Raw genomic sequence first — 55,873 nt, forward strand, 5'->3', positions numbered from 1 at the left:
CACCAGGGCCAGCATCAGCCCGACCCAGAACAGCCAGCGTTTGTTCTCCGGCTCGGGCCCCGGCGAGCGCTGCAGCTCCAGCACTTTCAGCCGAGCTTCGAGCTGATCGAACCTGCGGTCCAGCTCGTCGACTCGGTGGTTCGGCTCATCACTCGACTGCTCCGCCGCGCCCTTCACGCTGAGCAGCGTGCTGTTGCTCAGCGTGGTCGAAATATCGTCCGCTTCCACGGCTGAGCCCCGCTGCCGCGCGGGCGCCAGATCGCGCTCGGTGTCCTCCGACGGCACCGAATTCTTGGGCGTCGGCGGGACGTCGTCGTCAGCGGACTCGGAGGCCACGTCGTCCTTCATACCCGTCATGCTCAGCCCTGACCAGGGGGTCTATCCATATCCGCCGTGCCCCTGCCCGTGCCCGTGCCCGCTCTGCTCTTCGCCGCTCAGAAGAAGTTGCCGATGGTGAACTCGAACACGCTCGACTCTTCGTAGGGTAGCGGCTTGAAGGGGAAACCCCACTCGAACCGCAGCGGGCCGAGGGGTGAGAACCAGCGGATGCCGAAGCCATAGGAGGTGCGGAGCGCCGCCAGGCTCGACAGCCCGTCGAAGCAGGGGCTGGTCTCCTTGAAGGTGGTCCCCTGGTTGGCGAGCGCGCCCTTGCCGGCCGTGTCGCAGTAGTTCTGCTCCAGGTTCCAGGCGTTGCCGGCGTCCGTGAAGAACACGCCGCGGATGCCGACCTTGTCGATGATCGGGAACTCCAGCTCCAGGTTCTGGAAGTAGCTCAGGTTGCCACCGATGTTGGCCCCGTAGGGGATGGGAGCGCTGTTGGGATCGGTGAACTGCGTGAGCGGGACGCGCGGGCCGAGCGATCGGAAGCGGAAGCCGCGCACGTCGAGGATGCCGCCCAGGAAGAAGCGCGCAAAGATCGGCACCCCGTCCTGGGTGGGGCTCGTGACGTGGCCGCCCTCCATGTTCAGCTTGGCGACGATCCCGGAGCCGAGGGGGTAGTAGAAGCGCGCAACCCCACGGTGGCGCAAGAACTCGTTGTCGGAGCCGAAGCCGGCGGCCGCGAGCTCGGTCGAGCCACGCAGGTAGACGCCGGCCGTCGGGAACAGGCGGTTGTCGCGGGAGTCGTAGGTCAGCGCCGGTCGGATGCTCGAGGTGAAGCCGTCGTTGAACAGGTTGGCCAGGGGGAGCTGACGGAACACACTGGTGCCACCGGTCTGGCCCAGAATGGTCGAGGTCGTCTGGGTCGAGACGTCGTTCAGCTCTGCGGTATACGCGACACTCGCCGACAGCTCCGGGTCCACGATCGGGTAACCGAAGGTGAGGGAGCCGCCTCGTGTCGATTCGCTGAAGTCGTTGTAGATGCGCAGTTGGTCGAACAAATCGATGCTCGCCGAGAAATCGCTGTCCAGGAAGTACGGCTCGTAGAAGCGCAGATCGACCAGCTGGCGGAGTCCACTCACCTGCGCTTGCAGTGAGAGGCTCTGGCCGTTGCCGAACAGGTTGGCTTGTTGAACCTGAGCGGTGGCGATGAAGTTCTCGATGCTCGAGAAGCCGGCACCGACCTGGAACGTGCCCGTCGGGCGCTCGGTCACCTCGATGTTGACCTGCATCTTTTCCGGCGCCGACCCCTCCTCGGTGGAGATGTCGACCCGCTCGAAGAAACCGAGGGCCGTGATTCGACGCTTGGATTTCTCGAGGCGCGTCTCGTGAAATAGCTCACCCTCTTCGACCTCGAGCTCCCGGCGCAGGACCTTGTCGCGCGTCTTGGCGTTGCCGCGGAACTCGATGCGCTCGAAGTAGACCAGCGGGCCGCGCTCGACGGGCACGACGATGTCGACCTCGTGGCGCTCCTGGTCGAGGCGTGTCTGGGGGTTGGCCTCGACGTTGGCGTAGCCGTGGTCGCGGTAGAGGGTCCGCACCGATTGCAGATCTTCGAGCAGCTCGGCGCGATTGAAGAAGTCTCCGGGCTTTGCCCGCACCATGTTGCGCAGGCGACGCCGGCCGCCGATCGGGTCGACCTCCGTGCCGTCTTTGCCCTTCTCGTACACACGCATCTGTCGGATGCGGTAGCGCGGGCCCTCGTCGATGGTGATGCTCACCTCGATACCGTTGCGGTCCGGGGTCAGCATCACCCGCGGAGTGCTGATCGAGACCTGGAGGTAGCCGCGGTCGTAGTAGAGCGCGCTGATGACGGCGATGTCGCGCTCGAATGCGTCCTGGCGATACGGGCCGCCCGAGCCGAACGCAAAAAAGCCGGAGTTTCCCGTGAACATCAGCTCGCGCAGCTCTTCGTCGGGGATGCTGTGGTTGCCGATGAACGTGATGCGCCGGACGCTGACCTGGCCGTGCTCTTTGATGGTGAGCTTGATGCTCACCTCGTCGTTTTTCAGCGGGACGATCTCACTCTTGACCTCCGCCAGGAAGAAGCCGCGCTCCGCGTACATGTCGCGGATCTTCTGGATGCTGCGCCGCACCGCAGGCTGGCTCAGGATGGTGTTCGACTTCACCTCGACGCCTTCGGTGAGGTCGTCGGTGTCGATCTCCGAGTTGCCTTCGAAGACTACCTCGGAGATGTTCGGCCGCTCGCGCACCGAAAAGCGCAGGCTGACCCCGGCGTCGCTCTTCTCGAGATCGACCTCGATGTCATCGAAGAAGCCCGAGTTCCAGAGCTCTCGTACATCCTGGCTCAGCGCCTCGGGCGCGAAGGTCTGGCCGACTCGCTCACGCAGGTAGGTGAGGATGTCTTCCTTGGTGACGCGACGATTGCCGTCGACCTCGATGGCGACCACGGTCAGCCCGCGAGCCTTCTCTGCCTCGCCGGGGGGCAGCCGTGGCACCGCACCGACGTCGTCGCTGCTCCGGCGCGCACGGGGTTTGGCGGGACCGGGCGTGGCGTCACCTGGTTTGAGCTCGGCCGGTTTGGGCTCAGCCGGCTTGGGCTCGGCCGGCTTCGGTTCAGCCGGTTTGGGTTCGGCGGGCTTGGGCTGCGCAGCAACGGGCACTGCTGAAGTGATGAGCCAGACGACAGTCAGCAGCCCGATGAGGGCTCGCGCTCGGAGGAGAACCCCCAGACGGTGGAAACCGGCGAGAAGCAAGACGGGCATCGAGGGCCGAGCAAAGGAGCGGGCCGCCGCTCCATCTGGCGAGCCATCTACTCGAAATTGCGAGCGTCCGGGTAGCCTAGCAATGCTTTTTGTCTGAGGTCGCCCAGAAAAACAGGCGAAAAGTCCCCATGCGCTCCTTCCCGCTCGTCTGGCCCGGCGGCCGCACTCGCGTCTTCGCGTGGGCGCTCGGGTTCGTGTGCCTGACGGGGCTCGGGGGCTGTCCGGCGAAATCGTCCCGCCGGAGCGAGGGGAGTGGAGTCGACATCGAGTGCGGTACTGCATGCGCTGCGCTCACCGGAAGCGGCTGCGAGCGGGAAGGCGCGGGACCCAAGGACCAAGCCGCCTGCGTCGATGCGTGTCGGAGCCGGACCAGGGAGTTGCGTGCGTGGGGTTGTGGAAAGGACCGCACTGCCTACCTGGCTTGTGTCGCGGGGTCTCGACTCGAGTGCTCGGCGAAGTGCGCCGCGGCGACCTGCCTCGAGCGACGAGAGGGGATCGCCGGCTGCGCGGCCGAGCACGCGCTGTTGGAGCAGTGCGCCGCGCCTTGCCGCAACACAGGCAGCGTGACGTTGGTCGATCGCGATGCGGGTGGCGCGAACGTGCTCGCGGAGCTGGTGCGTGCCGGCTGCACCCGCTGTCCTCCGTCAGACCAGCGCGCGCCCCCGGGGTCCGACTGCCAAGCCGCGTCGGTGTGCAGCCAGACCTGTTGCACCTGCGCCGACGGTCGCGGGCGTTACCTCGCGCGGGTGTGCCGGGCGGGAGCGTGCGCTGCGTCCGACCTCGCCTGTGCGTCGGCTCAGTCGAGCGGGCTCGCGCCGTGCTCCGCCGGCAGGTGATGGCCGTCGCCGAGGGTCGATGGCCGGGCGGTCAGCTGCGCCGGAAATCATCCACGTGGATGCCGTAGCGTTTCATCCAGCGGTGGACCTGCATGCGTGCTTTGCCGAGCTGGCGGCCGACGGCGGCCACGTTGCCGCCGTGCTGCTCGAGCATCGCTCTGAGCTCGACGTCAGTCGGCATGGACGCGCGCGACGCTGCGGGTTGGCTTGTGGCCGGCGTGCTCGAGCCGCCGGGCAGGGCGGCGGCGCGCAGCACGTCGCCGTAGTCCTCCATGGCCTCGATCACCGGCGCGGGCAGCAGCTGGTCGCCGAGCACGTCGGACTCCGAGAGGGCGATGCAACGCTTCACGCACGCTTCGAGCTCGCGCACGTTGTACGGCCAGTCGTACTGCAACGCCGCGGTCATGAACCCGAACGTGGGCACGAGCTCCGGGCGACCGTGCCGCTTCAGGAAGGCCTGCACCAGCATGAACACGTCTTCCTTGCGCTCGCGCAGCGCGGGTAGGCGCAGCTGGTACTCGTTCAGGCGGGCGAACAGGTCCTGTCGAAATGCTCCCCCCTGTTGCAGGCGCCAGAGATCACGGTGCGTCGCGCACACGACGCGCACGTCGACTCGCTCCGGCGCCGTCGCGCCCAGGGGAAATACTTCCTTTGCTTGCAGGACCCGCAGCAGCTTGGCCTGGGCTTCGAGCGGCATGTCGCCGATCTCGTCGAGCAACAGGGTGCCCTCGTGTGCGCTCTTGATCAGGCCCGGCTTGTCGCGGTCCGCGCCCGAAAACGCGCCGCGCTTGTAGCCAAAGAGCTCGCTCTCGATCAGCGTGGCGGGAATGGCCGCGCAGTTGACCGCCGAGAACGCCCCGCGCCTTCCGCTCAGCCGGTGCAGCTCGCGGGCCACGACCTCTTTGCCCGTGCCGCTCTCGCCCAGGAGCATCACGCTGAGGGGTGTGGGTGCGATGCGGCAGAGGTCCGCCGAGATGCGATCGATCTGGTAGCCGCCGAGCAGCGCGCTGTCTTGCTCTGCGCGCCGCGATGCACCGGGGACCATCGCGCCGTCGATGCGATACTCCGAGAACGCCTCGGCGTGTTTGTCGACGAACTTCATGATCGCGTCGCCGACTCGGACCTCGTTCAACGGCTCGAGCTCGACGGAGGTGATCCTGCGTCCGTCGACCAGCGTCCCGTTCCTGCTGCCTTTGTCGTGCAGCACCCAGGCATCGTTCTCCCAGGTCAATTCTGCGTGCACTCGCGACACGGCGGTGACGCCCATGCGGATGTCGGCGTCGTCGTCCCGGCCGATCACCATGCGCTCTTTGTCCAGCAGCCACACCGGTGGCAGCTCCGCGTAACGCTCGGCGTACAGCAGCACGAGCCCCGCTACCGGTCCGCCGCGATTCGGCGACGCCGGCGTGCCGAACTCGGCCATTGCCCCGGTGGTCTTCTCGCTCATTCTCCGACCACCGGGCAGCGTACCGACCCTTCGCCGGCGAAACCAGCCCCCAGCGTAAGTCGGGCCTGCGCCAAAGAACGATTTTGCTCGTGGTCGGGGCGCGGCGCGCGCGCGTATGCTGTCGCCTCATGGCCAAGCCCGCGCCCCCCGCTCCGCTTCGTATCGCTGCCGTCCAGCTGTCGTGCCAGGCCGACGTCACGGAAAACCTCGCGGCCTGTCGTCAGTGGGTGGCGGTCGCTGCCGAGCGAGGTGCAAAGGTCGTGCTCCTGCCGGAGAACTTCGCCTTCATGGGACCCGAAGCGGACAAACGCGGGCTCGCCGAGCGACTGGGTGATGATGGGCCACCGATCCAGAAAGCGCTCCGACAGATGGCGGCGGAAAACCGAGTCGTCGTGGCCGCCGGAGGTTTCCCGGAGCGGAGCGACGACCCTGAGCGGCCCTACAACACCCTGGCCGTCTTTGGCGACGACGGCGAGCTCCGGGCGAGCTACCGCAAGATCCACCTGTTCGACGTGCGTCTGCCGGACGGCAGCGAGATCAGCGAATCCGCGGCCACCCTGCGGGGAGCCGAGCCGCAGGTGATCGAGGTCGCCGGCTACAAACTCGGGCTCAGCATCTGCTACGACCTGCGCTTCCCCGAGCTGTACCGCGCCCTTGCGGATCGTGGGGCGGAGGTCCTGCTCGTGCCCGCCGCATTCACCCTGCTCACCGGCAAGGACCACTGGCACGTGCTGCTCCGGGCGCGCGCCATCGAGGCGCAGTGTTTCGTCGTCGCCGCGGCGCAGTGGGGTTCGCACCCGAAGGGGCGCACGACGTATGGGCACTCGCTGGTGGCCGATCCGTGGGGCACGGTCATCGCCGAAGCCTCGGATGGTGCCGGAGTGGTGCTCGCGGACCTGGATCGAACCGTCCTCGAACGAGTGCGGACGAACCTCCCGAGCCTCCAGCACCGAGTGCTCGGCCGCTGACGAACAGCCACAGCGCCCGCCGGCGACTCGGGCGCGACTACAGGTGGCGCTTGGCGATCTCGCTCCACGTGCCTTGCGGCTCGAGTGCGATGTAGCTCTTCCAGAACGGACGCGCCTTCTGGGTCTCGCCCACCTGCTCGTAGGCCATCGCCAGGTTGAAGTAAGCATCCGCGAACTTCGAATCACTCTCCAATGCGCCGTGAAAGAGCGGAATGCTGAGCTCGGGTTGGCCGCGCTCGAGCATCACATAGCCCAGGTTGTACTGCGCCTCGGGTTGGTGTGAGTCGATCTCCAGGGCGCGGCGGTAGAGCGCCTCGGCGGCCTCGGGATCGCCGCGGCGGAAGCGAACGTTGCCCAGGTTCGTGTAGGCGATGGCCAGCCACGGATCGAGCTCGAGGGCCTGCAGGTACAGCCCCTCCGCTTCATCCATGGTCAGCGGGTCCTCGTCGAGCTGACTCGCGCGGAGGTAGAGCTCGTAGGCGCTGCGTGAGCGTTCGCGTCCGGCCGAAGGTCTGAGCACGCGCACCACGTCGTCCCGAAGTGTCTTCACCTCGAAGTCGAGCACCATCTGCCCCGTCAACGGTTCGAATGCGCCATCGTGGGTGCGCACGACGACCCGCTGTCCGTCCGAGACGATGCGTAGCTCGGCCAGGGGTCGAGCGACGCGCGGCAGTGTGCGCTGCAACGCGCTGATGGCTCGGGTCACGTCCCGCAGTCGCACGTTCCTATCGAGCAAGGCTTGGGCGGTTCGGAGTGCGATCAGATCCGAGAAGGTGTAGGCGCGGCGTCCTCGTCGCCGCCCCGTGGGGGGAACCACACCAGTCTTGTCGAGCGTGCGCAGTCGGTTCGGCGAAATGTCCAGGAGGCGCGCGATCTCACTCTGGGTGAACAGGTCGGTCAGCGGCTCGCGGTTGGATGGCGCTGCGTCCTTCTTGGAGCTCGCGGTCTTCCGCTGTTTGGTCTGGACGCGTCCGCCACCCGGACCGAAGACGACATGGATGACCTTGTCGTCGCGTCGCTTTTTGCGCTTCATGCTCATCACGGAGGACACTTGCCGAGTAACGTGTAGCTCTCAATTCTTCCGCGCGAGCATTTCTGTCAAGACCCGGCGTGGAGTCGCCGACATCGTGCGCTGATCTTGCGCAGTTTTCGCCCCGCTGCGCCGCGCTCCGGCGCCGAATCGAAACGCGCAGATGGACTTGACGTCCATCCGAGAATTATTTCCGTTCAGCCCGTGTCGGCGGAGCCGAGCGCGTGAACGTTCGCCTCGACGTCGATGTCGACGCGGATCCCCCGCGGGTCGCGGCGCACTGCAAGCTCGGCGCGGACCCGCCCGAGCGCACCCCCCGAGCGCAGCTGAGCTTCGAGGCACGCCACGCGAATGGCGCGCAGGCGCGCGTGAGGGTCTTTGGGTACGAGCGCGAGAAGTTGCTCGGCGTCCGCGTCCGGGATGCGACCGCCGCACGACTCGAGGGTCAAGAGCACGCTCGTCGAGCCGTAGTAGACGGGGCCGTCGGGCTCGACACGGGTGGCGCCTTCACTCATCACGTCGGCTGCCTCGAACAGCTCGCGCCAGCGATAGTCGCTGCTCTGCCAGAGCTCGACGGATCGCCGTTTGAGCATTGGCAGCCCGCGGGTCTTCTTGAGACCTGGCAATCGGTGGCGCGCCCGCATTTTCCAAATGGTACGGGGCGGAGCGTCGCTGCACGAAGTTGTCCGCAGTCAGTCCGATGCGGGTTAACGAAATGCTTCCCGAAGCCGGCCGGGGCGCGCCCCGAAAGTTGGCCGGTACCAGGTGGTCGGGCCAGCCTCAGCTCGCCACAGAGGAGAGAGACCGTGAGCGAAACCGAATCCACTTTCCGCCCCGCAGCGTCTGGGAAAGATCGTCGTCGTCACCGCATGTTCGTGACGCGGAACACCGAATATCACTTCCGAGACGGTGTCTGCGTGGCCGTCCGGGACAAGAGCTCGGGCAGCTGGTTGCCTTCCCACCTGGCGCTCTGCCGGAAGGTGACCGGCCGGGTCCGGTTCCAGGGCAATGGCGTGGCGGTGCCGGTGCATGGCAGCCCCGAGGTGGGGGAGGCCCTCTACTTCGGGGACGACGGTCGAGAGCTGGTGACCAGCCTGCTGACGGCGATCGAACGGCCGGCCAAGGTGCTGGTGACGAGCTACCCGGCCCCTTCCACGTTCAGCCAGCGCACCTGAGGCGCCCGGAGCGGTTGAACCAGTGAAAGATCCAGAAATTCGCGGTGCTGCGCAGCATACGCGCCGCGGTGCGAAGCTCAGTTTGCGCACGCCGCGTCATTTTTGCAGTCACCGCGACGAATGGAACTAGGGTGGGGCCGCCTTGGGTTCCAGCGTCGTTGGCACCGTTCTTTCATACTGCAGCGGGAGCAAAGGTAGTTCGGGCGTTTTGCCCGCAAGTGGTTGATCCAGATGGCACTTCCGTTCGACTCCAGCCCCGCTCCCAACGATCCTCGCGCCGCGCGCATTCTGGCAAAGACCATCTACCGGGAGCTCCGTGGCAGTGGGTTTTCCGAGCGCGACGTGATGGCCCTGGCGGGGGAGCTCCTGGCCCTGGTGACCACCGAGGTCCGCGGGCAGTCGCCGGCCGGCGAACCCTGATTCGACTCTGGCCTGGCTCGGGGGAAGGCGACTCTGGCGGCCGAATTCCGGGGGGACTCGCCAGTAACATTGACAGGCCGCCCGAGATTTCGGCAGATCTACCGGGCTGCTTGTGATTTCCCCTCCACAGTCGAGTCGCTCGTTGTTCGCCATCGTCATCAGCGAGAAGGGGGGAGCCGAACGCCGAGAGGTTTTCGAGCGCCCCGAAGTGAGCGTTGGGCGTGTGCAGGGCAACGACTTGATGTTGCCGAAAGGCAACGTCAGCAAGCGCCACGCGCGGCTCATCTTCCGTGACGCGCGCTTCATCGTCACCGATCTGAACAGCACCAACGGCACCTACGTCAACCGCCGGCGCATCTCTCAAGCGACCATCGTGCGCGAAGGAGATCGCATCTACATCGGTGACTTCGTGCTGCGCATCGAGATGCCCGAGGGCGCCAGTGAGCCCTCGACCGGCGGCGAGCAGACGGGAAGCGGACCGGTCCCGGCCGCTGTGCGCGCGGCGGCCAGCGAGTCCGGCGCGACGGCCTTCCCCGCGGACATCGAGGAAGCCAGCGGCGCGAGCTACCCGGAGGTGCCGGGACCACCGCGCATGCCGTCGCAACCCCGAGTCGAGGCACCGTCGGAGTCGCATCCGTCGGAGAAGATGGCGCTCGCGAGCGTGGTCGACGTCTCGCATGCGGACATCGACCTTCGGCAGATGGCTCAGTCGGGCGAGGACAGCAAGAGCCACCGCTCCGCGCTCACTGCGCTCATCTCGCGGGTGAGTCGTGACCTCGACCCCGCTGTCCTCGATGGCATCATCGACGAAGCCACCCGCGGGCGCATCGAGCACTCGATTGAAGAACGCGCCCACGAGCTGAAGAGCCAGGGCGAGTTTGCGGCGGACGTGGACATCGGCAAGCTCAGCCAGGAAGCGCGAGCGGAGCTGTTCGAGCTGGGGCCGATCGGACCGCTGCTCGTGGACTCGAGCGTGACCGAGATCGTGGCGACGCGGTTCGATGCGGTTTCGTCCGTGAAAGCCGGGCGCCATGTGCCCGTCGTGCCCGGGTTCTCCTCCGAAGACGCGCTGACCCGCGTCGTGCGACGGCTTTGTCGGGCAGCGGGCCAACCCCTCGGGAGCGATGAGACCGCGGTCCGTCGCCAGCTCCGGGACGGGTCGCAGCTGCGAGCGGCCACCGGTCTGGCGGCTCCGGGCGGACTCCTGGTGATCCAGAAACCGCGTCGCATCGGCGCGACGCTCGAGGAGCTGGTGCGCAGCGGCACCATCTCCCGCGCCATCGCCACGTTCCTGGGCCACGCGGTCTCCGCGCGCTTGAACCTGCTCGTCACCGGTCCCCGGGATCCGGGCACGAGCGCGGTCGTCTCCGCGCTCGTCGCCGCCCGGACCGACGCCCGCCAGGTAGTGCTCTACGAGCTCGATGACGTGTCGGCCTCAGCAGAGAGCGTCACGCGGCTGAGCATCGGGCGAGGTGACGACTCTGCGCAGGTGCTGAGCGTGGCTGCGCAGGTGCCGGGCGCGCGTTTGGTGGTCGAGCTGGCCTCGCCGGCGCTCAGCGCCGCGCTGATCGACGTGGTGGCTGACGGTGCATCAGGCGTCTTGGCCAGCGCTCACGCGCCCAACGCGCGGCGCGCGCTCTCACGTATCGTCGGCGACGTCGCCGGCGCCCGGCCGAACGCGGGCATCGCCGCGGCGCGCGAGTGGGTGGCCTCGAGCTTCGAGGTGGTGGTCGAGGTTGGCCGCTTGCGCGACGGCCGGCTGCGGGTGCTGCGCGTCGCTGAGGTCTCCGGAGTGGCCGCGGAAGAGATCCAGCTGTCCGACATCTTCACCTTCACGGTGGAGCGCACGGCAGCGGGCGGCGCCGTCGAGGGCACATTCAACGCCGCGGGAGCCGTGCCCAAGGTGGCCGACGAGATCAGCGTCCGCGGCTTCCCCCTCGAGACCTCGCTGTTCACGCGGCCGCCGTCCCGCTGAGCAGCTCAGGCTTCGGCGTTCGAAGCTTTGGCGCGCTTGGCCAGCTTTCGGCCCATCATCCGCTTCTTGATGGCCGACAGCTTGTCGATCATCAAGACGCCGTTGAGATGGTCGTTCTCGTGCTGAATCGCCACGGCCAAGAGTCCGTCGGCCTCGAGCTCGAAGCTCTTCCCGTCCTTGCCGAGGGCGCGCACCGTGACCTGTTCGGCGCGCTTGATTTCTTCGCTGACGCCGGGGAATGACAGGCAGCCCTCGTCCCACACCTGTGTGCCTGTAGTGGTGACGATCTCCGGGTTGATGAAGACTCGGAAGTCACTCGGCTCGTCCTCACCCGCGATGTCGATGACGAAGATGCGGTAGCCCACGCCGATCTGCGGGGCCGCGAGCCCCACGCCGGGAGCGTCGTACATCGTCTCCGCCATGTCCTCGACCAGCTGCCGGATCTCGTCGTCGACGCGGGGCACCGGTTTGGCGACCTCACGCAGGCGGGGGTCGGGATACTCGAGGATCTCGCGGACGGCCATACCCGCGAAACGTAACATCGGGGTTTGGCTCCCGCAATCGGGCGCGCTTTCGGGTCAACCGTGAGCGGTGCGGCTCGACCGCTTGGGATACACCAAGGGTCCGGACACGTAGGCGTCGTTCCCGCACAGCTCCCAGACTGGAGGGTCGATGCGCGGCGCGTCCGACGGGGTCTCCGGTCCGGCCCAATCGACGGCCCCCGGCCGTCCCCGCGGTCCCAACAAGATTGGCGCGACGAACACGTGCATCTCGTCGGCGAGGGCGGTAGCGAGCAGGCTGCCGGCTAGCTCGGCGCCGCCTTCACAAAGGACGCTGACGACCTCGCGCGCGGCCAGCTCTTTCAGTACCACCCGCATGTCGCAGCGGCCCTCGGCGGTGGCCGCCACACGAATTACGGCTACACCCGCGGCCTCCAAGGCCTCTTCCGCGCCCCGCGGGGCCTCCGTCGTGGTCATCACGCAGGTGGGGACCTCGCGCGCCCCCTGGACGACCTGGGCGGACCCCGGGAGCCGAAGTTTGCTGTCGACGATCACCCGGACAGGGCTGCGTCCGGGCAGGTCCCGGACGGTCAAGCGAGGGTCGTCGGCGATCACGGTGTTGATCCCGACCATCACCGCGTCGTGGCGGTGGCGTAGAGCCTGCACCCGGGTGCGGGACTCGGGGCAGGTGATCCACTTGCTGGCACCCGTGCGCGTAGCGATGCGCCCGTCGAGCGAGAGCCCGAGCTTCACGGCGACGAAAGAAGCGCCCTCCGTGATGAACTTGCTCCAGGGGCGGATCACGGCGCGGCAGTCCTTCTCGAGGACCCCGACCAAGACTTCGACGCCCGCTTCGCGAAGCCGCGCCGCCCCCCCACCTGGCACGTTCGGATTTGGGTCCGCGCACCCGACCACCACCCGCGCGATGCCCGCTTTCAGGATCGCATCGACACACGGTGCCGTGCGCCCCTCGTGGTTGCACGGCTCGAGGGTGACGTAGAGTGTCTTGCCTCGCGCGGACTCTCCTGCTGCGGCCAGCGCGGCGATCTCGGCGTGGTCTAGCCCCGCCGCGTTGTGGAACGCCTCGGCGATGATGGTCGCGCCGTCGGCGATGACACACCCGACATGGGGATTGGGCGAGGGATCGCCGCCGTGTGCCAGCTCGATGGCGCGGGCCATCAACTTTGCGTCGATGTCGGGCATGCTGCCTTCACTCCCCGTCCTTGGGCCGGACGAGCACGCTCATTTCGCGCATGAACTCGTCGATGTCTCGGAACGACTTGTAGACGCTCGCGAAGCGCACGTAGGCGACCTGATCCAGGCGCTTGAGCCGCTCCATCACCCGCTCGCCAATCAGCATCGAGCTGAGCTCCCGTTCGCCACTCTCCGAGAGCTCGCGCTCCAGGACCTCTGCCTCTTCTTCCAGAGTATCGGGTGACACCGGACGTTTGTTGCAAGCGATACGCAGGCTGGCAAGCACCTTGTTGCGATCGAAGGCCTCGCGCTGGCCGTCCTTCTTGACCACGATGGGCAGGCTGATTTCCAGCCGCTCGTAGGTCGTGAAACGACGCTTGCAGCCGTCGCACTCGCGTCGGCGCCAGGTGACGGTGCCGCCGGATACCAGTCGTGAGTCCACGACTCGGCTCTCCATGGATCGGCATGTGGGGCACTGCATGCTTCGCTCGCTGACGCATCGACAGGGGTCAGCCTTCGAACTTTGCGACGACCAGGCTCGCGTTCGTCCCGCCGAAGCCGAAGGAGTTCGAGAGGGCCCGCTCGACTCGCCGTTCGCGGGTCTTGCCGGGGACGAAGTCGAACGGGCACGCCGGATCTTGGTCCTCGAGGTTGATGGTGGGCGGAACGAGCCCGGTCTCGATGGCCTTGAGGCAGAGCGCGGCCTCGACCGCGCCAGCGGCGCCGAGCAAGTGCCCCATCATGCTCTTGGTGGAGCTGACCCAGAGTTTCTTGTCGAGGGCGTGGCTCCCAAATACGTCGCTGACGGCCTGGCACTCCTCGATGTCGCCGGACGGAGTGCTGGTACCGTGCGCGTTGATGTAGTCGATGGCGTCTGGCGCGAGCTTGGCGTCGCGCAGCGCGATTCGCATGGCCCGCGCGCCGCCGGCGCCACCCGGTGCGGGTTTGGTGATGTGGTGAGCGTCGCTGGAGGCACCAAAACCGATGATCTCGCCGAGGATGCGCGCGCCGCGGCGCTTGGCCCGAGAGAGCGACTCGAGCACCAGCGTCCCGGCGCCTTCGCCGCACACAAAACCGTCGCGGCCTTTGTCGAACGGGCGACTGGCGCGGGTGGGCTCGGTGTTCCGCCGGGAGAGCGCGAACATCGCCGAGAACCCGGCGATGCCGATGGGGGTGATGGTCGCTTCGGCGCCCCCGGCGATCATCACCTCGGCGCGGCCCGCTTGGATCCAGTGATAAGCCTCGCCAATGGCGTGAGCTCCGGACGAACACGCGCTGGTGTGTGCGTAGCTCGGTCCGCGCAGGCCGAACGCGATGGACACCTGGCCCGCCGCCATGTTGGCAATGAGCGAAGGGATGAAATAGGGGCTGATCTTGCCTGGGCCCTTGTGCTCGAGGGTCAGCGTGCAGCGCTCGAGGTTCTCGAGTCCGCCGAGCCCGACGCCGATGAACACACCCGCGAGATCGCGCTCCTCTTCGGTCAGGTCGAGGTTCGCCTCCGCGAGGGCCATTTTCGTCGCCCCCATGGCGAAGGTGATGAAGCGGGTCACCTCCTTGATCTTCTTCCGGTCCATGTGCTCGGCCGGATCAAAGCCCTTCACCTCGCAGGCGAAGCGGGTGGCATAACGCTCGTCCGCCTCGAACTGCGTGATCGGCGCGGCGGCGCTCTCGCCAGCGATCACCGATCGCCACGAGGGCTCGGTCCCGATTCCGCTGGGAGTTACCAGACCGATTCCGGTGACTACGACGCGCTCCATCAGTGGGCTCCAGTGCACGAGCGCGGGCCGCCGTGGCCCTCGAAATGAGGCCGACGACCCGTGCTCGAGGCGAGTGGGGGCTCAGCCCGGTGCGTGCTTCTCGATGTAGTCGACAGCGTCTTGAACCGTTCGGATCTTTTCGGTGTCCTCGTCCGGGATGTCGATCTCGAACGCCTCCTCAAATGCCAGGACCAGCTCGACCAAACCCAGGGAGTCTGCCCCCAAGTCGTCGATGAAGGTGGACTCGGCTTGGATGTCTTTTTCGTCGACGTCCAGCTGCTCCTTGATGATCCGCTTGACCTCGGCCTCGATGTTCCGGCCTTCCGCCATTTTCGCCTCCAGAAGGGGCGCGTCCTACCTCGGCGCGCCCCAGGTTGGGTAAGGATTTTGAACTACGTTAAGAAAACCAAGAGTTACATGTACATGCCGCCGTTCACGCGAAGTGCGTGTCCGGTGACGTAGCTGGCCTCGTCCGAGGCCAAGAAGACCACCGCAGCGGCGACGTCCGCCGGCGTGCCCGCCCGCCCGAGGGGAACCGCCGAGAGCATCGCGGTTCGGGCCTCTTCGGGCAGACCTCGCGTCATGTCGGTCTCGATGAAACCGGGGGTGACTGCGTTGACGGTGATGTTGCGGGAGGCGTACTCGCGGGCGATGGATTTGGCGGCCCCGAGCAGCGCGGCCTTGGAGGCGGCGTAGGCAGTCTGCCCCGCATTGCCCATCTCGCCGACCACGCTCGACAGGAAGATGATGCGGCCAGACTTCGCGCGCATCATCGGCTTGAGCGCGCCCTTTGCACAGGCGACGGCGCCCCGGAGGTTGACGGCCAGGGTCCGCTCGAAGTCGTCGTCTTTGAGCCGCAAGAGCAGGCCATCGATGGAGATCCCGGCGCTCTGTACCAGCACATCGAGGCGGCCGTGTCGTTTGGCGACATCGGCCACAGCGGCCTCCGCGGCGACGGCGTCCGCGACGTCGAGCTGCAGGATCTCAGCCTGAGCGCCGGTCGCTTCGCAGGCTGCCGCGGTGTCACGGGCGGCGGCCTCGTTGCCGGCGTAGCCGACCACGACGCGGGCTCCGGCTGCCGCCAACGCCTCGGCGCACGCGCGACCGATGCCGCGCGAGCCACCGGTGACGAGACAGACTTTGCCGTGCAGATCGAACATCGAAGAACCCCTTCGGGCGGTCGCGTGTTTAGCACGCAACTCCCGCGGTTCGGGGGAAAGATCGCGGGCTTTTCCTGCAAACCCCGCTTCGCACCAGCTAGCCGGGATTTCGCGGCGTTTCAGGCCAAAAAGGCGGCAACTTTTGCCAGGGATTCAGCGTCGTTGACCGAGACGACGCTGACGGTCTTGTCGATTCGCTTCACCAGTCCGGCGAGCACCTTGCCCGGGCCGATCTCGAGCGCCCGGCCGACCCCCGCCCCGGCCATCAGCTCGATGCTCTGCTGCCAACGCACGGCGCCGTCAATTTGGCGCCCGAGCAGGTCCGCAACCCTCCCCGGATCCGAGTTGGGCTGAGCGTCCACGTTGCTGACGACCGGGAACTCGAACGGCGAAACGGGGATCGCCTGGAGCTCCGAGCGCATGCGCGCCGCCGCAGGGGCCATCAACGCGCAGTGGAAGGGTGCGCTCACTTTGAGCAGAATGGCCTTCACCTTGCGGGCCTCCGCCAGCTTCATCGCGCGCTCGACTGCGGCCTTGCGGCCCGCAATCACGATCTGGCCGGGCGCGTTGAAGTTGGCGGGCTGGACTGGGGAGTCGGGCTCGCTGGCCTCGGCGCACAGGTCGGCGACCACCTCGGCGTCCCCGCCCATCAGCGCCGCCATCGCGCCTTCACCCTCGGGGACGGCCTCTTGCATTGCCTTACCGCGCAGGTGCACCAATCGAACCGCGTCCTCGAAACCGAGGGCGCCGGCGGCGACCAGCGCGCTGTATTCCCCGAGAGAGTGTCCAGCGGCAAACGCCGGCGCAGTGAGGGATGGGGTAGCTTCGCGGATCGCCGCGAGGGTCGCCATGCTCACCGTCAGGATGGCGGGCTGAGTGTTGGCCGTCAGCGTCAGCTCGAGCTCGGGGCCCTCGAAGCACAGGCGGGTCAACGACCAGCCGAGCGCTCGATCCGCTCGCTCGAACACCGTTCGGGCCGCGGGCGAGGCGTCGAAGAGGGCCTTGCCCATGCCCACGCTCTGCGTGCCCTGTCCGGGAAAGAGCCAGGCGATGCTCATGCCTCCGACCCTACATTCGGCAAAGCGCGCTGGCCCAGCTGATCCCGGCGCCGAGCGCACACATGAGCACGGTGTCCCCGGGTTTGATGCGACCGTCTCGGACGCCCTCGTCGAGCGCGATCGGGATCGATGCGCTCGACGTATTGCCGTAGCGCTCGATGTTCAGGATGAAGCGCGAGAGCGGGATGTCCAAGCGCTGAGCGACCTGGCTGATGATGCGCATGTTGGCCTGGTGGGGGACGACCCAGGTCACGGCGTCCGTCCCCAATTTTGCGACCTCGAGCGCCTCGCGCGAGGCGCTCGTCAGGTTGCGGACCGCGACCTTGAAGATGTCGCCTCCGACCATGTGAACCTTGTCACGCCCCGCCTCGATGCCGGCGGGAGTCATCGGCTCCTTGCTGCCGCCGCCGGGAATACACAGCGACTCGGCCAGGGTGGCGTCGGTGTACAAACGGGTCGACAGCACGCCACGCCCCTCGTCGGTTGCGGGCGAAAGCACCGCCGCACCAGCGCCATCGCCGAACAGCACGCAGGTTGCGCGATCGTTCCAGTTGAGGACGCGGGAGAGCAGCTCGACACCGATCACCAGGACGTTCTTGTGGGCCCCACTGCGGATGAACTGGTCACCGATCGACAGGGCGTAGACGAAGCCAGCGCAGGCTGCGGCCACGTCGAAGGCTGGGATGCCGGGGCAGCCGAGCTTGGCCTGAACGAACGCTGCGCAGGCCGGCAGCGGCATGTCCGCGCTGATCGTGCCCACGACGATCATGTCGAGATCCGTCGCAGCGATGCCGGCGGCTTCGAGGGCTCGCCTCGCCGCGGCGACCGCCATGTCACTCGCTGCCTCTCCCTCACCCGCGATGCGGCGCTCCTTGATGCCGGTGCGGTCGCGGATCCACTCGTCGGACGTATCGACTAGCTTCTCGAGCTCCGCGTTGGTCATCACGCGCTCGGGTACGTAGGCCCCGGTGCCGGCGATGCGACTCCGCGGTGAAGCGCCCAACGTCATGGCGGTCCCGTACGATTTTCGGCGCAGGCAGTCACGCAAAAGCGAGTGGCCGAGCTGCTCCGGCGGAGGTGCAGCTCGGTGCGTTGGTTGCTACGCAGCGCTCACTTGTCGCCGTCGGGAGTCTTGCCCACGGCCTTGCCCTTGTAGTGGCCGCAGGATGGGCACACGCGGTGCGAGACCATTGGGGCCGAGCAGTTGGGGCACGGCACGATGTTCGGCGCGGTCACCTTATCGTGATTGGCGCGGCGGGCATTTCGCTTGCTGGAAGTGTTACGTCGCTTCGGAACAGCCACGGCAATAACTCCTTAATTCTTTCGCTCGCGTAGGCGCTCGGCGATCGCCGCGAGCGGTGCGAGCCGGGGGTCGACTCGCTCCCGAGGTTCCGCTTCCGGAGCCGGGGAGGGCGGAGCGATAGCGGGAGCCTCGCCGGTTGGCAAGTCCTTATGTGCGACCATGGGCAGCTCGAGCAGCAGAAACTCCCGGACAAATCCGTCGAGGACCACCTCTTCGCCGAAATAGCTGTCCTGTCCGGCGTCGGAGTCGCTGAGCTCGGGGTCGTCGTGCCAGCCCTTGTTCGACTTCTTTTTGTGCGTGGCGGTGGTGCCACCGGCCGGCTTCGGGCGCTCGCGGCGCCCGCGTTTTGGCCCGACGTCCGTCGGCCCGGGCGCCAGCATCAGGAAGATTTCGGACTGAAGCACGACCTCCACGGGGTCGAGAGTGCGCGCGTCGGGCAGCGTCACCGGGGCGGTGGCGCGTCCCTGCACCAGGACCTCCCGGCCGGTCTTCGTGACACGGACCTCGAGTCGGCCCGGGCCCGTCGCGGTCGCATCGGTCTCCGCCAGGGCGAGCGCGAGCCAGGCCTCATCGATGGGCCACTCGCGATCTTGCGGTTCTCGCTCGATGTCGGCGAGGGGAACGACGAAGGTCGGTCGGGTCACAGCGGCGAAAGGTACACGACCTTCGGCTTTTGTCGACCGCCGGCCCCCGAGTCGAGGCGCGAGTCTGGGGCAGAACCAGGGTGGCGTGCCGTGGTAGCGTCCCTCCCCGATGTGGTCGAGGCTCCGCGACGACGGCCGCGCGCGTCGATTGAGCCTCGCGCTCGCTGTCTACGCGCTCACGACGGGGGTGTTTTTCGCCTGCGCCGCCAGGCAAACGCTGACCGAGCACACCGCGTTCAACCACTTTGCGCTGCTGGCGGAGAGCTGGCTGAAGGGTCGCCTCGATCTCGGAGGTCCGCCGCCGCTCTACGCGCAGAACAACGACTTTGCCGAACACGCCGGCAAGTGGTTCATCGTTTTTCCGCCGTTCCCCGCGGTGCTCTTGCTGCCCTTGGTCAAGCTGGGGGGCAGCGCGGTCCGCGTTCAAGACGGACAGTTTTTCATCTGGCTGGCGGGGATCGCTCCGGCGGCGCTGTTCCTGGCGCTGGAAAAGCTGCGGCGCATGGGCCTCACGGGTCGCGGCACCTGGACCAGCCTGACGTTGTCGTTCCTGTTTGCCTTCGGCAGTGTGTATTTCTTCACCGCCGAGCAAGGCACGGTCTGGTTCGCCGCGCACGTGGTCGGCGCTGCGATTGCCGCGTTGTACGTGCTCGTTGCCCTCGACGCGGAGCGGCCGATGCTCGCGGGGTTGTTGCTCGGCCTCGGCTTCTTGACGCGGGCGCCGCTGCTCTACGCGGCGCCATTGTTCTTGCTCGAGGCGCTGCGGGTCTCGAGCGGGTCGACCCAGCCCTCGGATGAGAGCGGTGGCCGCCTGCAGCGCTTCATCGGTCGCTGGCGCGCGCGCGTCGCCGGCGTCGACTGGCGTCGCTTCGCGGTGCTTGCGTTCTCGTTCGGCGCGCCACTCGCCTGTGTGCTGGCCGTCGCGGCCTGGTACAACCGTGCGCGCTTCGGCGACCCGTTCGAGTTCGGGTACCGCTACCTGACCGTGCTGTGGCGGCCGCGCATGGAGAAGTGGGGGCTCTTCAACTTCCACTATCTGGGGAAGAACCTGGGTGTCGTGCTGACCAGCTTGCCGTGGATCGCCAAGGCGCCGGCAGATCCGCGCTTTCAGATCAACGCCCACGGGCTGGCGTTGTGGGTGACGACGCCGCTCTACCTCTGGCTCCTGTGGCCGAGAAAATGGTCGCGGGTGCACACGGCTCTCTTGGTGACGGCGCTCTTGTGCGCCGTGCCGACCTTGTTCTACCAGAATACCGGCTGGGTTCAGTTCGGCTACCGCTTCTCGAACGACTACTCCGTGTTCCTGTTCTGCTCGTTCGCGATTGGTGGTTTTCGGCTGGGCCCGCTGTTCTGGAGCACGGCGGTGTGGAGCATCGTGATCAACTGCTTCGGTGCGCTGACGTTCCAGCGACCGAAGTTCGCCAAGTACTACCACCAGGAAGGAACACAGACCGTGATGTACCAGCCGGACTGAGCTCCGGCGCGGCCAGCCGTGGCCGCGCAGACCGGCCCCGCTCCGATGTGAACTGTGGCACCATGCCGCGGCGATGCGGAGCGACGAGGAGCTGATGGCCGCCTACGTGGCGGGTGACTCGGCGGCGTTCCGTGAGCTGTTCGCGCGCCTCGCGCCGACGCTGTTTCGTGTGCTGCGCCGCCAGCTCGCGACGGAGGCGGACGCGACGGATCTCTTGCAGCTGACCTTTCTGCATCTGCACCGAGCCCGTAACGACTTCCGCCCGGATGCCCGCCTCAAGCCGTGGCTCTACACCATTGCGTACAACCTGAAGCGCGAGCACTTCCGACGTGCCAAGCGCCGACCCGAGGCTCCGCTCGAGCTGGACGGAAGATCGGATCCCGCGGTGGGGCCCACGGGTCACGACCGCGCGGACGCCGCACAGGCCGTGCGTTTGGCGCTGGCGCAGCTGCCCGAGAGCCAGGCGGAGGTGATCGTGCTGCACTGGCTCGAGGGGCTCTCATTTCCGGAGGTGGCGGAGGCGCTCGGGGTGACGGTCTCGGCCGTCAAAGTCCGGGCGCACCGCGGATACGCCGGGATGCGCAAGATCCTGGGCGAGAGCGGCGGTAACTCCGAGCCGGGCTCCGGCATAGGCCAGGATCAGTAGTGTCCGACTGCACCGACCTCAGAAACGCCCTGAGAGAGGGCCAGCCGCTCGGCGACGAGCTGGGCGGACATGCGGAGCGCTGCGAGAGCTGCGCCGAGCTTCTCGGCCAGGGAGCGGAGCTCGGGCGTGCGCTCGCTGGGCTCGAGCAGGCTCCGCCACCCGACCTGTCTGCGGTCGGAGTCGGGGTGGAGCAGCGGCTGCTGAAGGACTCTGGGCTGGGCGCGTGGCTGGCGAGCCGTTCCACGCCGGAGCGACTCGCCATCGGGGTTCTTGTGCCACTCTCGATCGTGGCCTTCGTGGTGATTGCGAAGCGGCGGCCGGACCTTGAGGAGATCTCGCCGGTGCGGCTCAGAGCAATCGCGCTCGCGTACGCCGTCGTGGTCGGGATCGCGTTGAGCCACGCCCTCCGGCCCCTTCAGCGTCCGGCGCCACCGTCATGGGTGCGGCCCGCGCTGACGCTCGCGGCGATCGGGTTGCCGTTTGCCGTCGCGCTGCTGCCGGTGGCCCACCACGCTCACCCGGCGTCCCTCGCGGGTGGAGGCGACGACTTCGCGCGGCGCGCGCTGGCGTGTTTTGGCTTCGGCTTCGCGCTGGCGTTGCCGGTGCTCTTCGGGTGGGTGCTCCTGGATCGGCAGCATCACGCCAATCCGAGCGTGGTTGCCCTCGCGGCCGCGGGTGCTGGTGCGGTGGGGGTGCTGGCTCTCGAGCTGCACTGTCCGCTCACGCTCGGTTCGCACCTCTTGGCGGGACACGCGAGCGTGGCGCTCGTGCTGGTCGGGTTCTACTCCGTGTTGCGCCGCCTCGCGCCTGCGCGCGAGCGCTGAGCTGCGCGCCTCGCTGTCACTTCACCCGGAAGCCCTGCACTGCCTGATCGAGCTCTGCGCTCTGTTTCTCGACGAGCTCTTTCGTCCCGCCCGCTTCGAGCAGGAAGATGTACTTGTCGGTCACGAACAGGGTCACGTAGTAGAGGTGCGGCTTGCCGCTCTCGTCGTGGCCAAAGCGCAGCTGTTTTCCATCGAGCCCGCCCGCGGTCTTCACGTCCCGCGTGCCGAGCAAGGCGTAGCCGCCGCGCTGTCGCATGCGGTTCTCGATGGCCCGGGTCCAGAAGGCCATCGAACCCTTGGGCTCGTGATCGATCTCTCGGACCGCGATCACCAATCCGTCGGCGGTGGTTGCACGGTAGTCGTACGCCTCTTGATCCTCCAGCTCGACGAAGCCGGGCGGGGTCGTCGCTTCGAAGGAGTGCCCACAGCCCGCGAGCGCAAGGCCCGCCACAAGTCCCAAGATGAGTCGATTCATGGCGTTCCTCCTCAAAGTCTCAAGAGCTCGCCGAGGCCCAAACGGTCCAGCCACGGGAAGGGCAGCTGCACTTTGGAATCGACGTGGTCGACGGGGCGGGGTTGGAACTCGACGGTGATGGTCGAGAAGGTCACCAGTTCTTGCAGCAATTTCAGCCGCCCCTTGTGGCGCTCGATGTCACCGGCGACCCGCTCCAGCTCGCGCTCGACCGCCAACGCCTCTTCCACCTTGGCCGCCTTCTTCAGTAGCTCTTCCAGGCGGTCGCGCATGACCTCGAGGTTGCGCAGGCGAATCGCGAGATCGGTGTACTCCGCGGTGACGTCCTGCACGTTGACGTTGCGGTGCAAGAGATCCCCCAGCTTGGTGACTTCTTCCAGCGCGCCGTCGAACCTGCGAGCAGGGACGCGCACGGTGATCCGGGCGTCCTCGCGCGAAACCAAGTACCCGCCGCTTTCTTTGGCGAGCTTCTCCACCGCGTCGATGGCCTTGCGCGTCTCGAACACGGCCATGTAGAGCTGGGCCTTGTAGATCAGCAAAGGCCCAGCGACGGCCTTGCCGTTGGCACCCGTGGCGACGCCCGGCTGGTTCTTGCCCGCGGTTGCTGCGTCAGGGACGGCCTCGGTCGCCGAGTCCTTCTTCATCGCTGGTGCGGGCGGGGTCGCTTGTGCCAGCCCTCCTCGCTCCGGCAACTCCTTCGCCGCGCTCTCACGATAGAGCGTGTCACCGGACGCTTCGTCCGCCGACGCGGGTTCGGCGGGTGCAGCACTGCCCGGCCCCATGGCGGCGCCGGCGCTCTTGGCTTCGTAAGCGCCAGCGGCGCCGCAGCCCCACAGGCCGACGGCCATGAGCACCAGTGTGATCATCGAGAGTACCCATGAGCCCCCAGCAGCTCGCCCCGATCGAAGGTCTATCATGGCCGTACCTCAACGCTCTCCGCGGGGCTCTGCTTACACCCCCTGCGGCCCGACTGCTCGCACATAGTGTTCGTGCTTGTCATGGCGCGGGTGGTGTCGGTGCCTTGGGCGCGCTCGGCGCGGCCGGCTTGGGCGCTGGCGGCTTGGTTCCACCGGGCGCGGCCGGCGCGTCAGCGGGCTTGGGCGCGTCTTTCAGGCGCTTGACGCTGACCTTCTCGATCTTGGGCGGCGTGACGGCGCGCTCCCCGCGCACCGGTACGCTTGCCAGTGCCTCGACGACGCTCTCCGGCTCGCACTTGCCGAAGATGGTGTACCCGCCGTCGAGATGCGCGGCCACCCCGTCCATCACGAAGAACTGCATGCCGTTCGTGTTCGGGCCGCGGTTGGCCATGCACAACAAGCCCCGGGTATCGTGGCGGGCGCCTGCCCACACCTCGTCAGGGATCACGTAGCCGGGCTCGCCGGCGCCGCTCCCCGCCGGATCGCCACCCTGGATCATGAAACCCTTCACCACCCGGTGGAATGTCGTGCCGTCGTAGCCGGGTTTCTTCTCCCACTTGCCGGCCGGCGTCTTCCACGGGCGCAGACCTCGCGCGAGCCCCACGAAGTTGGCGACGGTGATCGGCGCTTTGTCCTCGTACAGCGTGCAGTTCAGGGTGCCCTTGTCGGTCTTGATGTCCGCGACGAGCGGACCCTTGCCCGTGAGCCCCTTGGTCGCGTCGGCGAGGGTGAACTTGCCGGCGAGTGGATCGTCGGCGCTGGCTTTCACCTCGGCGACGGGCTTGGCTGCGAGCTCGCGCACGGGCGGCGGGCTGGGGTTTGCGGTCGCAGTCGCGGCCGCGGCCTTGCCGCCGAGATCGAGCGAGCCGTTCGCAGCGCTGGCCTTCGGGGCGGCAGTGCGCGTGAGGTTCTCGGGCTCCGGCGGCGGTTCTTCGCAGCCGACGAGCAAGGGCAACAAACAATAAATCGATTTCCGTCGCATCATGGTTTCGGTCTTCTTCCTGCTCACTTCTGGATCTGAATGCGCTGTCCCGCGACGATGCCGTGGGCTCGGGCCCAGCCGGCGTTGAGCTCGAGCACGTGGGCGGCGGGGCAGGGGTTGGCGCGGGACTCGTCGTTGAGAGTAGGCACCTGCTCGAGCACGCCGACGATGAAACCCTGCGCGTCGATGAACAACATGTCGAGGGGGATGCAGGTGTTGTGCATCCAGAAGCTTCGCACGCGTTCATCGGGCCACGAGAACAGCATCCCGTCGTCCTCCGGCATGCCCGTTCGATACATCAGCCCGCGCTCTCGACTTGCGGGCTCGGTGGCGAGCTCGACCTCGACCTTGGGTTGGCCCGGCGCGTCGGAGAATACGATGTGGCCGCGCGCAAGGTTCAGGTTCCCGGTCGGATCCTTGGGGCAGCTCGCCGCGCGCTCGGCTTTGGGCGCCGGGGTGCTTGGGGTCGGCTCCACACACCGCGGTTTGTCTGCCGGCGGTCGGGTCGCGGGCGGCGCGGCCAGCGGGGCGCTCGTTCCCTGTGGCGGGCCCACGTCGACAGTGGCTGCCCGAGCCGGCCGGGCACCCGCAGGCTCCTCGTTTCGGCCACAGCCGCACAACACGAGCGTTGCGCCAACTACTGCGACCCGGATCCTCATCTTCGGCACACCTGTGGCGTCGCCGTCACGGGCGACCCGCGGGAGCGGTAACCTGCGGCGCGCCGCCCTGCAAGCTTCGGCCATGGGACCGAAACGATCACGACGTCAGGATCTGCACGGCAAGCCGGATTTTGGCGCGGGTACGCCAGAACCGGCGCTTCTCCCGCGGTGAGCCGTGGCACGAACCCTGCTAGCATCGCGGCATGCGCTTTGGGCTTGGCGGCGTGTGGGGTACGGGCCTCATGCTTTTGGGCGTCGTTTGGGCGGCTGCCTGTGGCGGCTCCGTGAACGGTGATGGGACAGGAACCGGCGGCAGCACCGGAGGCATCGGCGCGACCGGCGGAACACTTCCCATCGGGGGTACGGGCGGGACGCTGGTCACCGGCGGCACCGGCGGCAAGGACGCGGGCAAGGACGCCAAGTCGGACGCCGGCAGCGGCGGGACCGGCGGCTACGTCGATCCTGGATGCCCGGACGCGCCGCCCCCGCCGCCGGTCAAGGACTGCGACGTGTTTGGTCCGAACACCTGCAAACCCGGCGAGGGTTGTTACCCGTTCGTGCAGTACCCGACGCACCCCTGCGACCAGGAGATCTTCGGTGCGATCTGCGCACCGGTCGGGCCCGGCAAACAGGGCGATGCGTGTGGCAACACCAACTGCTCTGCCGGTTTCGTCTGCGTCGTGACCGGCCAAGGTACGGAGTGTGTTCAGCTGTGTGATCTGTTCGGCGCCGCGAAGTGCCCCCCGGGCTTGTTCTGCGTGCCCATCGATGTCGAAGGAATTGGCGGATGTTACTGATTCGTCGGGCGCTCACCCTCGCGGGGGTGCTCGTCGTTTGCGCCCCGGTGCTGACGGTGAGCTGCGGAAGCAAGAGCGGACTGCGTCTGGATCTCGGCGATGGCGGGCCCGACGCAAGCTCGGACGCGGGGCCGGACGCCGTTGCGCCGGAGTGCACCTTCGACGAGGACTGCCTCACGGACAACCCGTGTGACCGCAGCACCTGTCAGGAAGGCAAGTGCACGCCGCCGGTGGCGCTGGTGTGCAACGACGACGACCCTTGTACCGAGGACACCTGCCTCCCCGAGTCGGGGGAGTGTGATTTCAGACAGCTCGCCCTCGACCAGGACGGCGACGGCTTCAAGGGCCCGCGCCCTGGATTTGCTCCGGGCGCTCCGGGGTCATGCGGTGACGACTGTGACGACACCAGCAACAAGGCCTACCCGGGCGGGGTCGAGGTGTGCGACGGCGTCGACAACAACTGCAACGGTGTGATCGACGAAGGCATGAGCTACGTGCCGGTCGGCGGCGGCGACGTGCGGGTCTCCGGAATGAGCCAGATCCAGGCCGGCCACGGCGGTCTGGCCTGGAACGACCAGTTCTACGCCGCGGCCTACGCCGGGCAAGAGGGCGCCTGGCGCACCTACGTCAAAGGGCTGAACGCGGATGGGACGACCAAGTTCGGCGACTCACCGATCACGAACGTGCCCAGCGACACCTTCACGGGGCCCATCGTCTGGACCGGGAATGTCTTCGGCACTGCCTGGGAAGACCGGCGCGACAACGACTACGAGATCTACTTCAACCGCATCAACGCCGAGGGCAAGAAGCTGGGCCCCGACCTGCGACTGACCAACGCCGACGGGTTCTCGCTGCACGCCAGCATGATCTGGAACGGAGCGGAGTTCGTGGTGGTGTGGGACGATCGCCGCAACGGTCCGGCGGACTACCGGGTGTACGGCCAGCGTATCGGTGTCGAGGGCCAGCTCATCGGGGGCAACATCGAGCTGACGGGCCCCAACATCCACGCCGAGACCCCGCGCATTGCCGAGGGTGAAAAGACGCTCGCCATCGCCTTCAACATGGTGACGCCGCTGAGCAAGAAGGTCGGCATGCGCATGCTGGCGCCGGACTTGACCTCACCCACGCCGGTCATCACGCTGAGCGACGATTTCGCCGTGGATCCGACCATCGTGTGGAACAAAGATCGGTACATCGTCGCGTACAGCAAGCGACCGGGCGTGCCGGGCAAGGCCATCTGGGGCGCGTCGATCACCGAAGATGGCACCGTGCTGATCAAGGAGAAACAGCTGACGACCGGCGCGCAGTTCGCCCGGACGCAGTGGCTCTTGCCGCTGGGCGATCGTGTGCTCCTCTTGTGGGCGGACGATCACGATGGCAACTACGAGCTCTACAGCCAGATGTTGTCGAACGAGCTCGAGGTGATTTCACCCCGCAAGCGCATCACCAACGACGCCAGCGACACCGTGTCACCCATGGCCGTGTTCGGTCCGGCCGGAGACGTAGGCGTGGTGTTCGACGATCGCCGTTCGGGCGCCTGGCAGGTGTACTTCTCGCGGCTCACCTGCGTCGCAGGCAACTGAAGCTCCCCGCGCTTGGAGCCACGCCATCGGCGCGTGTGCCGACCGGCTCAGGTCCGGAGCCGGAACGACCCCGCCTGGTGCACCTTGCCGGGCAGGCGTCGGCCGGTGACGGCCTCCGCGACCCGCCCAGCCTCGATCAAACGATCGAGGTCGATGCCGGTCTGAATGCCCATGCCGTGGAGCATGAACACCAGATCTTCCGTGGCCAGATTGCCCGCCGCCCCCGGCGCGTACGGACAGCCCCCGAGGCCGGCCACCGACGCGTCGAAGTCGCGGATGCCGAGCTCCAACCCGACCAGCGCGTTGGCGAGGGCGGTGCCGCGGGTATCGTGCAGGTGGAGCGCGAGCTTTTCGCTGGGCAGCTCCGACAAAAAGAGCTGGGTGAGCTGGCGGGTCTGCAGCGGTGTGCCAATGCCGATCGTGTCTCCGAGTGAGACCTGGTAACAGCCGAGGGCAAGCAGCTTCTGGGTCAGGGCGAGGGACTGTTTCGGGTCGACGTCGCCTTCGTACGGGCAGCCCCAGACCGTCGAAACGTAGGCTCGCACTCGCATGCCCGCTTCGAGCGCCGGCGGGACGACTTCCGCGAACGTCTCCAGAGACTGTTCCAGGCTCTTGTTCGTGTTCTTCTTGTTGTGGGTCTCGCTCGCCGACATGAACACGGCGATTTCGTGCAGGCCGACCGCCCGGGCCCGCTCGAAGCCCTTGGCGTTTGGACACAGGGCGCTCAAGCTGACGCCGGGGCGGCTCTTCACGCTCTGGACCAGCTCGTCGGCGTCGGCGAGCTGCGGCACCCAGCGTGGCGAAACGAAGCTCGTCAGCTCGAGTCGCGTGAGGCCGGAGTCGAGCAGCGCCTCGACCAGGCGCTGTTTGGCCTCGAGCGGGATGGGTGTGGCCTCGTTCTGCAGCCCGTCGCGCGGCGAGACCTCGTAAATCGAGACTTTATCCGGGAGATTCTGGAACATGGGCCCGAGGGGGATTTTAGCGTTCGAGCAAACGTGCGGTCCGCTGACGAGGGTGTGGGGTGAACTCGATGGGGTACTGGCCGCTGAAACAAGCATGACAGAACGAGGTCTTGTCCGGCCGTGACGGCGCGACTGGCAGGCTCTTCCCCGTGCCGTTGCCCGCCTGGCGGGGTCTGGCCGACGTCACCGCTTCGACCATCGCGTCGAGCGAGAGGTACGCGAGCGTGTCGCTGGTGATGTACTGGTTGATCTCGTCGACGGTGTGACTGGACGCGATCAGCTCGGCTCGTGTCGGTGTGTCGATGCCGTAGAAGCAGGGCCACGTGGTCGGCGGGCTCGAGATGCGCATGTGCACCTCGCGCGCGCCGGCGTCCCGCAGCATCTTCACGATCTTGCGGCTGGTGGTGCCGCGCACGATGCTGTCGTCGACCACGATCACGCGTTTGCCACGCAGTATGTCGCTGATCGGATTGAGCTTCAGGCGCACGCCGAAGTGTCGAATGCTCTGCTGCGGTTCGATGAACGTGCGGCCCACGTAGTGGCTGCGGACCAAGCCCATCTCGAACGGGATCTTGCTCTCCTCGGCGAACCCGATGGTGGCGGGCACCCCAGAGTCGGGCACGGGGATGACGACGTCGCCGACCACGGCGTGCTCCCGCGCCAGCGCGCGCCCCAGATACTTGCGCGCTTCGTAGACGCTGATGCCGTCGATCGTCGAATCCGGGCGGGCGAAGTACACGTATTCGAACACACAGGCGTGTTGCGCTTTGGCCTCGAACGGTCGGCTGCTCGTCACACCCCTGCGGTCGATGACGACCATCTCGCCGGGCTCGATGTCGCGCACGAACTCGGCGTCGATCAGGTCGAAGCTCGTGGGCTCACTCGCCACGACGAAGGCGTCCGGTTGCCCCGGGAGTGTCCCCAGGCACAGCGGCCGAATTCCCATCGGGTCGCGGACGGCGATCAACGCCTGCTCCGTCAGGAAGAGCACCGAGTACGCGCCCTCCACCTGACCGAGAGCGTCGGCAATGCGCGCCTCCAGGTGTCGGGCCTTGCTCATCGCCATCAGGTGCACCAGCACCTCGGTGTCGCTCACGCTCTGGAAGATCGAACCTCGCTCCTCGAGTTTTTCCCGAAGCGCGTCGGCGTTGGTCAGGTTGCCGTTGTGCGCCACGGCAATCGAGCCGCGCGCGTAGTCGACAGCCAGCGGCTGAGCGTTTTTGAGGAAGGAGCCCCCGGCGGTCGAGTAGCGCACGTGTCCAATCGCGCTCGTGCCCTTGAGGCGGTCGATCTGCTCGGGCGGGAACACATCGATGACGTGGCCCATGCCGCGGTGCAGGCAGAGCTGAGTGCCGTCGCTCGCAACGATGCCCGAACTCTCCTGACCTCGATGCTGCAGCGCATGCAGGCCGAGGTACGTCAGGTTCGCCGCTTCAGCGTGGCCGTGAATGCCGAATACTCCACACATGACGCTTCCTCGAAGTCCGGGCCCGCCTGATACTGCACACTCGGGCGGGTGGGTGCCAGCATCGCCGGACGGGGCCCCGCGGGGTCGAGGCCCGGGAGGGGTTCCGCCCGGGTCTCACCCCCGAGCAGTCCGGGTCCCGGGCCTGATTTTGGGTCAACCGCGAAACTCTTAGAGCTTTTGTGGTCACCTGACTATCCTTCCGTCCCCGATGGGCGCCTTCGAGCAGCTCCTGGAGGCCTGGCGGTCGAACCCCGACTCCGACTCAACCGTGGCGCTCTGCGCGCGTCTCAGCGCCACGCCTCGGGAGGATCTCGTCCGCGAGGTCGGCGTGCGCGCCGAGCAGTGGCACGGCAACGACGGGGAAGTGATGCTCGCGGTCGGGCGAATGTACCTGGCGTCGGGCCTCTTGGCGGAGTCTCAAGCCGCACTGGTCAACGCCGGCAAGGCCAATGCGCGCGATTCTCGCGCGTTCCGCTACCTCGGCGAGGTGCTCCTGCGTCGGGGTGACGCGGGCCGCGCAGAGAAGGTGCTGCAACGGGCGATGCAGCTGGGCGCGAGCGATGCCGAGGCGAAGCTGTGGCACGATCGCACCGTGGTCTACGTCGCGCTCCAGCGGCGGGTGGGCCCCCAGGCCGTTGCCCAGGAAGTCGCGCGGACGCTGCCGTCCCAGGTAGCCCAACAACCGGCCCCAGCGCCAGCCGTGGCGATGCCACAGTCGTCGGGCTCGCCGTGGAAGGAGGAGGCTCCGACCATCCGGAGATCCGTCGGGCAAGCGCCGCCGGGCGCCCGTCCTGCGATGCCACCGGTCCGTGCGCCCCGCTCGGTGCCGCCGCCGCTACCGCCGGCCCCAGTGCAGGCGCCAATGTTCCCGCCAGCGGGTCGGATGCCCAGCCTCGGCGACGACGATGACACGACGGTTCACCAGCCGCCGCCGCCGCAGGGCCGGGACATGTTTCCCAGCGGCCCCGGGTCGGGCACGACGACGCGCAGGCAGACCTTCGAGCCGCCCATGGTGGCGCCGGCCGCGGCAATTCAGCAGCAGAGCCCGTTCGCGCCCGCCGCTCCGCCCGTCTTCAACCCGCCGCAGGCGTACGCCACGCCAGGGCAGGAGCCCTACCTGCGGCAAAACGCGCCGGCTCCGTATGTGCCCCCGCCGCGCCAAGCCGCTGCGACGTCTCCCTTCTCGCAGTCGATACCCCGCGGGCCGCTCGAAGAAGACGACTCGATGCCCGAGCGCCCCGAGGACGTGGCCAATCCGACACCGGAGGCGGTGCTCGAGTCGCTCGCGCGAGTTGGACTCTACGAGCCCGGCGGTGGCGCACCCCCGGCGTGGGAGGCCGCGGCGATCCAGAAGTCGCGCGGCTCGTGGGTGCTGATCGTCGCGACGGTCCTGATCTTGGCCATCGGCGGCGGCGGGTTTGCGTATGCACGCAAGGTTCAGAAAGAACGCGCTCAGCTCGCGCAACGGCTCAGCGACGAGGTCGAGGTCATGCTCCACAGCGGAGAGATGGCGCAGCTCCGGCAGAGCGATGATCGCCTGAGCCGCATCTTCGAGCTCGACTCCCGGAGCACCAAGGCCGCGAAGCTGTGGCTGCAAAATCGCGTGCTCTCCGCGCTCATCCTGCCAACGGAGTCGCGGGGCATCGACTCTGCGATGCACCGCGCTCGCTCGCTCGAGGTCCCCGAGTCGGAGGTCGTGTTCGGCAAGTTGGCCTCCTATCTGGTCGAGGGAGATCTCGCCGGCGCCGCGGCATCGCTGCCGAAGTACGACAAGGACGCTGGCAAGGATCCATTTTACCAGCTCACCGCTGGCGCCGTGCTGGAGCGTGCCGGTGACATTCGGGCCATCGAGCGCTACGAGGCCGCCCGCGCCCTCGACGCCAAGCTGGTGGTCGCCGATGTGTTTCTGGCGCGCGCCGTGCTGCTCGAGCTTGGGCCTGCGAAGGGCAAACCCGTGATCGAGGAGCTCAAGAAGAAGACGGGGGAGACGGCCACGACGCGCGCCCTCGAGTCCTTGGCCTGGGCCGTGGACCCCGAGCGCCCCAAAGAGCTGCCGAAGAGCGCCATCCTGAGTGACGAGGACCGCAAGATCTTGGCGGCGCCGCTCCGGCCCATTCCCGCCGTGGTGGAGGCCATTCAGGCCATCGCCGGCGGTCTGGAGAAAAAGGCCGTGGGGGCCATCGATAGCGCCATTGCCCTGTCGGACACGCCCGCGATGGCGACGGAGCTCGGGTTCCTCGCCATCAAGGCCGGCGACGAGAAGCTCGCCCGCAAAGCAGCGCTGCGCGCGCTGCAATTCTCGGCGCTCTACCCCCAGGCGCGCGTGCTCGCCTCGCGGGTGGCGCTGCTCGGCGGGCGCCTCGACGAGGCAAAAAAGGCCATCGAAGAGCTGGACCCGCGGACTCCCGAGGTCGCGGTGGTGCGCGCGGTACTGGCCTACGAGACTCTGGACGGGTCGGAGCTCGGTAGCGCCATCGAGGCCATGGGGGAGCTGCCGCAGAAGCACCCAGACTACGTCTCGTTTGCCACCATGGGCGCAGCGCTCACTGGATTCGAGGTACCGCCACCCGAGAAGCTCGAGGCGATGGCGCAGCCGTCGGTGCCTTTGGGGCGAGCTGGTTGCGGTCGATGCAGCGCTCGTTCAGGGCGATCTCGTCACCGCAGAGAAGCTGAGCGCGCGCTGGGGTGAAGGCGCGAACCGTCCGGTCTACGCCCTCAGGATGTCGAAGCTCCGCAGGTACCAGGACAAGATCGACGACGCCAACACGTTCTCGGCCATCGCGGCCGAGCGCGGGAGCACCACCGTCTCGGTGTTGGTCGAGCGCGTGTGGGTATTGATGGCGAAGAACCAGCCGGCGCCGGCTCGCGATCTGATCGCAAAGTATCCGAGCCTGCTCGGGCCGCTCGGCGGGTGGCTCAAGATGTACGTGGACGCCAAGGGTGGCCGCGCCCCCGAGGCCCGCTCCAAGGCCTCCCATCTCGATCCACCGCCCGAGGAGGCGCCGCTCTTGCTGAAGGTCGTGGCCGCGCGAGCCCTTGCGGTCACCAAGGACCGCCGCGCCAAGGGCTACGTGGCGCTCTTGCAGAAGAAACACAAGAAGCACCCCGAGCTGCTCAAGGCCGCCGAAGAGCTGAAGTAGGCGGAATGGGTCGGGGAGTCGGGCGTCGCTGACGCCCGAGCACTGCAACCAGAGTCAGTTCGTGGTCACGACGACGCCGAGCGTGGTCGTGAACAGCGTGGAAGACTTGTCGCGGACCTTCTCGCGATAGATATCTTTGTCGGGTGACGCTTCGAGCACGAAGTCACCGCGATTCTCGAGTCGGAGGATCAGGTTTTCGCTCGGGCGAGCCTCGATGGTGAGCGTCGCGCTCGCCAGCTTGGTGTTCGTCAGCAAGTTGCCGCCATCGAGCTGATAGTTGAGCGCGCGCCCGTCCTTGTCGACGAAGTACTCGCCGCGCACGGCCGTCGCCCAGGTCTCACTCAGCTGCATGCGAGCGAGCAGCGCCGCGCCGTACCACTTCTTGGCCGCGGGTTTGGCATCGATGCTGGTGTCGTCGGGGCGCACGCCCTCCACGCCGTAGTCGGCGTTCAGCACCACCGCCAAGGTCTCGAGTGGTCGCACCGTCAGCGTGAGGTCGAGCAGGTGCCGCCAGGCGTCGAAATCATTGGCGCCACCGCGGTCCACCGCCTGTTTTGCGGCGGGCGCGCCCGGTGAGGCCGCGCAGCTCCCGACTGCCGGGTCGTAGCTGGTGCCGCTGGTGCAGGAGACCTCGGTGGTGTCGTCCTGCTCCGGTCCGCCGATCCAGCCGAGACTGGCGGCGAATGACTCACTCGGACTCACGTTGACGCCGAGGCCGAAAGTCTTGCCGACGTTGTTGTCGAACGAGCGATCGAGTCCGTTCGCGAGCATAGCGGTGAGTGTCAGCTCCGGCACGAGCTCGGCCGTGGCGCGCAGGCCGGTGTGGAACTTCGGCTGCGCGAAGGAGTGCAAGAGCCCGCGGGTGTAGTTGAAGTTGTCCTGACTCTCGACCGGCTCGACGCCCACGAAGGTGTCGAACTTTCCGAAAGCCAGAGTGATGCCGCCGCCCGGCTTCCACGCCGCGTAGGCTTGTTTCACGTATTCGAGCCCACTGGCGGCGTCGCCGCCCGCGTAGAGCGTCGCGGAGGGACCCCAGCGCAGGCTGACCACACCGCCGACTGGTTCCGGCGCGTACGCGGCGTCGAGACCAATCCACGACAGCGCAAACCCCTGCGGCCCGTCGTAGCTCCGTGTGGGTGGCCGGTAGCTCACCGGCTTGGGGAATCCCCAGCTCTGACTGGCGTAGGCGTCGACGAAGGCCCGAAGCTGCACCGCCTCGTACCACGGCTCGGCAGGGGGCGGAGGGTCGGGCACCGATGCCCCGTAGCCTTCTCCGGCTCCGTAGCCCTGTGCACGCGCGCCCCCGGCGTGAGAGAGCGCAGCGAAGCAGACCGCGGTTGTGACCCAGAGCCCCGACTTCCGATGCTGCTTCATGATCCTCCGATTCGACCCGCGTTTCCTACCAGCTTTCCGGGCAGAGCGGAGCAAAAAGCTCGCGCCCGCAGGCCGAGTGCGGGGCTGCTGGACCGGCCTTGGGGTCGAGGTTCAGCGGCTCTGCGGCGTTGCGAGGGCGCCCTGCACCGGCGTTCGCCCTTCGATCATCATACGAAGCTCGTCCGGCTCGCTGGACCTGCCCATGCACTCGTCGAGCGTGATCATCCGCCGCTGGTACAGGGAAAACAGGGACTGATTCATGGTCTGCATGCCGTGTTTCGACTGCCCGACCTGCATCTGCGAATAGATTTGATGCACCTTGTCTTCGCGGATCAAATTGCGGATGGCGGGGTTGGGCGTGAGCACCTCCAGGGTCAACACCCGACCTGGACCGCCCGCGCGCGGCAAGAGCAGCTGAGAGATCACTCCCTCGAGCACGAACGAAAGTTGTGCGCGCACCTGCGACTGCTGGTGCGGGGGAAACACGTCGATGATGCGGTTGATGCTCTGAACGGCGGAGTTCGTGTGCAAGGTCGCGAAGACCAAGTGACCCGTCTCGGCGATGGTCAAGGCCGCCTCGATGGTCTCGAGGTCACGCATCTCGCCGACGAGCACGACGTCTGGATCCTGCCGGAGCACGTACTTCAAGGCGTCCTTGAAGCGCATGGTGTCGCTGCCGACCTCGCGCTGATTGACGATGCAGCGCTTGTGCGGGTGCAGGTACTCGATCGGATCCTCGATCGTCATGATGTGCTGGCGCGTCTCGCTGTTGATCTTGTCGATGATCGAAGCCAGCGTCGTGCTCTTGCCGCTACCCGTCGGGCCGGTCACGAGCACGAGCCCGCGGGGTTTGCTCGCCAGTTCCTGCACCACGGGCGGGAGCCCCAGTTCGTCGAAGCTCAGGATCTTGAACGGGATCGAGCGAAACGCGCCGGAGACCGCGCCGCGTTGCATGAAGATGTTGGCGCGGAAGCGCGACAGGTTCTTCACTCCGAACGAGAGATCGAGCTCCTTGTTCTTCTCGAACTGGATCTTCTGGTCTTCGGTCAACACCGAGTAACAGATCTGCTTCGTCTCCACCGGTGACAGGGGTGGCAGCTTGAGCGGCACGATCGCGCCGTCGATGCGCAAGAGCGGCGGCGAGCCGGTGGTGATGTGCATATCGCTCGCGCCCTTCTCGATCATGGCGCGGAGCAGTTGGTGGAGGTTGACTCTGAGGCCTTCTTCGCCGGACGACATCGTTGTTCCTTCGTCAGTCCGCCATGGTCACGCGGAGGATCTCTTCCGGAGTGGTCATGCCCTCCAGCACCTTGGTGATCCCCGCCATGCGCAGGCTCACCATGCCGCGCTTGATCGCTCCAACTTTGAGCTCGGTAGTGGAGGCGCCCTGCAGCACCATCTCCTTGAGCTCCTCGCGGAACCGCATGACCTCGTAGAGTGCGATGCGGCCTTTGTAGCCCGTGGAGTTGCAGGTGTTGCAGCCACGCCCCTTCATGACCCGCACGCCCTGGGCCATTTGCTCCTCGGTCACGCCCATGTCGATCAAGGTCTGAGGGTCGGTAGGTACCTCGTACTTGCAGTCCACACACACCTTGCGCGCCAAGCGTTGGGCGAGCACGAGATTCACGCTGGCCGTGATCAAGAATGGCTCGACACCCATGTTCAAGAGCCGGCTGATGGTCGCCGGGGCGTCGTTGGTGTGCAGAGTCGAGAGCACCATGTGGCCCGTGAGCGCGGCCTTGACCGCGATTTCCGCGGTCTCGAAGTCTCGGATCTCGCCCACCATGATGATGTCCGGGTCTTGGCGCAGGAATGCGCGCAGACTCATGGCGAAGTTCAGACCAATCTCGTCGTGCATCTGCACCTGGTTGATGCCGTGCAGGTTGTACTCGACCGGATCTTCGGCGGTGCTGATGTTCACGCCGGGTTTGTTCAAATCCGAGAGCGCCGAGTAGAGGGTCGTGGTCTTGCCGGAGCCGGTCGGGCCGGTCACGAGCACCATGCCCCAGGGCTGGTTGATGGCCCACTGGAAGTCGTCGAGGGGTGCCTGATCGAAGCCCAGCTTCGTCATGTCGAGCTGGAGATTTCCTTTGTCGAGCAGGCGCAGCACGACCTTCTCGCCCCACAGCGTCGGCAGCACCGACACGCGGAAGTCCATCTCGCGGCCCTTGCCCAGCTTCAGCTTGATGCGCCCGTCTTGCGGCAAGCGCCGCTCGGCGATGTCGAGCTGGCTCATGATCTTGAGCCGGCTCACGAGGGCGTTCTTCAGGCGCAGCGGCGGGCTCATTTCCTCGTGCAGCACACCGTCGATGCGGTAGCGGACCCGCAGGCGTTTTTCGTACGGCTCGACGTGGATGTCGCTGGCGCCCTTGCGAATGGCGTTGAGCAAGAGCACGTTCACCAGGCGCACGACCGGTGCGTCGGCGCTCTGTTTCTCGAGCTCGAGGGCGTTGACGTCCTCTTCGTCGGCTGAAAAGTCGATGTCCTGCTCGTCGAGCGAGAAATCGGTCATCAGCTCTTCGTAGGAAGGGCCGGCGTTGTAATAACGCTCGATGGCGCCGGCCACGGCCGTCTCGCTGGCGACGACCGGCTCGACGTTGTAGTTCGTGAGGAACTTGATGTCGTCGATGGCGTGCAGGTTGGTCGGATCCGCCATGGCGACGATCAGCGACTGCCCGGAGCGCGACACCGGGATGATCTTGTGTTTTTCGCAGACGTCCCGGCTGACCAGCTTGATGATCTCGTTGTCGATCTCGTACTCGTCCAGATTGATGGCGGGGAGGCGATACTGCGCGCTGAGGAAGTTGGTGATCTCGCCGTCCGAGATGAACCCGAGCTTCTGCAGGGCGTAACCGAGATTGCCCCCTGACGTGCGTTGTTCGTCCTGTGCGCGTCGGAGTTGCTGGAGGCTGATGAGCTTTTCTCGGACGAGCAGCTCACCCAGGCGATTCGTGCTCATTTTCGGAGTCGTCTCCCGCTCGAGGGTTTCAGAGCCAACAATCCTACCAGGAATCGCTCGGGTCAAAAGGCCCAGATCTGCCGCGGTCTTCCGGGCCCCGGCGGCTCTCACCTTGAAACCGCGCCCAGATTGCTCGACAACGGAGCCGCCGATGGGCTTCTTCTCTCGGGTCGGTGCGATCTTCGGCGGCGGGAAGCGGTCCCGCCTCGCTCGCGCGCGCCGGCTCGAGGCGATTGGCAGCCTGGAAGACGCGACCGCAGCGTACCTGGATCTGGGCGAGCGGGACGCGGCGGCGCAGGTGCTCGTCGTGCGCGCAGAGGCGGCGGTCGACAACGAGAAACGACGGCTGCTGTTGGCGCAGGCGGCCGGTCTCGCGGAGGGGGCGCGGGCTCGTGAAATCGAGCGCAAACGGGCGAGCTTGGTGCTCGAGCTGAAGCGCAGCGGGGCGTACGCGCCGACCCGCGTCGAGCTCGAAGAAATGGCGGGACGGCTCGAGCGCGCGGGGGAGGCCACGCTGGCCGCGGAAGTGTACGGGCTGATCGGCGACCGCGAAGGGGAGACGCGCATGCTGGTGGAGGCCGGTGCCATCGAGCGCCTGGAGCAGGTCCTCGATTCCGAGCAGACCCGTGTCCGCGCCGAGCGCGAGGTCGGTCAGCTCCACGCGCGAGTGCACGACCTGTGGCTGTCCGGAGCGCGTCGTGCGGCGATGGCGGCCGGTGCCAGCGCGCGCGAGAGCGACCGTCGCATCGACGACCTGCTGCGCGAGATCGAGCACCGGCGGGTGATGGCGCCGCGGCTCACGCTGTCCTTGGCCGGTGAACGAACCGAGCTCCTCTTCGGCGACGAGATCAGCGTGGGTCGCGCCGATGCGACCCTCGTGATCGCCTCGCCAGCGCTGAGCCGCACACACCTGATGATTCGGCGCACTCCCAGAGGACCGCAGGTCCTGGATCTCGACTCCAAGAACGGCACGTTCTTGTCCGGCGTTCGGCTGGGAGCGCCCTTGCCCGTGAACGCCCCGCTCGAACTCTCGCTCGGCGGTGAAGTGAGCCTCGAGCTTCGGCCCTGGAACACAGCCGGGGTCTGCCTGAGTCACGGCACCAGCCCCCTGTTTGCGCCCCTCGGCCCGTTCGAGCTCGGCGGCTGGTCGATCACACCGGGCGCCGACGGCTGGCTCTCGCTCGATCTGACATCGCCGGCGTTTCTTGCGGGGCTTTCGGTGATCGGACGCATCGAGCTGTTGATCGGCGATCGCCTGAGTCGCGCGCCTGCGGGCCCGGTCGAGCTCGAGGTGTTGGCGTGAGTCTCTGGCGGCGCTTGCGTCAGCGTCTTGGCCGCGCCCCCGCCAAGGTCGAGAGCGCGGCGAGCGCGCGGCCGCCTTCGACGACGCCACCCTCGCTGAAGCCGGAGCCGGCGCCCCGGCGTGAAGCGGAGCGGACGGCGCTCGAGGCGCTGGCCGCCGGTGCCGCCGCGAGCGAGGCCGCGTGTCTGTCGGAGCTCACGGCGGCGAGCGGGTCGGGTCGGGAGAAAACTGCCCTCGCCGCGGTGCTCGAAGCTCGAGGTCGGGGCCCGGTGTCGGAGCCGCTGCTCACTCGGGCGGCGGAGCTGCACCTCGCCCGCGGCGAGCCGCTCGCGGCGCTGCGCCTGCTGGAAGGCGCGAGCTCGGCGGCGGGGTTGCTGCTCCAGGCCGATGCCTGCGCGGAGTCGGGGGCTCAGGCTCGTGCGCTCACCCTGGTCGAGCGCGTGCTGGTGCAGGACATCGACGCGCCCGGCGCCCGTGAGCGCCACGAACGGCTGCGGCGAGCGCTCGGGGGACGAACCCCCGCGGTTCACGTGGCGCTCAGTGAAACGACCCTGCTGCGTTCCGAAGCGCCCGACACCACCCTGCGCATCGTCGCCGAGGCAGGACGCGGCGGCGCGGGCACCGTGTTCGAGGCGATCGACGACGTGCTCTCGCGTCGTGTTGCGCTCAAGATCTACCACCAGCCGGAGCGCGAGCGCGACAAGCTGGTACGTGAAGCGCGGACCGCTGTCGAGCTCGCCGGAGCGGGCGTCGTGCGGGTGTTCGACATCGACCGGGACCGCGGTCACATCGTGATGGAGTGGCTGGGTAACGGGTCGCTGAAACGACACCTTGCTGCAAAGAACATCGCGGTCTTGTTTCCCATCCAGCGCTGGCTCGTGCCCTTGATTGCGGTGCTCGAGCGCGTGCATGCGGCGGGGCTCGTTCACGCCGACATCAAGCCCGCCAACGTGATGCTGAGAGGGACGGGCGAACCGGTCTTGCTCGACTTCGGCCTGGCTCGACCGGCGTCCGAGGTCGTGGTCGGGGGCAGCGTCGGGTACATGAGCCCCGAGCGAGTGCGGGGGCAGACGCGGGGGTTTGCCGAGGATCTCTACGCCCTCGGTCGGCTCGTCGAAGACGCGCTCGCGACCGGAGGGCAATCGGAGCCGATGCGACGGGTCGCGGATCTGCTGCTAGGGGAAGAGGCCGCCGCCGTGCCGAGTGCGACGGCCCTGCGCGAGCTCGTGGCGGGGCTCTAGAACACCGATCAGCTTGCGCTCCTCGTGTTCTAGGACACTTACGTTGGGGCTGCGCCCCAAACCCCCGGCCTTCGGCCGTGCGCGCTCCGCGCGCGAGCGCCGAACACATTGCTAGTCGCTGAAAACAAACGACGTTCAACCTGTTCGGCGCTCTAGCCCGCTATCCGGCGGCGGTCCCCCTTGGTAGGCTGCCGGGCCACGCGAGCCCCGCTTGACACGGCGCAGCGCTTCCCAATACTTCTCCCATCATTGTCGCATCGGAATAGTGCGACATTTCCCGGAGCCCGGCGAAACATGCCGAAAACCTACAGTGATTTGTTCTCCGAGGTGCGGTCCGCGATCCGCACGCTGGCGCTCGAGGAGCTGCGAGGCCGCCTGGACGCGCCCGGCGACTTCACGCTCATCGACGTGCGCGAGAAGGACGAGCTCCGGGCGGGCTTCATCCCCGGCGCGCTCCACATGCCCCGCGGGTTCCTGGAGATGCAGGCCGAGCAGAAGCTGCCCGACAAGAATCGCGAGATCGTCGTGTACTGTGCCGGCGGGATCCGCAGCGCGTTCGCCGCCAAGACCTTGATGGAGCTGGGTTACACCAACGTCTGGAGCGCAAACCCCGGCTTCGTCCGCTGGAAGGATCTCGGTTTTCCGATCGAAGAACCGACGGCGCTCACGCCCGCACAGCAAGATCGCTACTCGCGGCACATCCTCTTGCCTGAGGTTGGTGAGAAGGGACAGGAGCAGCTGCTGAAAGCGCGCGTGCTCTTGCTCGGCGCGGGCGGGCTGGGAGCCCCCGCCGCCTTGTACCTCGCCGCAGCGGGTGTTGGCAGCATGGGGATCGTGGATGCTGATGTGGTCGACGCATCGAACCTGCAGCGTCAGATCATCCACAGCACGTCCAGGGTCGGGACACCGAAGGTGGACAGCGCCGAGGTCGCCATCAACGATTTGAACCCCGATGTCCGGGTGGTGAAGTTCCAGGAGCGCGTCACCAGCGAGAACGTCGACCGCATCTTCGGGCAGGGTTGGGACGCCATCGTCGATGGCTGCGACAATTTCCCGACGCGCTATCTCGTCAACGACGCCTCGCTCTTCCACAAGATCCCGGTGATCCACGGCTCGATCTTCCGGTTCGATGGACAGGTGACGACGTTCTCGCCGTTCGTTGGGCCTTGTTACCGGTGTCTGTATCCCGAGCCGCCGCCACCGCACCTCGCGCCATCGTGCGCCGAAGCCGGGGTGCTCGGGATCTTGCCGGGCATCGTCGGCACGCTGCAGGCCACCGAGGCCATCAAGCTGATCTTGGGCAAGGGTGATCCGCTGGTCGGTCGCCTCTTGACCTACGATTCGCTGCGCATGACGTTCCGCACTCTCAAGCTGCGGCGCGACAAGAACTGCCCCGCGTGCGGTGAGAACCCGACCATCAAGGAGTACATCGACTACGAGGGCTTCTGCGCGAACGTCAGCTGAAGGCGTTCAGTCCACGGAGGTCCGCGGCGGCTCGAAGAGGAGTTACAGCGGCGGAAGTACCAGAATTTTGAGCTTGGTCTTCCGCTTCCGGCTTCCTGTTTTCCGTCCGGCGCGGCGCCTGCTCTGTAAGCCGCGGTCGGGGCCCGCGTTGGGTAGAGGTCGCTACGGCTTGGAAGGAGCACACATGTCGCGGAAAGTCGGTCTTTTGCTGGTTTCGATGTCCTTGCTCGCGGTCACGGGCTGCAAGAAGAAGGGCGGTGAGGAGTCGAACCTCGGGCCCGGTCCCGGACCCCAATGCCCGCCCGGGCAGTCGTTCAACGGCCAGATGTGCGTCGCGGCCACGCCGCCGCCGCCCACGACCAACCCGACCACCAATCCGCCGCCCCCGCCCATCGTGCCGACGGCGACGGCAGGTTCTCCCGCAGCGCCCCTCGATGCAGCCTCTTCTGCCGCCGCTGCGCAGGCCATCGATGCGCTCGCCAAACAGAGCGCCCCCGGCGCCAAGCCAGTGCAGGGCACGCTGCTCGCCGGTAACTTCCAACAGGGACAAACGCTCGAGACGACCTTCACGGCGCAGCCAGGCAGGTGTTACTCGGTGGTGGGTGCGGGCCTGCCGAACGTGCAGAACCTCGACCTGCAACTGGTAGCTCAGAGTCCGGTGCCCGGCTTTGGCTCCCCGGTGCTGGCGACGGACCAGAGCAGCGCGCCGAACGCAGTCTTGGCCCCGCATCCGAACTGCTGGAAGTGGGCGGCGCCGGTCCAGGCGCCACTCAAGGTCGTGATGATCGTGTCCGCTGGCGCCGGCATCGCGGCGGCGCAGGTCTACGAGAAGTGACGCGCGCGCTCAGCGCACCTGGCCGCGGCGAAACCGCGGCCACGATTCGCTGAGGCCGGCGGCCGCGCGTCGGTCGAGCTCCCAGCCGGTGATCCGCGTCGCAATCAGGAACGAAAACGTGGCGAGCGCGAGGCCGGCGATCACGTCGATGACGTAATGCCAGCGCAGGAACATCGTCGCGCCGACGATGTTGACGGCGCAGAAGGCGGTGACCGGCCAGCTGGCTTTGAACGGCAGCTTGTCGCGGTGGCGAAAGCTGTACAGCGCCAGAAAGGTTGGGGCTGCCGTGTGGAGAGATGGGAAGATGTCCATCTGCGACCCGCCCGAGGCAACCGTGGCCATCACCATGTCGCGCCACATGCCGTGGGGCAGTGGGTTTTGAAACTGGTCCGCGAGTGCGCGGTGGGGGCCGTAACCCGGCACGAGCATGTACACGAGGTGTCCCACGCAGAAGATGCTGACCATGCCCAGGGCGAACTCCCCAATCTGGCGAGCGCTGCGAGAAAATAGCAGCGTCGGGATCACGTGGATCGCGAGCACGAAGAAATAACCGAAGTAGAAGAAGGCGAACCACTCGGTCGTCGCCGGCGTCACAATCGCGTCCATCGCGAGCGCTGGCTCGAAGCCAAAGAGCTGCAGATCGAGCTGATAGAGCTCGTGGTCCAGGGTGGTGGGGTTCACCAGCGGCAGCAGCCGAGCGAGGAAGAAGTAACTGAGCTGAACCGTGCCGTAGATCGCCAGTCGATACAGGAGCGGGGCCATGAAGCCGTGTTTGAGCAAGCCACCGCGGACCAGGATCAGCGTCGCGACCAGGAACGTCAGCAGCGACCCCATGCGGGTCACTGAAATGCGTTGATCTTGAGAAGGCGGGCAACGCAGCGCAACGACGGTCAAGGTGACCAGGAACACGAACACCAGCAGGTCCTGCACCGTGAGCTCACGCAGCATCCGGCGCACGAACCCCACCGACTCCGTCGATTGCGGTCTAGCGAGGTGGAAGCTCTCGTGGTCGATGGCCATCAGACGCCTCGGGCTCTTGGCTCTATTACAGCGAAACCCGTGCCGCTCGCCAGTCTCCTCGATTCGCCGGTCGGATGAACGTTGGGCGCGCCTGCGCTCGACCAAGCCGCGTAGTTTTGTACGCAGGTTGGGGAACTCGTTTACGCGGTCATGAGCGCTCGACCCGCGCCTTGGCGAGCTCGAGGGCCTCGTCTTGCTCGGGTTCGATGTCTTGCTCGGGTTCGATGTCTTGCTCGGGTTCGACCTCGGCCTCGGGCCCCGCGTCCGGTGCCGGCGGCTCGCCGCCGGTCTCGACTCGCAGCTTCGCCGGCCCCACGGAGTACGCGAGATCTCCTTCCTCGGTGACGCGGGCGTGCACCAGGTCGTGCACGCTGAGGTGTGCCAGCACGTACTCGGCGCGCTCGAGGTCGATTCGCATGAGCTTCGCCAGCTCGTCCGCCGCGACCTCCTTGCCGGTGTGCTGAAGCAGGTCGGACGCGACCAGACCGTAGGCCTCGTCGAGCTTGGCCTCGCGCTCCCGCCCCTGCGAGACGCTGCGACGCCAAGCGAGCGCCGCGGCGACGAACGGGAGCGCGCTCGCACCGAGCATCGCGAGCGTCATGAAGATCCCCGGTGCGACCGTCAGGAGGACGAGCAAGGTCGCGACCAGGGCCAGAATGCCGAAGCCGCCGACGACCCCGGTTGCCATGAGCCAGGCGGCCCGAGCGAGGTGTGCGCGCCGCGCCTTGACCAGCACGGGGATTTCTCGGCCGCTGCGCACCACCTCGGTCTGATCGAGCGGCACTCGCGGTCCGCCGCAGACGCGGCAGCGAAACCGGAGCGGCTCGGCGGCCTCGATGTCGGTCACCGAGCGGCAATGTGGGCAGCGGTTCGCCTCGCCGAAGGCGGCGCCACATTGTTTACAGCCGAGCGTCGCGGACAGCGTTCCGCCGCAGACGCGGCACAGACCGCCCGGGGCTGGCTCACCGGAGATCACGGGGTTCATAGCGTCGATCGCAGTCTAGACTGGATCGCCGCGCCTCGTGATCGGCTGCAAATCACGGCCATTGGTTTGACTGACCCGGATCGGGGGCCTATCCTCGAAACCTGGTGGTAAGACCGCGACGCCTCCTCGCGCTCGCTATCGGCGTGGCGATGATTTGGTTCGTCGCCTGCGCCGAGAACGTCGGCGTCGACGATAGCCCCTCGGGGAGCGGGGGCGACGCTTCGACCGACGGGACCGCAGGGACGGCGGCGAAGGACGCGGGCGTGGCCGGCAACGACAGCGGTTGGCCGACCGGGGGCTTCGGCTCCTCGTGCTCCAAGAACAGCGATTGTGGTGTGGGGTTCTGCGCGGACATCGGCCAGAAGGCTCCGAAGTTCGCCTGTGTGGTCGCCTGCCAGACGGGCAAGGCGTGCCCGCCGAACGGCTACTGTGCCTTCCACCCGACCCACGGTTACACCTGCTTCCCGGACGATGGGAATCAGTGCGCCAAGTGCAGCGTCGACGGCGAGTGCCCGCACGTTGGCGACCACTGCACCCCTTCACCCAAGATTGATCGCTTCTGTGCGCGGGATTGCTCGTTCGACGCCAACTGCGGGGCCGGCTTCGAGTGTGTCGCCGTGGGCAGTTACCCGCCGGGCAAACCCCCGCCCCTCGGCGACGCAGGCACCCCGGACGCTGCCGTCGGCGAGGCCGGCGCGCCAACTCAACCGCTGAAGATGTGTGTGCCGGTAGGCGGAGACAGCTGTCCGTGCAACAGCAAGCGCGAAGGCGTGAAGCGCCGCTGCACTCAGACCGTGGGTTCGGTGACCTGCGAGGGCACGGAGACCTGTAACGCCGGGAACCAGAAGTGGGAGGGCTGCACCGCGACCGCCCCCAGTCCAGAGGTGTGTGACGGTGCGGACAACGACTGCAACGGCACGCCCGACGACGGTCCGACGGACCTCTGCGCGGGCCAAGGCGCGCTGCCGCACGGCAAGTGGGCGTGTAATTTCGGCGCGTGCGAGATCGGTTCGTGCGACGCAGGCTGGGCGGCCTATCCGCCCGGACCGGCCAAGACCGGCTGCACCTGTGCCGTCGATGCCAGCGAGCCGGCGAACAGCACCTGCAGCGCAACCGCGACCGCCGTTGGCAGCGTCAGCGACGCGAGTGTCACCCCGTTGACGATCAAGGGAACTCTCAGCAGCGTGACGGACGAGGACTGGTGGCGCTTCGACACCGTCGACAGCAACGAGACCTCGACCAACAGCTACCACATCAGGATCGAGTTCACGGCGCCCGCGTCCAACAGCGAGTTCGTGTTCGACGTGATCCGCGGCGCGAAGTGCGGCACGCCGGACGCCAAACATTCGGGCCTGACGAGCTACGACTGGTGCGTCGACGGCACCGGCACCGTGGGCGGCAAGACCGTGGGCGAAAAGAGCTGCGGCGCAACCGCACCGATCCACTGCGGCCCCCACAGCAAGCCGTATTTGCTGCGGGTGAAACGCGCGACCGGGGCGACGGGGACCTGCACGCAGTACAACCTGAAGGTCACCGCCAAAGGCGGCGCCGCCTGCGATTTCACCCAGGCGTGTGACACCCAGATCGACGAGAACCCCTGAGCTTCGCCTGCTGCGAGCGCCGCGGTGTCAGCGGTCCTGGTCGGGGCTGATCCGCTCGAGCAACGACTGCAGCATGCGGTAGGTGAGCCCCCAGACCATCCGGCCTTCCACGTCCCAGGCGGGGAGCTCGAGTGACTGCCCGTCGAACACGTAGCTGATGCTGGTTGCGCCTTCACCGCTGGCGAGGGCCGTGAGTGGCGCCCAGATTGCCTCCTCGACCTCGACGTTCGGGCGGAGAACCGGCTCGCCCTCCAGCTCGAAGACAAACGGCGCGATGGTCATCCCGACCCGTCGCCCGCGCGCGATCGCGGGCAAGAGGGCCAGGGGCCCGAGCAGACGCGCCGAGCGTCTCAAGTCGAGGCCGAGCTCTTCGAGAGTCTCGCGTTCGGCGGTCGCGAGCAGGTGACGGTCGGTCGTGTCGTAGCGGCCTCCGGGAAACGCCATGTGACCCGACCACGGGTCCTGCTCGTGCTCCGCGCGGCGGATCAACAGCACCTCCGCTCCCGTCGCACCGGGGCGCAGCACCGCGGCCACGGCTGCGTAGCTGCCGTCGGACCCAGGTCGGGCCGGTTCGCCTGCGGGCGAGAGTGCGCGCCGGATGGGCGAGAGCTCGACTCGGGCCACGCTCGGACTACCTCAAGAGATCGCGCGCGACCACCATGCGCTGGATCTCGCTCGTGCCTTCGTAGATGGTCGTGACGCGCACGTCGCGCAGAAAGCGCTCCACCGGGAACTCTCGGATGTAGCCGTAGCCGCCGTGGATCTGCATGGCACGATTGCAGACCTTGTTCGCCGCCTCGCTGGCGAACAGCTTCGACATCGACGCCTCGCGCGTGAACGGCACGCCCTTCTCCTTGAGCACGGCCGCACGCAGGCACAAGAGGCGCGCGGCCTCGAGCTCGGTGGCGCTGTCAGCGAGCATCCACTTGATGGCCTGAAAATCCGCGATCGGTCGGCCGAACGCCTGGCGCTGTTGGGCGTAGGTCACGGCCGCTTCGAGGGCGGCGTGGCCGATGCCAATGGCCTGCGCCGAGATGCCGATCCGCCCGCCGTCGAGGGCCATCATCGCGATGCGAAAGCCCATGCCCTCGTCGCCGAGCCGTGCGTCGGCTTTGACCCGGCAGTCTTCGAAGGTGAGCGGCACCGTGTTCGAGGCGCGGAGCCCGTGTTTGTTCTCGGGGCGTCCGATGCTCAGCCCCGGAGCGCCGGCCTCGACCAGGAAGCAAGAGATGCCCTTGGCACCCGCTGCGCCGGTGCGGGCCCACACCACCAAGAGCCCAGCGTAGCCGCCGTTGGTGATCCACTGTTTCTGCCCGTTGATGACGTAGCCGTCGTCGGTTTTGCGGGCCGTCGTCCCCAGGTTCGCGGCGTCGCTGCCGGCGCCGGGCTCACTCAACGCGAACGCCCCGGTCACGTACTCCCCGCTGACCAGGCGAGGCAGGTGTTGCTCGCGCTGAGCGTCGCTGCCGAAGGCCTGCACGACCTCGCCCACCATGCTGGTGACGGCCATGGTCACCGCGGTGGAGGCGCAGGCGCGGGCGATCTCCTGCATGGCCAGCGCGTAGGCGACCACTCCGGCTTCGGAGCCCCCGTACTCACTCCGAAGGTTCACCCCGAACAGACCCTGGGCGGCGAGGCCCGCCACGATGTCCTTGGGAAAGGTCCCGCTCTTGTCGAGCTCCGCTGCGGCAGGAGCGATGACCCGCGTCGCGAAGTCGCGCGCGGAACTTTCGACCATTCGTTGTGTCTCGTTCAGCTCGAGCTCCATGGCGGCGGGTGTCATAGCACGGAGGAACCAACGGGGGGCGCGGCGCGCGAGCCCGCGCCGGGGTTCCGACCGGAGCCCTGCCGGGCGGCAGAGCGGGCTCGCCGTCCGGATGGAAAAACCGCGCGAGCCCCCAGCCGGCTTTTCGTCTGGCGCGACCGCGTCTAGGCTGCGCGCGATGCACAAGCTCGGAAAGCTCCTCACGTCATCGCTCCTGGTCACGGCTTTCCTCGGCGGCTCGCCGGATGCCCGAGCGCTGCCAGGTTTTTACGTGGGCAAGAAGGCCAGCGTGGGCACGGCTCACGCGACCCACATCGCGGTGATCCCCAAGGGCGAGACCACGATCGTCAGTGTGATGCCGGACTACGACGGCGCACTCGATCCGTTCGCGCTGGTGATGCCCGTGCCCGCCGACGTGACCGCCGACAAGATCAAGACCTTGAAGCGTGAGTTCGTCGACCGGCTCGAGATGATGACGGCGCCACGATTCATGGAGTTCTGGGAGATGGATCCGTGCGATCCGGGTCCACTCGAGCAAGAGTGGGAGCGCTCCAAGCTCGCCAGCGCGGACACCGCGTTCCTCGGTGGCGGACAGGTGGGCGGCGAGAAGAAGGTGCCGAAGGAGATGCTGCTCACCGTGGAGCCCGACTTCAAAGAGGGCGAGTACACGATGAGCCTGCTCGGCAAGGATCAAACCGGAGATCTGGCAGGTTTTCTCAAGGGCAAGGGTTACATCCTGACGGACCAGGGGGCGGCGGCCATCAAGCCCTACGTCGAGGCCGGCATGAACATCCTGGTGGCCGAGGTCGACACCAAACGCGTCGAGCTGGTGGGCGGCGAGCGTGCGTCACTGTCGCCAATCCGTTATTCCACGCAGACCGCCGTCACGAAATTCCCGGAAAAACTCGGCCTGGTGAACATCGACAAGAAACAAGAGACGTTCATCTACGTGCTGTCGCCGGACCAGCGTTACGAGGTGAAGAACTACGGCAACATCTTTCCTCCGACCAACATCAACGTCGACTTCTCGGTGAAGGAGCGCGTCGGCGAGTTTTACGCCGCGATCCACGACATGATCCAGGAGAAGGACCCGAAGGCCTTCCTGGTCGAGTACGCCTGGCCTGCCGAAGGCTGCGGACAGCCCTGCCAGAACGAGCCGCTCCTGCCCCACGAGCTCTTGAGCCTCGGGGGTGACGTGCTGGAGCTCAGTGTGCCCGAGGAGGAGCGAAATCCGGTGCCGCCGGAGCTCACGGAGGCGGAGAAGAAGGCGCAAGAAGCAGAGCTGAAGGAGCTGAAGCCGGCGGAGCGTCCCAAGGCGAAGAAGGAAATGGAGGCGGAGCGGAAGGAGCTGTTCCGGCGCAAGGCGCTCCTGGCTCGGCAGAAGTATCTCGTGACTCGACTGCACCACCGCTTCGACGCGACGAACCTGCCCAACGATCCCGAGATCGGGCCAGCGGGTCACATCGCCGGCGGCGCGAAGCTCCCGAAGGGAGAGAAGCTGGAGATCTCCACCGAGGTGAAGCCGGCGGACAAGAGCCAGCTGCAGACGCGGTACCTCACCTTCCACCCCTGGAAGGGCATGATGAAGTGCGACAGTCCCGAGCGCTGGCGCTGGGGCAAACCGCCGCGGGACTACCGTGGGCTGCGCAAGACCTGGGTCGCTGCCGACCTGACCCGGAAGGACCGTAAGCAGATCGATCCCAAGAAGGTCGTGCTCACTCCAATCCAGTCGCTGGGGCTGACGGGAGCGCCGCCGGCGGACGCCGCGGACGCTGGTGCCGACGCCGGGACGGGCGCACCGGAGAAGAAGAAGGGTTGCGGTTGCACGACGCCGGGCGGCGGCGCTGGGAGCGCTGGGTTCAGCGTCTGGGCAGCGCTCCTCGTGGCTGGAGCTCTGCTTCGACGACGCAGGTGAGTGGCGGTCGGGCCGCTACTCGCTGTCGGGCTTCGAGCCGCGGGAGGCGGGCGGCGGGTCCTGGAACGGATCGGACACGCCACGGCGACCACGCTGGTGGAAGTAGACGCGCAGCATGTCGCGCGCGACCTCGTTGGCCTTGCGCCGCCAGGACTTGCCGTTCTCGAGCATCACGCTGACCACGACCTCAGGCTTGCGGCTCGGAGCAAAACCCGTGAACCAGCTGGTAGTGGGGCCGCCCTTGTTCGCCTGCAGAGTTCCGGTCTTGCCCGCGACCCGCACGCGAGGCAGGTAGGGGCGCCCGGTCGGATCGCTGAAGGCTTCGGCGGAGGTCCCCTCGCGCACCGTGACCTCCATCATTTTCAGCAGGCGACTCGCGGTCCAATCGTCGGTGACTCGACCCAACATTTCGCGCTGATCCGGGGCCTCGAAGCCCTCACTTTTGGCAACGATCCGCACCCGGATGCGGCGGCCACCCGCGGCGACCGTGTACGCGAGCTGGGCCGCGCCGAGCGGCGACAGTGTGCTTCCGGTGAAACCGGCTGCCGCGCGCGCGAACTCGAGATCGCCGAACGGCAACGACGACGTGCCGAGCGGAATCTTGGCGTCGAACGGCAGGGACTGATTGAAGCCAAAACGCCGCGCGGCGTCCGCCAGCTCGTCGCGGGACAGGTGTTCGGTCACCAGCTGCGCGTAGGCGGCGTTGCGACTGTGCCCGAGGGCGAGAAAGAATGGGGAACAGATCACCCGACCTGTGTGGGGTGCCTCGAGGTGGCGCCGTTCGATGCCGTGTGTTCCACCTGAAGTGCACACCTCGGTGCGCGGATCGACCGTACGTTGCTCGAGCAGCGCCGCCGTCGTCACCAGCTTGAATACACTGGCTGCGGGCTGTCGCGCGCCGAGCAACACGGAACCCTCCGGACTCTTGCCGCGCGTGTACTCGGCGAACGCGAGCAGGCGACCGGTCCGCGCGTGGATCAACGTCACGGCGCCCTGCACTGGACGTGCCAGCGCAAGCAGGCGCCGCGCCGCGCGCTGCAGCTTCGGATCGAGCGTGAGCACCGCGTTCCCACCCTTGGTGAGCGGCGCCGTGGCTTCGTGATCCGAGACGCTGATCCGGGTGAGGTCGACCTCGGGGGTTCGGTCCTCGTCCGCCCGCACCACGCGCGGCATCAGCGCGACGAGAGCGGCAATCGACAGGGCGCTCGCCGCGCCCGAGATCAGCGGGCGGAGCCTCGTTTCCACGCTGGTATTGGTAAGCGTTCAGGTTCCCCTCGGCCAACTTGCCCGCGGCATGTTTTATCAAGTACTTCGATAACTTGTCGCAGGTAGGATAATGTAGGTTCGAAGTTGGCCCCGAGCTGGAGTCGGGGCCTACGATCTCGACGGAGCACGGAGGATTTTCATGGAACGTCGAGTGGGCCTCAGGGGACGAACCGATTTCGGAGTCGTCGCGCACGACGGCGTGCTCGCCTCGCGCTGTCGCGGCATCGAGGTCTCGCCAACCGGCATCATCGTGGACCGCGGGCGTACGCCCGCGGAGCACCACCAGGGATTGCTGCAGAAGCTCGTGCTTCGGCTCCCGGAACGGAGTCTGCCAATCACGGTGTGGGCGCGGTCAGTGTGGGTGCGTGGGACCCATCAAGCCTTTCGCTTCGTCAGGATGTGTGATGCGGACCGGCTGACGCTGGCGGAGCACCTGGACGTGCTCACGCTGCGAGGAGCCCTGGTCGCGTGAGGGTAATGACCATGAATCAAGTTGCACGGGTGGGCGCGCTGGCGCTCGTGGGTTTCAGCGTCGTTGGCTGCGTGGTGCCGGCGGCTCGTTACGAAGAGGCACGCTCGGCGATTCCGGGTGGAGCAAGAGGCTCACCGTCGCACCCAGGAGCGCCTGACCGAGGTGAGCCGTGACATGGAGCGGCTGCACGCATCACTGAGCTTGCGCGAGAGGAAGCTGGAGCAGCTCGAGACCGAGCTGGCCGAGCAGCGACTCTCGGCGGACGTAGCGGGTACCGAGCGAAAGTTCGCCACGGAGATGGTGGAACAGCTGCGCGGAGAGCTCGGTCGAACCGGTGAGCACCTGCGGGAGTTTGCTGGCGAAAGGGCCAAGCTCTCGCTGGCGCTCGACGCCGCCGAAGCGCGCGCTCGCCGGCTGTCGGCCTGCGAGGCCTCGCAGGCCGACAACGCAGCCATCGTGCGAGATCTGGCCGTGGCGCTGCACGAGCCGATCGCTCAGGGCGAGGTCGAGGTCTCCGTGCTCGAGGGGCGGCCCGTCGTGCGCATCAACTCGTCGGAGCTGGTCGGCGAGACGGCGGGAGAGATCGGGCAAAAGGTGATCACCGCGATCGCCGCCATCACGGCTCGCCATGCCGAAAGTCGGGTGGCCATTCGCGAGACCGGCAACGTCCCGGCGGCGGAAGCGGCCAAGCGCCTCCGCAGCGTGAGCGACGCGTTGACCAAGAGTGGTCTCGGTGCGGCGCGGCTCGAGCTCTCACCAGCGGCGACACCGACCGCGGCCACACCAGCCCTCGAGTTGAGCGTGTTCGCGGCCGACGACGTCGCGCCCGAAGTGGAGAAGTAAGGGAGCGACCGCCGCGTCCGACGCGGAGCAGGCCAGAGAGGCAGAGAGTTCACAGGAAGGCGGAAGGCAGGAAGGAAAATTTTCTCTTTCCGCCGTTCCGCCTTCCTGTGATTCCTCTGCTCTCCTCTGCTCTCCTCTCCTCTCGTCGCTGTCAGTCGGCTTGGCGGGGGCGGAACGTGATGTCGATCTCCAGGGCGTCGTCCGGGTTTCGACCGCGGGGAGCGGGTAGGGCGCTGAAGCGGGGGTGAGCCCGGAGCGCCGCGAACACCGCGCGCAAGAGCTCCGGCTTCAGCTCGCGCTCGAAGCGCTGGAACCAGGCATACCCGTCTTCGTCCCCCTCGTACTCGTCGCCGAAGGTCGCCGTGAGGTGGAGGTCGATGCTGAAGCTGCGCTCTTCCCGGTGGTCCATGTCCCACGGAGTCTTCGACTCGATGGGGCCGCTCCGCAAGGGTCGGGCCAAAAGCCCGTTCAGAGCTCGAAGCTGACCTTGGCGGGCCAGCTGCCCGGCGACGGGAATTTCGTGCTCTTCAGCACATCAACCAGGCAGTCCACCACCGCCTCTCCCTGTTCGTCGGACGCTGCGACGCCCGCCGCGAGCACTCTCCCGTCGGTACCCACGTAGGCGGTCGCGCTGAACGAACCCGGAGCGCCTCCCTTGCACTTCTTGATCTCACCCGCGCGCGAGCCAATTGAGCCGCTGACCCGGCCGCTGTCCCACTCCGTGGGTGGACGCACGTCGTTCGGGGGATCGAAGTCGAACCCCTTGCGGGCGAGCCCCACCTGGCCGCCCACCGGTGCTGGCCACTGGGCGGCGCGGAGTGCATCGAGCATACAACGCTCGGTCTCGCGGTCCCCCAGCGACGACTTCTCCAGGTGAGCATGCACGACCCTGCCTTGCAGGTCGATCTTCACGAAGAACCCGGCCTGACCCCCGATGAACTCGACCCGCTTGGCGCCGTCCGCCAGACAACGCTCGAGCTTCTTCAAGCTGGCCCCGAACGCCTTGGTGATCTTGCCCTCGTCGAGGGCGCCGATCTCCGCCGAGACGTCCAGCACCGGGCCGTCCGCGTGCTCGTCAGCCTCCTCTTGGTGTTTGGGCGCGGTCTTCGGCGGGGGCTCACTCCCACCACACGCGGCGATCGAGGACAGAAAGGCAGAGGCGGCGGCGAGGGCCCGGAGGTTGCACATGATCGAACCACACGGTTATCGCGGCTGCGGGGGAACGACAAGCGCTCGCACGCTCGCGCTGTCCCCCACGGCCCGCCGCCCGTTCAATCCTCCAGGATCACCGTGCGCCGGAGCGCGGTCAGCGCAGCGAGCAGCTGGGGCTTGGGCCGTACGGCCACGCCGAGCTCCGCTGCGCCGAGCATTTCCAGATCGAACGGGCTGTCGCCGAAGCTCGCGAGCCAGGCGCTGTCAGCGAACAGCTGTCGGCCGAACTGGACCTTGCTCGGCCCGTACGGCACGGGACTCGCCAGCCGGGGAAGCACACGACCGGCGTCGAGGGCGGGGGTGGTGCCGGCGATGTCAGCGGGGCCCACACCAAAACGGTGCGCTGCCTCCTCGACGACGAAGCGCGGGGACGCGGAGATGACGACCACCCGCACCCCAGCGCTCCGCGCCCAAACAAACACGGGATCGAGCGTGTGATTCACGCGCGCGTCGAGCTGGGTCTCCGTCAGCGCGTCTCGGGTCAACGCGCGCAGGTGCTCGAGCGAGTGGCCCGCGAAACACCAGGCCATGATTTCGCAGACCGTGCGCTCCGGGAAACGGCCCTCGGCGTAGGCCTCGAACATGCCGAGGGCGAGATCGTTGCTGTCGCCGGTGAGCGCGAGCTGATGGTCGCGGGCGATCTCCGACAAGCGGTCCTTCGCCTCTGCCAGGAGCAGGCGTCGGGCGAGGATCCAGTGGAAGACGTCCTCGGCGACGTCGCCGCGCCAGAGCGTGCCGTCGCCATCGAAGGCCAGGACTGCGGGGGACCGCCCGCGGTGGAGGCGATCGAGTCGAGCGACCAGCTCATCGACTGTGACTCGCGTGGGGGTCAAGGGCGGGTGTTCCACCACTCCTCGGCCAGCGCCAGGTCCTCACGCGTGTCGATCTCCATGTAGCCGCCGCGGGTGTCCTCTTTGACCATCTGGCTGCCGCCTTCGAGCATGTGCTGCAGGAGGTCGATCAGGTACGCCTTCTGGAACTCCCGACCTTCGCGGAAGACTTTCCCGGAGTATTCGGCCTCCGCGCGGTCGAACGCGCCGAGGAGCTCACTCGCGCCGAGTCGGTCGAGCTTCATCACACCGATGAACTCGCCGCTCGCCTCGTCGCTCGGAATGTGGCGACTGAGCCGCGTCACACGACGGCCGTCGGCGCACAGTTTTTCGGCGTCCGACTCCGGATGCAAGGAGCGCTTGGAATAACGGCGGCGCCACTCGGTGTCGCAGCCGAGTACGATCGGCTCCCTGGCGGCGACCAGCTTCTCGACCACAGCGCCTTCGTAGACGATGTCCGCGTAGGTCGAGACGAAACCCTGAGTCAGGTGCTCACGGGCACACAGCAGCGAGAGCAAGATGTTGTTGCTCTGCCAGCTCGTGTTCCGCACGAAGGTGAACTCCGGGTAGCGGGCGCGCACGACGTCTTCGGCGTAGCCACACACGAACACCACGTCGCTGCGGGTGAATCCAGCCTGGGCCAGCGCGTCAAGGATGAAGTCCAGCATCGGCCGGCCCATCACCTGCACGAGCGTCTTCGGGATTTCGTCGGTTTCCGACCCCAGCCTGCTTCCGCGGCCGGCGCCGATAATCACGGGGCGCATCGGCGCGCAGCATAGACTACAGCCGCGCTGCCCGCACTCGCTGCGGGCTCGGGCAGAGCGGGCTGCACGGCTCCCGGGTGGGTCGTGAATTTCGCGCGGGCGCTCGCGGCTCGCCGTGTTATTCGCGCCGGGTGGGAGATCTAGAGCTGAACGAACCCCGATTTCTGCGACTCTTGTCGGAGCTGGTGGCCTACGGCCCGCGGCTCGCGAACTCGCCGTCCGCGGGGCTCATCCCCGAAGAGAAGCTCGCCGCCGATCGGGTGCTCGAGTTGCTCGCGCCGGAGATCGCCTCGGGCAGCGTGCGCGCCGAGCTGCTCTCGGCTCCCGGCCACGAGCGCAGGCCGAACCTCGTGCTGACACTCCCCGGCAGCTCGGGCGAGATCATCGGCTTCGTTGGCGCGCACTTCGACGTGGTCCCGGCGGATCGCGAGGGCGAAGGTTGGACGCGCGACCCGTGGAAGCTCGAGGTCGACCGCGGCGTGCTCTACGGGCGTGGTGTCACCGACTGCCTGGGGCACGTCGCGCTCCTGGCGGATCTCGTCAAGACCCTGGCCGAGACCGGGCAGAAGCCGAGGCCCACGCTGAAGGTGGTCCTGATCTCGAACGAAGAAGAGGCTCCGCTGCCGGAGATCGGGCTAGACTACGCGGCGTCGGTCGGTGCCCTGGACGACCTGGCGCGGGGCACGATCTACTGGCTCGACAGCGCGGACTTCGGTCCCACCGTCGGCACGGGCGGCATGGCCATGTGGCGGCTCGAGGCAAGCGGTGTGGGCGGGCATTCGGGCATGACTCAGAACTGCGTCAACGCCCTCGAGCTTGGCGCGGCGGCAGCGCGCGCGCTCGTGGAGTGGTTCGAGCAGCGTTACGCGGCCCACCCCGACGAGGAGACGTGGGGTTTTCAGTCAGCGTCGACGTTGAAGGCCACACGCATGCACGTCCCGAACGACAAGCTCACCAAGATCCCGGCCCTGGCGGTGATCGAGGGCGATATCCGCCTGACACCGTTCTTCGACCTCGCGGAGGCCATTGGTGGCGCGGAGAGCTTCGTCGCCGAGCTCGACCGCAGAATCGAAGCACGCGATCCGCCCCGCGGTTTCCCGCGCACTCATACCCAGGCGGGAGAGCGCGGCCACGTGAAGCTCTCGCGGGTGGGCCGTGGTATCGAGGGCATCGCTTGTCGGCTCGACTCGCCGGGTCTCGACGCGCTGATCCGTGCGCTCCGCGTTGCGCGACCCGGAATCGAGCCCAAACCCTACAGCATGACGGGCTCGCTACCGCTGGTGCGCGCTCTCTCGCGGCGCGGTTTCGACGTGCAGATCACCGGCTTTGGGCGCAGCACGTACTATCACGCCCCCAACGAACAAGCCGAGCTCGAGCACTTCCGACAGGGTCATCGGATCTTGCTCGAGCTGCTCGGACTCTGAATCGGGCCTGGCCGTGTCGGGCGAAAGCCGATTCTGAATCAGGAGCCGACCGCTCCCACGTCGCGGCCCCAGCGCGGCTCACTCTTCCGTGCTGCGGAGCTTTGC

At 67.3% G+C, this 55,873-nt stretch carries 56 protein-coding genes (2 of these 56 running past the window's edge); 22 read left to right on the forward strand and 34 right to left on the reverse strand.

The genetic code is table 11. The annotated features are described in order from the left end of the window. Both IPI67_12205 and bamA read right to left on the reverse strand, forming a co-directional pair. Positions 1–348, reverse strand: the 5' portion of a protein-coding gene (locus IPI67_12205) for a hypothetical protein (protein ID MBK7580960.1). The gene continues 33 nt to the left of window position 1, outside the view; only the first 348 of its 381 coding nucleotides appear in the window; the start codon lies at positions 346–348; its stop codon lies beyond the left edge, outside the window. Positions 349–434: 86 nt separating this feature from the next. Beyond that, a complete protein-coding gene (gene bamA, locus IPI67_12210; GenBank protein ID MBK7580961.1) occupies positions 435–2,828 on the reverse strand; it encodes an outer membrane protein assembly factor BamA in 2,394 nt (797 codons plus the stop codon). A gap of 404 nt (positions 2,829–3,232) precedes the next feature. On the opposite strand from bamA, the gene IPI67_12215 reads away from it, so the two are divergent. Then, positions 3,233–3,940, forward strand: a complete 708-nt coding sequence (locus tag IPI67_12215; protein ID MBK7580962.1) for a hypothetical protein — start codon at positions 3,233–3,235, stop codon at positions 3,938–3,940. 31 nt (positions 3,941–3,971) lie between these two features. Here the strand turns inward: IPI67_12215 and IPI67_12220 are convergent, their stop codons facing one another. Further along, positions 3,972–5,363, reverse strand: coding sequence for a sigma 54-interacting transcriptional regulator (locus IPI67_12220; protein MBK7580963.1), 1,392 nt, complete (start codon positions 5,361–5,363; stop codon positions 3,972–3,974). 152 nt (positions 5,364–5,515) lie between these two features. Between IPI67_12220 and IPI67_12225 the strand changes: the two genes are divergently transcribed. Further along, positions 5,516–6,355, forward strand: a complete 840-nt coding sequence (locus IPI67_12225; protein ID MBK7580964.1) for a carbon-nitrogen hydrolase family protein — start codon at positions 5,516–5,518, stop codon at positions 6,353–6,355. 37 nt (positions 6,356–6,392) lie between these two features. On the opposite strand, the gene IPI67_12230 is transcribed toward IPI67_12225, so the two are convergent. Beyond that, on the reverse strand, positions 6,393–7,394 hold the full coding sequence (locus IPI67_12230) for a tetratricopeptide repeat protein (protein ID MBK7580965.1): 1,002 nt from the start codon (positions 7,392–7,394) through the stop codon (positions 6,393–6,395). 188 nt (positions 7,395–7,582) lie between these two features. Continuing rightward, the gene (locus IPI67_12235; protein MBK7580966.1) at positions 7,583–8,029 is read right to left on the reverse strand and encodes a hypothetical protein; all 447 of its coding nucleotides are present in this window, start codon (positions 8,027–8,029) and stop codon (positions 7,583–7,585) included. A 162-nt stretch (positions 8,030–8,191) separates the two neighbouring features. Here IPI67_12235 and IPI67_12240 point away from each other — a divergent pair, with 162 nt between their 5' ends. From IPI67_12240 to tadA, 3 genes are all read left to right on the forward strand, one after another. Then, a complete protein-coding gene (locus IPI67_12240; GenBank protein ID MBK7580967.1) occupies positions 8,192–8,560 on the forward strand; it encodes a hypothetical protein in 369 nt (122 codons plus the stop codon). A 231-nt stretch (positions 8,561–8,791) separates the two neighbouring features. Next, positions 8,792–8,980 carry a hypothetical protein gene (locus tag IPI67_12245; GenBank protein ID MBK7580968.1) on the forward strand — a complete coding sequence of 63 codons (189 nt, stop codon included), beginning with the start codon at positions 8,792–8,794 and terminating at the stop codon, positions 8,978–8,980. A 112-nt stretch (positions 8,981–9,092) separates the two neighbouring features. Continuing rightward, a complete protein-coding gene (gene tadA, locus IPI67_12250) occupies positions 9,093–10,955 on the forward strand; it encodes a Flp pilus assembly complex ATPase component TadA (protein MBK7580969.1) in 1,863 nt (620 codons plus the stop codon). Between the two features lie 5 nt (positions 10,956–10,960). Here tadA and IPI67_12255 read toward each other — a convergent pair whose 3' ends face one another. From IPI67_12255 to IPI67_12300, 10 genes are all read right to left on the reverse strand, one after another. Then, positions 10,961–11,479 carry a peptide deformylase gene (locus IPI67_12255; protein MBK7580970.1) on the reverse strand — a complete coding sequence of 173 codons (519 nt, stop codon included), beginning with the start codon at positions 11,477–11,479 and terminating at the stop codon, positions 10,961–10,963. A 54-nt stretch (positions 11,480–11,533) separates the two neighbouring features. Further along, on the reverse strand, positions 11,534–12,658 hold the full coding sequence (gene ribD / locus IPI67_12260) for a bifunctional diaminohydroxyphosphoribosylaminopyrimidine deaminase/5-amino-6-(5-phosphoribosylamino)uracil reductase RibD (GenBank protein MBK7580971.1): 1,125 nt from the start codon (positions 12,656–12,658) through the stop codon (positions 11,534–11,536). Positions 12,659–12,665: 7 nt separating this feature from the next. Then, positions 12,666–13,130: a transcriptional repressor NrdR gene (gene nrdR, locus IPI67_12265; GenBank protein MBK7580972.1), complete on the reverse strand. Its 465-nt coding sequence runs from the start codon at positions 13,128–13,130 to the stop codon at positions 12,666–12,668. Between the two features lie 28 nt (positions 13,131–13,158). After that, the gene (gene fabF, locus IPI67_12270; protein MBK7580973.1) at positions 13,159–14,406 is read right to left on the reverse strand and encodes a beta-ketoacyl-ACP synthase II; all 1,248 of its coding nucleotides are present in this window, start codon (positions 14,404–14,406) and stop codon (positions 13,159–13,161) included. Positions 14,407–14,487: 81 nt separating this feature from the next. After that, positions 14,488–14,736 carry an acyl carrier protein gene (gene acpP, locus IPI67_12275; GenBank protein ID MBK7580974.1) on the reverse strand — a complete coding sequence of 83 codons (249 nt, stop codon included), beginning with the start codon at positions 14,734–14,736 and terminating at the stop codon, positions 14,488–14,490. Between the two features lie 83 nt (positions 14,737–14,819). Further along, positions 14,820–15,566, reverse strand: a complete 747-nt coding sequence (gene fabG / locus IPI67_12280; protein MBK7580975.1) for a 3-oxoacyl-ACP reductase FabG — start codon at positions 15,564–15,566, stop codon at positions 14,820–14,822. 119 nt (positions 15,567–15,685) lie between these two features. Then, positions 15,686–16,624: an ACP S-malonyltransferase gene (fabD, locus tag IPI67_12285; protein ID MBK7580976.1), complete on the reverse strand. Its 939-nt coding sequence runs from the start codon at positions 16,622–16,624 to the stop codon at positions 15,686–15,688. A gap of 10 nt (positions 16,625–16,634) precedes the next feature. Further along, positions 16,635–17,633 (reverse strand): ketoacyl-ACP synthase III, encoded by a 999-nt coding sequence (locus IPI67_12290; protein ID MBK7580977.1) that lies wholly within the window; start codon positions 17,631–17,633, stop codon positions 16,635–16,637. A 101-nt stretch (positions 17,634–17,734) separates the two neighbouring features. Continuing rightward, positions 17,735–17,926: a 50S ribosomal protein L32 gene (rpmF, locus tag IPI67_12295; protein MBK7580978.1), complete on the reverse strand. Its 192-nt coding sequence runs from the start codon at positions 17,924–17,926 to the stop codon at positions 17,735–17,737. 12 nt (positions 17,927–17,938) lie between these two features. Further along, the gene (locus IPI67_12300) at positions 17,939–18,571 is read right to left on the reverse strand and encodes a DUF177 domain-containing protein (protein MBK7580979.1); all 633 of its coding nucleotides are present in this window, start codon (positions 18,569–18,571) and stop codon (positions 17,939–17,941) included. Between the two features lie 109 nt (positions 18,572–18,680). Between IPI67_12300 and IPI67_12305 the strand changes: the two genes are divergently transcribed. The 3 genes from IPI67_12305 to IPI67_12315 all read left to right on the forward strand — a co-directional run bounded on the left by IPI67_12305 (position 18,681) and on the right by IPI67_12315 (position 21,515). Further along, positions 18,681–20,045: a hypothetical protein gene (locus IPI67_12305; GenBank protein ID MBK7580980.1), complete on the forward strand. Its 1,365-nt coding sequence runs from the start codon at positions 18,681–18,683 to the stop codon at positions 20,043–20,045. 94 nt (positions 20,046–20,139) lie between these two features. Beyond that, positions 20,140–20,691, forward strand: a complete 552-nt coding sequence (locus tag IPI67_12310; GenBank protein ID MBK7580981.1) for an RNA polymerase sigma factor — start codon at positions 20,140–20,142, stop codon at positions 20,689–20,691. Next, positions 20,691–21,515: a DUF1109 family protein gene (locus IPI67_12315; GenBank protein MBK7580982.1), complete on the forward strand. Its 825-nt coding sequence runs from the start codon at positions 20,691–20,693 to the stop codon at positions 21,513–21,515. Before IPI67_12310 ends, IPI67_12315 begins: the two co-directional genes overlap by 1 nt. A gap of 16 nt (positions 21,516–21,531) precedes the next feature. On the opposite strand, the gene IPI67_12320 is transcribed toward IPI67_12315, so the two are convergent. The 4 genes from IPI67_12320 to IPI67_12335 all read right to left on the reverse strand — a co-directional run bounded on the left by IPI67_12320 (position 21,532) and on the right by IPI67_12335 (position 24,440). Next, on the reverse strand, positions 21,532–21,990 hold the full coding sequence (locus tag IPI67_12320) for a serine/threonine protein kinase (GenBank protein MBK7580983.1): 459 nt from the start codon (positions 21,988–21,990) through the stop codon (positions 21,532–21,534). An 11-nt stretch (positions 21,991–22,001) separates the two neighbouring features. Then, positions 22,002–22,904 (reverse strand): DUF4349 domain-containing protein, encoded by a 903-nt coding sequence (locus IPI67_12325; GenBank protein MBK7580984.1) that lies wholly within the window; start codon positions 22,902–22,904, stop codon positions 22,002–22,004. Between the two features lie 79 nt (positions 22,905–22,983). Then, positions 22,984–23,889: a peptidylprolyl isomerase gene (locus IPI67_12330; GenBank protein ID MBK7580985.1), complete on the reverse strand. Its 906-nt coding sequence runs from the start codon at positions 23,887–23,889 to the stop codon at positions 22,984–22,986. Between the two features lie 20 nt (positions 23,890–23,909). Beyond that, a complete protein-coding gene (locus IPI67_12335; GenBank protein MBK7580986.1) occupies positions 23,910–24,440 on the reverse strand; it encodes a DUF192 domain-containing protein in 531 nt (176 codons plus the stop codon). Positions 24,441–24,748: 308 nt separating this feature from the next. Here IPI67_12335 and IPI67_12340 point away from each other — a divergent pair, with 308 nt between their 5' ends. Continuing rightward, positions 24,749–25,342: a hypothetical protein gene (locus tag IPI67_12340; GenBank protein ID MBK7580987.1), complete on the forward strand. Its 594-nt coding sequence runs from the start codon at positions 24,749–24,751 to the stop codon at positions 25,340–25,342. Further along, the gene (locus IPI67_12345) at positions 25,333–26,925 is read left to right on the forward strand and encodes a hypothetical protein (protein ID MBK7580988.1); all 1,593 of its coding nucleotides are present in this window, start codon (positions 25,333–25,335) and stop codon (positions 26,923–26,925) included. Before IPI67_12340 ends, IPI67_12345 begins: the two co-directional genes overlap by 10 nt. A gap of 47 nt (positions 26,926–26,972) precedes the next feature. On the opposite strand, the gene IPI67_12350 is transcribed toward IPI67_12345, so the two are convergent. Beyond that, positions 26,973–27,887, reverse strand: a complete 915-nt coding sequence (locus IPI67_12350; protein MBK7580989.1) for a hydroxymethylglutaryl-CoA lyase — start codon at positions 27,885–27,887, stop codon at positions 26,973–26,975. Positions 27,888–27,903: 16 nt separating this feature from the next. Further along, positions 27,904–29,355, reverse strand: coding sequence for an amidophosphoribosyltransferase (locus tag IPI67_12355; GenBank protein MBK7580990.1), 1,452 nt, complete (start codon positions 29,353–29,355; stop codon positions 27,904–27,906). 208 nt (positions 29,356–29,563) lie between these two features. Here IPI67_12355 and IPI67_12360 point away from each other — a divergent pair, with 208 nt between their 5' ends. Both IPI67_12360 and IPI67_12365 read left to right on the forward strand, forming a co-directional pair. Continuing rightward, entirely contained in the window at positions 29,564–32,044 is a 2,481-nt protein-coding gene (locus IPI67_12360; protein MBK7580991.1) for a hypothetical protein, read from the forward strand. A 31-nt stretch (positions 32,045–32,075) separates the two neighbouring features. Beyond that, the gene (locus IPI67_12365; protein MBK7580992.1) at positions 32,076–32,495 is read left to right on the forward strand and encodes a hypothetical protein; all 420 of its coding nucleotides are present in this window, start codon (positions 32,076–32,078) and stop codon (positions 32,493–32,495) included. A gap of 54 nt (positions 32,496–32,549) precedes the next feature. Here IPI67_12365 and IPI67_12370 read toward each other — a convergent pair whose 3' ends face one another. From IPI67_12370 to pilB, 3 genes are all read right to left on the reverse strand, one after another. Then, the gene (locus tag IPI67_12370; protein ID MBK7580993.1) at positions 32,550–33,869 is read right to left on the reverse strand and encodes an outer membrane beta-barrel protein; all 1,320 of its coding nucleotides are present in this window, start codon (positions 33,867–33,869) and stop codon (positions 32,550–32,552) included. A gap of 111 nt (positions 33,870–33,980) precedes the next feature. Continuing rightward, a complete protein-coding gene (locus IPI67_12375) occupies positions 33,981–35,108 on the reverse strand; it encodes a type IV pilus twitching motility protein PilT (GenBank protein ID MBK7580994.1) in 1,128 nt (375 codons plus the stop codon). A 13-nt stretch (positions 35,109–35,121) separates the two neighbouring features. Continuing rightward, entirely contained in the window at positions 35,122–36,828 is a 1,707-nt protein-coding gene (gene pilB, locus IPI67_12380; protein ID MBK7580995.1) for a type IV-A pilus assembly ATPase PilB, read from the reverse strand. Between the two features lie 151 nt (positions 36,829–36,979). On the opposite strand from pilB, the gene IPI67_12385 reads away from it, so the two are divergent. The 4 genes from IPI67_12385 (at position 36,980) to IPI67_12400 (ending at position 41,671) form a co-directional block, all read left to right on the forward strand. Next, the gene (locus tag IPI67_12385; GenBank protein MBK7580996.1) at positions 36,980–38,131 is read left to right on the forward strand and encodes an FHA domain-containing protein; all 1,152 of its coding nucleotides are present in this window, start codon (positions 36,980–36,982) and stop codon (positions 38,129–38,131) included. Next, entirely contained in the window at positions 38,128–39,372 is a 1,245-nt protein-coding gene (locus IPI67_12390) for a protein kinase (protein ID MBK7580997.1), read from the forward strand. Before IPI67_12385 ends, IPI67_12390 begins: the two co-directional genes overlap by 4 nt. A gap of 294 nt (positions 39,373–39,666) precedes the next feature. Next, the gene (gene moeB / locus IPI67_12395) at positions 39,667–40,836 is read left to right on the forward strand and encodes a molybdopterin-synthase adenylyltransferase MoeB (GenBank protein ID MBK7580998.1); all 1,170 of its coding nucleotides are present in this window, start codon (positions 39,667–39,669) and stop codon (positions 40,834–40,836) included. A gap of 184 nt (positions 40,837–41,020) precedes the next feature. Beyond that, positions 41,021–41,671, forward strand: a complete 651-nt coding sequence (locus tag IPI67_12400) for a hypothetical protein (GenBank protein ID MBK7580999.1) — start codon at positions 41,021–41,023, stop codon at positions 41,669–41,671. Positions 41,672–41,680: 9 nt separating this feature from the next. Here the strand turns inward: IPI67_12400 and IPI67_12405 are convergent, their stop codons facing one another. Continuing rightward, entirely contained in the window at positions 41,681–42,691 is a 1,011-nt protein-coding gene (locus tag IPI67_12405; GenBank protein ID MBK7581000.1) for a phosphatase PAP2 family protein, read from the reverse strand. Between the two features lie 148 nt (positions 42,692–42,839). Beyond that, the gene (locus tag IPI67_12410; GenBank protein MBK7581001.1) at positions 42,840–43,676 is read right to left on the reverse strand and encodes a hypothetical protein; all 837 of its coding nucleotides are present in this window, start codon (positions 43,674–43,676) and stop codon (positions 42,840–42,842) included. Positions 43,677–43,825: 149 nt separating this feature from the next. Here IPI67_12410 and IPI67_12415 point away from each other — a divergent pair, with 149 nt between their 5' ends. Next, the gene (locus tag IPI67_12415) at positions 43,826–45,277 is read left to right on the forward strand and encodes a hypothetical protein (protein MBK7581002.1); all 1,452 of its coding nucleotides are present in this window, start codon (positions 43,826–43,828) and stop codon (positions 45,275–45,277) included. Positions 45,278–45,304: 27 nt separating this feature from the next. Here IPI67_12415 and IPI67_12420 read toward each other — a convergent pair whose 3' ends face one another. Together IPI67_12420 and IPI67_12425 are read right to left on the reverse strand one after the other, a co-directional pair. Further along, entirely contained in the window at positions 45,305–45,901 is a 597-nt protein-coding gene (locus tag IPI67_12420; GenBank protein MBK7581003.1) for a CoA pyrophosphatase, read from the reverse strand. 7 nt (positions 45,902–45,908) lie between these two features. Further along, positions 45,909–47,045: an acyl-CoA dehydrogenase family protein gene (locus IPI67_12425; protein ID MBK7581004.1), complete on the reverse strand. Its 1,137-nt coding sequence runs from the start codon at positions 47,043–47,045 to the stop codon at positions 45,909–45,911. A gap of 175 nt (positions 47,046–47,220) precedes the next feature. On the opposite strand from IPI67_12425, the gene IPI67_12430 reads away from it, so the two are divergent. Next, positions 47,221–48,957, forward strand: coding sequence for a DUF2330 domain-containing protein (locus tag IPI67_12430; GenBank protein ID MBK7581005.1), 1,737 nt, complete (start codon positions 47,221–47,223; stop codon positions 48,955–48,957). A 15-nt stretch (positions 48,958–48,972) separates the two neighbouring features. Here the strand turns inward: IPI67_12430 and IPI67_12435 are convergent, their stop codons facing one another. After that, on the reverse strand, positions 48,973–50,202 hold the full coding sequence (locus tag IPI67_12435; protein ID MBK7581006.1) for a penicillin-binding protein: 1,230 nt from the start codon (positions 50,200–50,202) through the stop codon (positions 48,973–48,975). A gap of 160 nt (positions 50,203–50,362) precedes the next feature. Here IPI67_12435 and IPI67_12440 point away from each other — a divergent pair, with 160 nt between their 5' ends. Genes IPI67_12440 through IPI67_12450 form a run of 3 tightly spaced genes read left to right on the forward strand, consistent with a single transcriptional unit; the run spans position 50,363 to position 51,538 of the window. Further along, entirely contained in the window at positions 50,363–50,695 is a 333-nt protein-coding gene (locus IPI67_12440) for a hypothetical protein (protein ID MBK7581007.1), read from the forward strand. An 11-nt stretch (positions 50,696–50,706) separates the two neighbouring features. After that, positions 50,707–50,868, forward strand: a complete 162-nt coding sequence (locus IPI67_12445) for a hypothetical protein (GenBank protein MBK7581008.1) — start codon at positions 50,707–50,709, stop codon at positions 50,866–50,868. A gap of 1 nt (position 50,869) precedes the next feature. Beyond that, positions 50,870–51,538 (forward strand): hypothetical protein, encoded by a 669-nt coding sequence (locus tag IPI67_12450; GenBank protein ID MBK7581009.1) that lies wholly within the window; start codon positions 50,870–50,872, stop codon positions 51,536–51,538. Between the two features lie 151 nt (positions 51,539–51,689). Here the strand turns inward: IPI67_12450 and IPI67_12455 are convergent, their stop codons facing one another. From IPI67_12455 to IPI67_12470, 4 genes are all read right to left on the reverse strand, one after another. Next, positions 51,690–51,947 (reverse strand): hypothetical protein, encoded by a 258-nt coding sequence (locus IPI67_12455; GenBank protein ID MBK7581010.1) that lies wholly within the window; start codon positions 51,945–51,947, stop codon positions 51,690–51,692. Positions 51,948–52,006: 59 nt separating this feature from the next. Then, on the reverse strand, positions 52,007–52,726 hold the full coding sequence (locus IPI67_12460; protein ID MBK7581011.1) for a hypothetical protein: 720 nt from the start codon (positions 52,724–52,726) through the stop codon (positions 52,007–52,009). 83 nt (positions 52,727–52,809) lie between these two features. Beyond that, positions 52,810–53,583, reverse strand: a complete 774-nt coding sequence (locus IPI67_12465) for a haloacid dehalogenase-like hydrolase (GenBank protein ID MBK7581012.1) — start codon at positions 53,581–53,583, stop codon at positions 52,810–52,812. Then, positions 53,580–54,344, reverse strand: a complete 765-nt coding sequence (locus tag IPI67_12470) for an NTP transferase domain-containing protein (GenBank protein ID MBK7581013.1) — start codon at positions 54,342–54,344, stop codon at positions 53,580–53,582. Before IPI67_12470 ends, IPI67_12465 begins: the two co-directional genes overlap by 4 nt. Before the next feature lie 131 nt (positions 54,345–54,475). Between IPI67_12470 and IPI67_12475 the strand changes: the two genes are divergently transcribed. Beyond that, complete coding sequence (locus IPI67_12475) at positions 54,476–55,768, forward strand: M20/M25/M40 family metallo-hydrolase (protein ID MBK7581014.1); 1,293 nt, start codon at positions 54,476–54,478, stop codon at positions 55,766–55,768. Between the two features lie 78 nt (positions 55,769–55,846). Here the strand turns inward: IPI67_12475 and acs are convergent, their stop codons facing one another. Beyond that, positions 55,847–55,873, reverse strand: partial view of an acetate--CoA ligase gene (gene acs / locus IPI67_12480; GenBank protein MBK7581015.1) — the final stretch only. Its footprint extends 1,935 nt past the window's final position; the window shows 27 of its 1,962 coding nt (coding positions 1,936–1,962); its start codon lies beyond the right edge, outside the window; it ends in the stop codon at positions 55,847–55,849.

This window comes from Myxococcales bacterium (assembly GCA_016706225.1).
Classification (GTDB): Bacteria; Myxococcota_A; Polyangia; order Polyangiales; family Polyangiaceae; genus JADJKB01.

Bases quoted from the DNA above. Each gene is read 5' to 3' on its own strand.
- IPI67_12470 (MBK7581013.1), bottom strand. From the start codon at position 54,344: ATGCGCCCCGTGATTATCGGCGCCGGCCGCGGAAGCAGGCTGGGGTCG.
- IPI67_12230 (MBK7580965.1), bottom strand. From the start codon at position 7,394: ATGAGCATGAAGCGCAAAAAGCGACGCGACGACAAGGTCATCCATGTC.
- IPI67_12245 (MBK7580968.1), top strand. From the start codon at position 8,792: ATGGCACTTCCGTTCGACTCCAGCCCCGCTCCCAACGATCCTCGCGCC.
- IPI67_12310 (MBK7580981.1), top strand. From the start codon at position 20,140: ATGGCCGCCTACGTGGCGGGTGACTCGGCGGCGTTCCGTGAGCTGTTC.
- IPI67_12445 (MBK7581008.1), top strand. From the start codon at position 50,707: ATGAATCAAGTTGCACGGGTGGGCGCGCTGGCGCTCGTGGGTTTCAGC.
- ribD (MBK7580971.1), bottom strand. From the start codon at position 12,658: ATGCCCGACATCGACGCAAAGTTGATGGCCCGCGCCATCGAGCTGGCA.
- IPI67_12290 (MBK7580977.1), bottom strand. From the start codon at position 17,633: ATGACGTTGGGCGCTTCACCGCGGAGTCGCATCGCCGGCACCGGGGCC.
- IPI67_12405 (MBK7581000.1), bottom strand. From the start codon at position 42,691: ATGGCCATCGACCACGAGAGCTTCCACCTCGCTAGACCGCAATCGACG.
- IPI67_12235 (MBK7580966.1), bottom strand. From the start codon at position 8,029: ATGCGGGCGCGCCACCGATTGCCAGGTCTCAAGAAGACCCGCGGGCTG.
- IPI67_12410 (MBK7581001.1), bottom strand. From the start codon at position 43,676: ATGAACCCCGTGATCTCCGGTGAGCCAGCCCCGGGCGGTCTGTGCCGC.
- IPI67_12455 (MBK7581010.1), bottom strand. From the start codon at position 51,947: ATGGACCACCGGGAAGAGCGCAGCTTCAGCATCGACCTCCACCTCACG.
- IPI67_12430 (MBK7581005.1), top strand. From the start codon at position 47,221: ATGCACAAGCTCGGAAAGCTCCTCACGTCATCGCTCCTGGTCACGGCT.
- fabD (MBK7580976.1), bottom strand. From the start codon at position 16,624: ATGAGCATCGCCTGGCTCTTTCCCGGACAGGGCACGCAGAGCGTGGGC.
- IPI67_12375 (MBK7580994.1), bottom strand. From the start codon at position 35,108: ATGTCGTCCGGCGAAGAAGGCCTCAGAGTCAACCTCCACCAACTGCTC.
- IPI67_12440 (MBK7581007.1), top strand. From the start codon at position 50,363: ATGGAACGTCGAGTGGGCCTCAGGGGACGAACCGATTTCGGAGTCGTC.
- IPI67_12305 (MBK7580980.1), top strand. From the start codon at position 18,681: ATGTGGTCGAGGCTCCGCGACGACGGCCGCGCGCGTCGATTGAGCCTC.
- IPI67_12370 (MBK7580993.1), bottom strand. From the start codon at position 33,869: ATGAAGCAGCATCGGAAGTCGGGGCTCTGGGTCACAACCGCGGTCTGC.
- IPI67_12320 (MBK7580983.1), bottom strand. From the start codon at position 21,990: ATGAATCGACTCATCTTGGGACTTGTGGCGGGCCTTGCGCTCGCGGGC.
- IPI67_12340 (MBK7580987.1), top strand. From the start codon at position 24,749: ATGCGCTTTGGGCTTGGCGGCGTGTGGGGTACGGGCCTCATGCTTTTG.
- IPI67_12325 (MBK7580984.1), bottom strand. From the start codon at position 22,904: ATGATAGACCTTCGATCGGGGCGAGCTGCTGGGGGCTCATGGGTACTC.
- IPI67_12460 (MBK7581011.1), bottom strand. From the start codon at position 52,726: ATGTGCAACCTCCGGGCCCTCGCCGCCGCCTCTGCCTTTCTGTCCTCG.
- IPI67_12215 (MBK7580962.1), top strand. From the start codon at position 3,233: ATGCGCTCCTTCCCGCTCGTCTGGCCCGGCGGCCGCACTCGCGTCTTC.
- IPI67_12365 (MBK7580992.1), top strand. From the start codon at position 32,076: ATGTCGAAGCTCCGCAGGTACCAGGACAAGATCGACGACGCCAACACG.
- IPI67_12225 (MBK7580964.1), top strand. From the start codon at position 5,516: ATGGCCAAGCCCGCGCCCCCCGCTCCGCTTCGTATCGCTGCCGTCCAG.
- acpP (MBK7580974.1), bottom strand. From the start codon at position 14,736: ATGGCGGAAGGCCGGAACATCGAGGCCGAGGTCAAGCGGATCATCAAG.
- moeB (MBK7580998.1), top strand. From the start codon at position 39,667: ATGCCGAAAACCTACAGTGATTTGTTCTCCGAGGTGCGGTCCGCGATC.
- IPI67_12350 (MBK7580989.1), bottom strand. From the start codon at position 27,887: ATGTTCCAGAATCTCCCGGATAAAGTCTCGATTTACGAGGTCTCGCCG.
- IPI67_12415 (MBK7581002.1), top strand. From the start codon at position 43,826: ATGATTTGGTTCGTCGCCTGCGCCGAGAACGTCGGCGTCGACGATAGC.
- IPI67_12255 (MBK7580970.1), bottom strand. From the start codon at position 11,479: ATGGCCGTCCGCGAGATCCTCGAGTATCCCGACCCCCGCCTGCGTGAG.
- fabG (MBK7580975.1), bottom strand. From the start codon at position 15,566: ATGTTCGATCTGCACGGCAAAGTCTGTCTCGTCACCGGTGGCTCGCGC.
- IPI67_12345 (MBK7580988.1), top strand. From the start codon at position 25,333: ATGTTACTGATTCGTCGGGCGCTCACCCTCGCGGGGGTGCTCGTCGTT.
- IPI67_12355 (MBK7580990.1), bottom strand. From the start codon at position 29,355: ATGTGTGGAGTATTCGGCATTCACGGCCACGCTGAAGCGGCGAACCTG.
- IPI67_12450 (MBK7581009.1), top strand. From the start codon at position 50,870: ATGGAGCGGCTGCACGCATCACTGAGCTTGCGCGAGAGGAAGCTGGAG.
- nrdR (MBK7580972.1), bottom strand. From the start codon at position 13,130: ATGCAGTGCCCCACATGCCGATCCATGGAGAGCCGAGTCGTGGACTCA.
- IPI67_12400 (MBK7580999.1), top strand. From the start codon at position 41,021: ATGTCGCGGAAAGTCGGTCTTTTGCTGGTTTCGATGTCCTTGCTCGCG.
- IPI67_12330 (MBK7580985.1), bottom strand. From the start codon at position 23,889: ATGATGCGACGGAAATCGATTTATTGTTTGTTGCCCTTGCTCGTCGGC.
- IPI67_12425 (MBK7581004.1), bottom strand. From the start codon at position 47,045: ATGGAGCTCGAGCTGAACGAGACACAACGAATGGTCGAAAGTTCCGCG.
- fabF (MBK7580973.1), bottom strand. From the start codon at position 14,406: ATGGAGCGCGTCGTAGTCACCGGAATCGGTCTGGTAACTCCCAGCGGA.
- IPI67_12220 (MBK7580963.1), bottom strand. From the start codon at position 5,363: ATGGCCGAGTTCGGCACGCCGGCGTCGCCGAATCGCGGCGGACCGGTA.
- pilB (MBK7580995.1), bottom strand. From the start codon at position 36,828: ATGAGCACGAATCGCCTGGGTGAGCTGCTCGTCCGAGAAAAGCTCATC.
- IPI67_12360 (MBK7580991.1), top strand. From the start codon at position 29,564: ATGGGCGCCTTCGAGCAGCTCCTGGAGGCCTGGCGGTCGAACCCCGAC.
- IPI67_12385 (MBK7580996.1), top strand. From the start codon at position 36,980: ATGGGCTTCTTCTCTCGGGTCGGTGCGATCTTCGGCGGCGGGAAGCGG.